This is a genomic window from Natronocella acetinitrilica (assembly GCF_024170285.1).
In the GTDB taxonomy this organism is placed as follows: Bacteria; Pseudomonadota; Gammaproteobacteria; order Nitrococcales; family Aquisalimonadaceae; genus Natronocella; species Natronocella acetinitrilica.
Window position 1 is genome coordinate 57,295 of record NZ_JALJXV010000012.1, and the last position, 57,671, is coordinate 114,965.

At 61.4% G+C, this 57,671-nt stretch carries 48 protein-coding genes (2 of these 48 only partly in view); 36 read left to right on the plus strand and 12 right to left on the minus strand.

The window, feature by feature from the left end:
• On the plus strand, positions 1-2,996 hold the end of the coding sequence (locus tag J2T57_RS22515) for a GH36-type glycosyl hydrolase domain-containing protein (RefSeq protein WP_253484474.1). It extends 5,470 nt beyond the left edge of the window; 2,996 of the gene's 8,466 nt are visible here — the last part of the coding sequence; its start codon lies beyond the left edge, outside the window; the stop codon is at positions 2,994-2,996.
• Between the two features lie 57 nt (positions 2,997-3,053).
• The gene (locus J2T57_RS20295; RefSeq protein WP_253484477.1) at positions 3,054-5,438 is read left to right on the plus strand and encodes a phosphoketolase family protein; all 2,385 of its coding nucleotides are present in this window, start codon (positions 3,054-3,056) and stop codon (positions 5,436-5,438) included.
• A 72-nt stretch (positions 5,439-5,510) separates the two neighbouring features.
• On the opposite strand, the gene J2T57_RS20300 is transcribed toward J2T57_RS20295, so the two are convergent.
• Positions 5,511-6,110: a PRC-barrel domain-containing protein gene (locus tag J2T57_RS20300; protein WP_253484480.1), complete on the minus strand. Its 600-nt coding sequence runs from the start codon at positions 6,108-6,110 to the stop codon at positions 5,511-5,513.
• 311 nt (positions 6,111-6,421) lie between these two features.
• Between J2T57_RS20300 and J2T57_RS20305 the strand changes: the two genes are divergently transcribed.
• From J2T57_RS20305 to J2T57_RS20325, 5 genes are all read left to right on the plus strand, one after another.
• Positions 6,422-6,835: a polyhydroxyalkanoate granule-associated phasin gene (locus J2T57_RS20305; protein WP_253484492.1), complete on the plus strand. Its 414-nt coding sequence runs from the start codon at positions 6,422-6,424 to the stop codon at positions 6,833-6,835.
• Positions 6,836-6,850: 15 nt separating this feature from the next.
• A complete protein-coding gene (locus J2T57_RS20310) occupies positions 6,851-7,330 on the plus strand; it encodes a phage holin family protein (RefSeq protein WP_253484495.1) in 480 nt (159 codons plus the stop codon).
• Positions 7,327-7,644: a hypothetical protein gene (locus tag J2T57_RS20315; protein WP_253484497.1), complete on the plus strand. Its 318-nt coding sequence runs from the start codon at positions 7,327-7,329 to the stop codon at positions 7,642-7,644. The genes J2T57_RS20310 and J2T57_RS20315 overlap by 4 nt, the downstream gene beginning before the upstream one ends.
• A 42-nt stretch (positions 7,645-7,686) precedes the next feature.
• Positions 7,687-8,907 carry an AI-2E family transporter gene (locus J2T57_RS20320; RefSeq protein WP_253484510.1) on the plus strand — a complete coding sequence of 407 codons (1,221 nt, stop codon included), beginning with the start codon at positions 7,687-7,689 and terminating at the stop codon, positions 8,905-8,907.
• Between the two features lie 222 nt (positions 8,908-9,129).
• Positions 9,130-9,405: a hypothetical protein gene (locus tag J2T57_RS20325; RefSeq protein WP_253484525.1), complete on the plus strand. Its 276-nt coding sequence runs from the start codon at positions 9,130-9,132 to the stop codon at positions 9,403-9,405.
• A gap of 268 nt (positions 9,406-9,673) precedes the next feature.
• On the opposite strand, the gene J2T57_RS20330 is transcribed toward J2T57_RS20325, so the two are convergent.
• Together J2T57_RS20330 and J2T57_RS20335 are read right to left on the minus strand one after the other, a co-directional pair.
• Positions 9,674-11,395 (minus strand): cobaltochelatase CobT-related protein, encoded by a 1,722-nt coding sequence (locus J2T57_RS20330; protein WP_253484530.1) that lies wholly within the window; start codon positions 11,393-11,395, stop codon positions 9,674-9,676.
• 2 nt (positions 11,396-11,397) lie between these two features.
• Positions 11,398-12,372 carry an AAA family ATPase gene (locus J2T57_RS20335; protein WP_253484545.1) on the minus strand — a complete coding sequence of 325 codons (975 nt, stop codon included), beginning with the start codon at positions 12,370-12,372 and terminating at the stop codon, positions 11,398-11,400.
• A 339-nt stretch (positions 12,373-12,711) separates the two neighbouring features.
• On the opposite strand from J2T57_RS20335, the gene xsc reads away from it, so the two are divergent.
• A complete protein-coding gene (xsc, locus tag J2T57_RS20340; protein WP_253484548.1) occupies positions 12,712-14,511 on the plus strand; it encodes a sulfoacetaldehyde acetyltransferase in 1,800 nt (599 codons plus the stop codon).
• Positions 14,512-14,554: 43 nt separating this feature from the next.
• On the opposite strand, the gene J2T57_RS20345 is transcribed toward xsc, so the two are convergent.
• Complete coding sequence (locus J2T57_RS20345; protein ID WP_253484550.1) at positions 14,555-15,379, minus strand: GntR family transcriptional regulator; 825 nt, start codon at positions 15,377-15,379, stop codon at positions 14,555-14,557.
• Positions 15,380-15,695: 316 nt separating this feature from the next.
• Between J2T57_RS20345 and J2T57_RS20350 the strand changes: the two genes are divergently transcribed.
• The 10 genes from J2T57_RS20350 (at position 15,696) to J2T57_RS20395 (ending at position 29,717) form a co-directional block, all read left to right on the plus strand.
• Positions 15,696-17,219, plus strand: a complete 1,524-nt coding sequence (locus J2T57_RS20350; protein ID WP_253484553.1) for a tripartite tricarboxylate transporter permease — start codon at positions 15,696-15,698, stop codon at positions 17,217-17,219.
• A gap of 2 nt (positions 17,220-17,221) precedes the next feature.
• Complete coding sequence (locus J2T57_RS20355) at positions 17,222-17,665, plus strand: tripartite tricarboxylate transporter TctB family protein (RefSeq protein WP_253484556.1); 444 nt, start codon at positions 17,222-17,224, stop codon at positions 17,663-17,665.
• Positions 17,666-17,735: 70 nt separating this feature from the next.
• Positions 17,736-18,719, plus strand: coding sequence for a tripartite tricarboxylate transporter substrate binding protein (locus J2T57_RS20360; protein WP_253484559.1), 984 nt, complete (start codon positions 17,736-17,738; stop codon positions 18,717-18,719).
• A gap of 139 nt (positions 18,720-18,858) precedes the next feature.
• The gene (gene sauS / locus J2T57_RS20365) at positions 18,859-20,304 is read left to right on the plus strand and encodes an acylating sulfoacetaldehyde dehydrogenase (RefSeq protein ID WP_253484563.1); all 1,446 of its coding nucleotides are present in this window, start codon (positions 18,859-18,861) and stop codon (positions 20,302-20,304) included.
• Between the two features lie 59 nt (positions 20,305-20,363).
• On the plus strand, positions 20,364-21,932 hold the full coding sequence (locus J2T57_RS20370) for an AMP-binding protein (RefSeq protein ID WP_253484566.1): 1,569 nt from the start codon (positions 20,364-20,366) through the stop codon (positions 21,930-21,932).
• Positions 21,933-22,104: 172 nt separating this feature from the next.
• Positions 22,105-22,866 (plus strand): sulfite exporter TauE/SafE family protein, encoded by a 762-nt coding sequence (locus J2T57_RS20375; protein WP_253484569.1) that lies wholly within the window; start codon positions 22,105-22,107, stop codon positions 22,864-22,866.
• Positions 22,867-23,201: 335 nt separating this feature from the next.
• A complete protein-coding gene (locus J2T57_RS20380; RefSeq protein ID WP_253484757.1) occupies positions 23,202-26,114 on the plus strand; it encodes a molybdopterin oxidoreductase family protein in 2,913 nt (970 codons plus the stop codon).
• A gap of 2 nt (positions 26,115-26,116) precedes the next feature.
• Positions 26,117-26,815: a 4Fe-4S dicluster domain-containing protein gene (locus J2T57_RS20385; RefSeq protein ID WP_253484572.1), complete on the plus strand. Its 699-nt coding sequence runs from the start codon at positions 26,117-26,119 to the stop codon at positions 26,813-26,815.
• A gap of 25 nt (positions 26,816-26,840) precedes the next feature.
• Entirely contained in the window at positions 26,841-27,782 is a 942-nt protein-coding gene (locus tag J2T57_RS20390) for a dimethyl sulfoxide reductase anchor subunit family protein (RefSeq protein WP_253484575.1), read from the plus strand.
• A gap of 96 nt (positions 27,783-27,878) precedes the next feature.
• On the plus strand, positions 27,879-29,717 hold the full coding sequence (locus J2T57_RS20395; protein WP_253484579.1) for an SLC13 family permease: 1,839 nt from the start codon (positions 27,879-27,881) through the stop codon (positions 29,715-29,717).
• Positions 29,718-29,735: 18 nt separating this feature from the next.
• Here the strand turns inward: J2T57_RS20395 and J2T57_RS20400 are convergent, their stop codons facing one another.
• Positions 29,736-30,518, minus strand: a complete 783-nt coding sequence (locus J2T57_RS20400; protein ID WP_253484581.1) for an IclR family transcriptional regulator — start codon at positions 30,516-30,518, stop codon at positions 29,736-29,738.
• Positions 30,519-30,751: 233 nt separating this feature from the next.
• On the opposite strand from J2T57_RS20400, the gene J2T57_RS20405 reads away from it, so the two are divergent.
• From J2T57_RS20405 to J2T57_RS20450, 10 genes are all read left to right on the plus strand, one after another.
• On the plus strand, positions 30,752-32,365 hold the full coding sequence (locus tag J2T57_RS20405; RefSeq protein WP_253484584.1) for a GMC family oxidoreductase: 1,614 nt from the start codon (positions 30,752-30,754) through the stop codon (positions 32,363-32,365).
• Between the two features lie 55 nt (positions 32,366-32,420).
• The gene (pta, locus tag J2T57_RS20410; protein ID WP_253484588.1) at positions 32,421-33,434 is read left to right on the plus strand and encodes a phosphate acetyltransferase; all 1,014 of its coding nucleotides are present in this window, start codon (positions 32,421-32,423) and stop codon (positions 33,432-33,434) included.
• A 148-nt stretch (positions 33,435-33,582) separates the two neighbouring features.
• Positions 33,583-34,812, plus strand: coding sequence for a TRAP transporter substrate-binding protein (locus J2T57_RS20415; RefSeq protein ID WP_253484591.1), 1,230 nt, complete (start codon positions 33,583-33,585; stop codon positions 34,810-34,812).
• A gap of 121 nt (positions 34,813-34,933) precedes the next feature.
• The gene (locus tag J2T57_RS20420) at positions 34,934-35,524 is read left to right on the plus strand and encodes a TRAP transporter small permease (RefSeq protein ID WP_253484593.1); all 591 of its coding nucleotides are present in this window, start codon (positions 34,934-34,936) and stop codon (positions 35,522-35,524) included.
• A gap of 35 nt (positions 35,525-35,559) precedes the next feature.
• On the plus strand, positions 35,560-36,846 hold the full coding sequence (locus tag J2T57_RS20425) for a TRAP transporter large permease (RefSeq protein ID WP_253484596.1): 1,287 nt from the start codon (positions 35,560-35,562) through the stop codon (positions 36,844-36,846).
• A gap of 287 nt (positions 36,847-37,133) precedes the next feature.
• A complete protein-coding gene (locus tag J2T57_RS20430) occupies positions 37,134-37,880 on the plus strand; it encodes a hypothetical protein (protein ID WP_253484599.1) in 747 nt (248 codons plus the stop codon).
• Between the two features lie 182 nt (positions 37,881-38,062).
• Positions 38,063-39,358, plus strand: a complete 1,296-nt coding sequence (otnK, locus tag J2T57_RS20435; protein ID WP_253484601.1) for a 3-oxo-tetronate kinase — start codon at positions 38,063-38,065, stop codon at positions 39,356-39,358.
• Complete coding sequence (otnC, locus tag J2T57_RS20440; RefSeq protein ID WP_253484603.1) at positions 39,358-39,993, plus strand: 3-oxo-tetronate 4-phosphate decarboxylase; 636 nt, start codon at positions 39,358-39,360, stop codon at positions 39,991-39,993. Before otnK ends, otnC begins: the two co-directional genes overlap by 1 nt.
• Before the next feature lie 124 nt (positions 39,994-40,117).
• Positions 40,118-41,125: a D-erythronate dehydrogenase gene (gene denD, locus J2T57_RS20445; protein WP_253484605.1), complete on the plus strand. Its 1,008-nt coding sequence runs from the start codon at positions 40,118-40,120 to the stop codon at positions 41,123-41,125.
• Positions 41,126-41,262: 137 nt separating this feature from the next.
• Positions 41,263-42,990 carry a 2-hydroxyacyl-CoA lyase gene (locus J2T57_RS20450; protein ID WP_253484619.1) on the plus strand — a complete coding sequence of 576 codons (1,728 nt, stop codon included), beginning with the start codon at positions 41,263-41,265 and terminating at the stop codon, positions 42,988-42,990.
• 156 nt (positions 42,991-43,146) lie between these two features.
• Here the strand turns inward: J2T57_RS20450 and J2T57_RS20455 are convergent, their stop codons facing one another.
• Together J2T57_RS20455 and J2T57_RS20460 are read right to left on the minus strand one after the other, a co-directional pair.
• Entirely contained in the window at positions 43,147-44,538 is a 1,392-nt protein-coding gene (locus J2T57_RS20455; RefSeq protein ID WP_253484622.1) for a choice-of-anchor tandem repeat GloVer-containing protein, read from the minus strand.
• A gap of 204 nt (positions 44,539-44,742) precedes the next feature.
• Positions 44,743-44,901 (minus strand): hypothetical protein, encoded by a 159-nt coding sequence (locus tag J2T57_RS20460; protein ID WP_253484625.1) that lies wholly within the window; start codon positions 44,899-44,901, stop codon positions 44,743-44,745.
• Between the two features lie 202 nt (positions 44,902-45,103).
• Here J2T57_RS20460 and trhA point away from each other — a divergent pair, with 202 nt between their 5' ends.
• The gene (gene trhA / locus J2T57_RS20465) at positions 45,104-45,781 is read left to right on the plus strand and encodes a PAQR family membrane homeostasis protein TrhA (protein WP_253484628.1); all 678 of its coding nucleotides are present in this window, start codon (positions 45,104-45,106) and stop codon (positions 45,779-45,781) included.
• A 54-nt stretch (positions 45,782-45,835) separates the two neighbouring features.
• Positions 45,836-46,672, plus strand: a complete 837-nt coding sequence (locus J2T57_RS20470; RefSeq protein WP_253484631.1) for an aldo/keto reductase — start codon at positions 45,836-45,838, stop codon at positions 46,670-46,672.
• Between the two features lie 122 nt (positions 46,673-46,794).
• Here the strand turns inward: J2T57_RS20470 and J2T57_RS20475 are convergent, their stop codons facing one another.
• Together J2T57_RS20475 and J2T57_RS20480 are read right to left on the minus strand one after the other, a co-directional pair.
• The gene (locus J2T57_RS20475) at positions 46,795-47,070 is read right to left on the minus strand and encodes a hypothetical protein (protein WP_253484633.1); all 276 of its coding nucleotides are present in this window, start codon (positions 47,068-47,070) and stop codon (positions 46,795-46,797) included.
• Between the two features lie 32 nt (positions 47,071-47,102).
• Positions 47,103-47,522 (minus strand): DoxX family protein, encoded by a 420-nt coding sequence (locus J2T57_RS20480; RefSeq protein WP_253484636.1) that lies wholly within the window; start codon positions 47,520-47,522, stop codon positions 47,103-47,105.
• Positions 47,523-47,806: 284 nt separating this feature from the next.
• Here J2T57_RS20480 and J2T57_RS20485 point away from each other — a divergent pair, with 284 nt between their 5' ends.
• The 6 genes from J2T57_RS20485 (at position 47,807) to prpR (ending at position 55,390) form a co-directional block, all read left to right on the plus strand.
• Positions 47,807-48,985, plus strand: a complete 1,179-nt coding sequence (locus J2T57_RS20485; RefSeq protein ID WP_366519137.1) for an oxidoreductase — start codon at positions 47,807-47,809, stop codon at positions 48,983-48,985.
• A 574-nt stretch (positions 48,986-49,559) separates the two neighbouring features.
• Entirely contained in the window at positions 49,560-50,768 is a 1,209-nt protein-coding gene (locus tag J2T57_RS20490; RefSeq protein ID WP_253484641.1) for a CaiB/BaiF CoA transferase family protein, read from the plus strand.
• Positions 50,769-50,773: 5 nt separating this feature from the next.
• On the plus strand, positions 50,774-51,688 hold the full coding sequence (locus J2T57_RS20495; RefSeq protein WP_253484644.1) for a hydroxymethylglutaryl-CoA lyase: 915 nt from the start codon (positions 50,774-50,776) through the stop codon (positions 51,686-51,688).
• Between the two features lie 35 nt (positions 51,689-51,723).
• Positions 51,724-52,317: an isochorismatase family protein gene (locus tag J2T57_RS20500; protein ID WP_253484646.1), complete on the plus strand. Its 594-nt coding sequence runs from the start codon at positions 51,724-51,726 to the stop codon at positions 52,315-52,317.
• Positions 52,318-52,364: 47 nt separating this feature from the next.
• Entirely contained in the window at positions 52,365-53,324 is a 960-nt protein-coding gene (locus tag J2T57_RS20505) for a DMT family transporter (RefSeq protein WP_253484649.1), read from the plus strand.
• Between the two features lie 86 nt (positions 53,325-53,410).
• The gene (prpR, locus tag J2T57_RS20510; protein ID WP_253484651.1) at positions 53,411-55,390 is read left to right on the plus strand and encodes a propionate catabolism operon regulatory protein PrpR; all 1,980 of its coding nucleotides are present in this window, start codon (positions 53,411-53,413) and stop codon (positions 55,388-55,390) included.
• Between the two features lie 16 nt (positions 55,391-55,406).
• Here prpR and J2T57_RS20515 read toward each other — a convergent pair whose 3' ends face one another.
• The 3 genes from J2T57_RS20515 to J2T57_RS20525 form a co-directional block, all read right to left on the minus strand.
• Complete coding sequence (locus J2T57_RS20515; protein WP_253484654.1) at positions 55,407-56,759, minus strand: TRAP transporter large permease; 1,353 nt, start codon at positions 56,757-56,759, stop codon at positions 55,407-55,409.
• Positions 56,760-56,836: 77 nt separating this feature from the next.
• Positions 56,837-57,364, minus strand: coding sequence for a TRAP transporter small permease subunit (locus J2T57_RS20520; RefSeq protein ID WP_253484657.1), 528 nt, complete (start codon positions 57,362-57,364; stop codon positions 56,837-56,839).
• Positions 57,365-57,480: 116 nt separating this feature from the next.
• Positions 57,481-57,671, minus strand: the final stretch of a protein-coding gene (locus J2T57_RS20525) for a C4-dicarboxylate TRAP transporter substrate-binding protein (protein WP_253484659.1). It continues 970 nt past the right edge of the window; the window shows 191 of its 1,161 coding nt (coding positions 971-1,161); its start codon lies off the right edge, out of view; the stop codon is at positions 57,481-57,483.

Consider the following 57,671-nt stretch of genomic DNA (forward strand, 5'->3'; position numbering starts at 1 on the left):
CCTTTGATGAGGCTAGAACACGCATCGCCCGGGATCTCCATGGCGGTGGAATCGGCCCCGGCGTCCTGCATGATCTTGTCCGCCTGACCTCCGCCTTGCTCTGTCCGCATCCGGATCTGCGTGCGCCGACTGCAATCCTCGCCCGTAACCAACTTGGCCAGGCCGGGCTTTGGGGGATGGGTATCTCCGGAGACCACCCAGTGGTGTTGTTGAAGGTGCCGCAGTCCGCCGGAATGGATGTCGTGAATCTGCTGCTGAAGGCCCATGAGTTCTGGCGCAAGCGGAACTTGCCCATCGATGTGGTTTTTCTCGCCACCGGTGACGATGGCTACAGCGGCAACACCCGGGATGCGCTGCACCGTGCCATCTCATTGCGCCACGCCGAAGCCTGGATCGGTCGGCGCGGGGGGCTCTTTGTGCTCACAAGTGCCAGTCAGGGAGAAGCCGACGTGGTTCTTCTCCATGCCGCGGCAAGTCTCGTGCTGGATGGCGGCATCACGCATCCGTTGGCGGCACTCGACCGGTTGAACAACGCGGATATACCGCTGCCCCTTCTGCCGGCACGCCCCGGGACTGACTTTCCGCCCACGGTCGATGTCGCGCCGTCTCTGCCGGCGGATCTGAAATTCTGGAATGGCCTCGGTGGTTTCACGAGCGACGGCCGTGAGTACGTCATGCTAATCGAAGGCGTGAATCGGCCGCCGGCGGCCTGGATTAATGTCATTGCCAATCCACAGTTTGGCTGCACCGTATCCGAGTCCGGCGGCGGTTACACCTGGTGGCTCAACAGTGGCGAGAACCGGCTGACGCCCTGGCGCAACGATCCGGTGCTCGACATGCCCGGGGAGTGCATCTATCTGCGGGATGAGGAGACGGGCGATCTCTGGTGTCCGACGCCCGCGCCGATGTACGAGTCCGGTGCCTACCTGGCACGCCACGGCGCCGGCTATTCGCGGTTCGAGCATTGCAGGCTGGGCGTGGATAGCGAACTGTCGCTGTTCGTCGATATCGATCAACCTGTGAAAGTGGCACGTTTACGAGTCTCGAATCGCTCGGAGCGGGCCCGCCGTCTCACAGTCACCTTTTATGCGGAATGGGTGCTCGGCACCCGCCGCGAGACCGGTGCCGGTTACCTGATCCCCGCATGGAATGCCGAGCACCGGGCGCTGCTGGTCCGTAATCCCTATGGCGCTCAATGTCCGGGTCAAACGGTATTTCTTGCCACTACGCAGGAAGTGCATGGCTACACGGCGGACCGATCCGAATTCCTTGGACGGGACGGCGGCTTGCATGCACCAGCCGGCCTGGCACGCGTCGGGCTGTCTGGCCGGGTGGACGCCGGGCGTGATACTTGTGCCGCGCTCCAGGTGCATGTCGACCTGCCCGTTGGGGGCACCGAGGAGGTTGTTTTTCTATTGGGCGCCGGCGCCAATGAGGAAGCCGCACTGACGCTGATTCGTGGCTGTCGTGACACCGGTGCAATCCAGCGCATGCGCGATGCCGTGGATACCCACTGGCGGCAGCGCCTGGGCACGGTGACACTGGAAAGCCCTGATGCCGCCACGGACATCCTGTTCAATGGCTGGCTGCTCTATCAGACCCTGGCAAGCCGCCTCCACGGTCGTACCGGTCTGTACCAGTCCAGCGGTGCCTTTGGTTTCCGCGATCAATTGCAGGACACCACGGCTTTGCTGGCGGCAGCGCCGTCACTGTGCCGCGCGCAGATTGTGGCTGCTGCCGCGCGACAGTTTCCCGAGGGCGACGTGCTGCACTGGTGGCATCCGCCTGCCGCACGCGGGGTGCGAACGCGGATCTCCGACGATCTGCTCTGGTTGCCCTGGGTGGTGTGCGAGTACATCGCCGCCACGGATGAGGTGGACGTACTTGACGAGTCGATTACCTGGCTTTCCGGTGATCCGCTGGGTGCGGAGGAGGGCGATCGCTACAGTGAGTACGCCCAGTCCGGCGAATCCGCGAGCCTCTACGAGCACTGCCTGCGGGCGATTCGCCGGGTCGACCATGCCGGTGCCCATGGCTTGCCCCTGATGGGCGGCGGTGACTGGAATGACGGCTTCAACCGGGTTGGCGACAAGGGTCGCGGCGAGAGCGTCTGGCTGGGGTGGTTCCTGCTCGACACGCTGCGCCGCTTTGCCCCGGTGTGCGAGACACGGGGCGACCTGGCCACGGCGCAGTTGCTGACCGAGCGGGCGGCAACGCTCGCGCAGGCCTTGCGCGACCATGCCTGGGACGGTGGCTGGTACCGCCGCGCCTACCATGACGACGGCTCGGCCCTGGGTACCGCGGACGCCGAGGCCTGCGAGATCGACGCCATCGCTCAGTCCTGGGCCGTGCTCTCCGGTGGCGATGGCAGTGGCCGCGAACATGAGGCGATGGCCGCTGTGGGTGAGCGGCTGATGCGGGCAGAAGATGGCCTGGTGCTGCTGTTCGAACCACCCTTCAAGGCCGGCGCGAAGGACGTCGGCTACATCGGTGCCTACCCGCCGGGGGTGCGTGAGAACGGTGGTCAGTACACCCACGCCGCCGCCTGGACGGGACTTGCCTTCGCCCGGCTCGGCAACGCCGAGCGCACCGCCGAGGTGCTGCGCATACTCAACCCGATCAACCATGCCCTCACCGCCGAGGCGGTTCGCCACTATCGGGTAGAGCCCTATGTGTTGGCTGCGGATGTCTATGGCTACCCACCACATGTCGGCCGGGGTGGCTGGACCTGGTACACGGGCTCCGCCGCCTGGTACTACCGGTTCATCCTCGAGGGTGTGCTTGGCATCACCCGTCGTGGCGATACGCTCATGATAAAGCCCTGCCTGCCGCCGCACTGGCCCGGCGCAACCGTGACCTGGCGGCACCGTGGAAGCGTCTATCACATCCAACTGGTACGCACCGCCAGCGCGCCCCCCAACACGCTATCCGCACCCTGCACGCTCCCCATGCTGGACGATGGCGCGGAGCATCGGGTTGCGGTGTACATCGTCTAAGGTTCTGGTTGGAAGCCTGGAACCACCCGGCAGCGGCAAGTGCGAGGGGCGCGCCTCATGACTGATTCGACATCACAAGGGTCCGGTCCACTGTCGGCAGACGACCTGGCTGCACTGCACGATTACTGGTCGGCGGCCAACTATCTCTCGGTGGGCCAGATCTACCTGCTCGCCAATCCCTTGCTGAGCGAGCCCTTGTCGGTGGACCACATCAAGCCCCGGCTGCTCGGGCACTGGGGCACGACACCGGGGCTCAATTTCATCTATGCGCACCTCAATCGGGTCATTCAGGCGCTGGACCTGAACATGATCTTCATCACCGGGCCAGGTCATGGCGGGCCGGCGCTGTCGGCGAATACCTGGCTGGAGGGATCGTTCTCGGAGGTCTATCCGCAGGTGGCGCGGGATGCCGAGGGCATGGCGCGGCTGTTCCGGCAGTTCTCGTTTCCCGGCGGTTTGCCCAGTCATGCTGCCCCGGAAATCCCCGGCTCCATTCACGAGGGCGGAGAGCTTGGTTACGCGCTGTCCCACGCCTTTGGTGCCGCGTTCGATAACCCCGATCTGATTGTCGCCTGCGTCATTGGCGATGGCGAGGCAGAAACCGGGCCGCTCGCCACCGCCTGGCACTCCAACAAGTTTCTCAACCCAGCGAGCGATGGCGCGGTGCTGCCCATCCTTCACCTGAACGGCTACAAGATCGCCAACCCGACGGTGCTTGCCCGCATCAGCGTCGATGAACTCGACAGCCTGATGACCGGCTACGGCTATCGGATGATCCTGGTGGATGGGGAGAACATTCCCCAGGCACATCAGGCCATGGCCGCAGCGCTCGATGAGGCCGTTGCCGAGATTCATGCCATTCAGCGGCAGGCGCGGGGCGGCGGGGTCTCCGGGCGACCCCGCTGGCCGATGATCGTACTCCGCTCGCCCAAGGGCTGGACAGGGCCGGACAGGGTGGACGGCAAACCGATGGAGGGTTCCTGGCGTTCGCACCAGGTACCGTTCAGCGATGCGGGGACCAATCCGGACCATCTGGCGGTGCTTGATCAATGGTTGCGCAGTTACCGCCCGGACCGCTTGTTTGACGAGCAAGGCGCGCCGCGCAGTCAGCTAAGCCAGTTCCTGCCCGAGGGACAGCGGCGCATGGGCGCAAACCCCCATGCCAATGGTGGCCTGCTCTGCAAGGATCTGATCCTGCCGGACTTTCGCGATTACGCTCAGCCGGTTGCCGAGCCCGGTCACGAGATGGCGGAATCCGTCCGGGCCATGGGCCGGTTCCTGCGGGATGTGCTGCGCAAGAACGAGGCGCACAGGAATTTCCGCCTGTTCGGGCCGGACGAGACCGAGTCGAACCGCCTGGGTGCGGTCTTCGAGGCCACCGACCGGACCTGGATGGCGGACAGCCATCCCGACGACGAGCAGCTCTCAGCCGACGGTCGGGTGATGGAAATCCTCTCCGAGCATACCTGCCAGGGTTGGCTGGAAGGCTATCTGCTTACCGGGCGGCATGGGCTGTTTTCCTGCTACGAGGCATTCATCCACATCGTCGACTCGATGTTCAACCAGCATGCCAAGTGGCTGAAAGTGGCCTCCCACGAAGTGCCCTGGCGCCGCTCCATCCCGTCGCTGAATTATCTCCTCACCTCCCACGTCTGGCGGCAGGACCACAACGGCTTCAGTCACCAGGATCCGGGATTCATCGACCATGTGCTCAACAAGAAGGCAGATATCATCCGGGTCTATCTGCCGCCGGATGCGAACTGCCTGCTGTGCATTACGGACAAGGTGTTGCGGAGTCGGGACTTCGTCAACGTCATCGTTGCGGGCAAGCAGATGCAGCCCCAGTGGCTCTCCATGGAAGACGCCATCAGGCACTGCACCGCAGGCATCGGCATCTGGACATGGGCCAGCAACGACTTTGGCGGTGAGCCCGACGTGGTCATGGCCTGCGCCGGAGATGTGCCGACACTGGAAACCCTTGCAGCCGTGGACCTGCTGCGCCAGTACATGCCCGAGCTGCGGGTGCGGGTCATCAACGTGGTGGACCTGATGACCTTGCAGCCTCGCGAGGAACATCCTCATGGCCTGTCAGACCGGGAATTCGATGCCCTTTTCACCACCGACAAGCCCATCATCTTCGCCTATCACGGTTACCCGTGGCTGATCCACCGGCTGACATACCGGCGCACCAACCACCGGAATCTCCATGTGCGGGGCTACAAGGAAGAAGGCACCACCACCACGCCATTCGACATGGCCGTGCTGAATGATCTGGATCGCTTCCACCTGGTTGGGGATGTCATCGATCGTGTGCCGGGCCTGGGTCATCAGGCCGCCTACACCCGCCAGGCAATGCGCGACAAGTTGATCGATCACTACCACTACATCCGTCGTCACGGCCAGGATATGCCCGAGATCCGCGACTGGAAGTGGCCGTACTGACTTGACCAGGACAGCGATCGGGGGCGCACATGGCGCCCCCGATCGCTTGAGCTACTTAAGGTTTCCGAGCGCTTATTCGTCGCGCTCATACTCTGGTGCATTCTCCAGCTGGTCTTGATCCATGTCGACGGAGAACGTCGATTCGTCGTCGTCCATGGTGTGCTGGAGCCGATCCCAAGGCAGAGCCACGTCCTTCTGGCCCAATCCGAGGAAGCCACCGACACTAACGATAACGCCGACAACCTGGCCATCCTGGCCGATTATGATGTCGGTGACTTCACCGATATCCTCGTCGGTACCGCGGCTTTTCACGTTCTGGCCGATGATGTCGTCGGCATAGAAGGCACCTGAGGGCTTGCTACTCAGTTGCTGCTGGCCCGCGCTTCCCTGCTGCTGGGACATGCCCTGTGAAGTGTCTCGATCCTGACCGACTCCTCGTGAAGTTTCGCGATCCTGGGCGGTGCCTTCCTGCTGCCTGGACATTCCCTGTGAAGTTTCGCGATCCTGGGCGGTGCCTTCCTGCTGTCCGGACATTCCTTGTGAAGCTTCGCGCTCCTGACTGGTGCCTTCCGAAGCGTCGCGGTCCTGGCTGGCGAATGTGACCGTGCTAATGCCTAAGGCCAGTGCGGGCGTCAGTGCGGCAGCGAGTGCCAGTGAAGTTAATTTGCTCATCGTGATCTCTCCTCAACGTTATCACTGACTGGCGGTACTGCCAGTCAGTCCGCACCTCTCTGCACCACTGGGTCTGCGGAGAGAGGACGGACGATGCAGGCTAAGGGAGAAGGCGGATGGCGTCGGTGCGTTGGCACACCTGTGACAGTGTCTGCTGCAGATCACGAAACTCGAGATGACCGTGGAGTGCGTCGCCGCACCGACTGTGCCTGATAAAGAGGCCAACGTTGAGAGTGACATTGATCCCGATCCGGTTATGCGAGTCGCCAGTTATGCGCCAGGATCATTGCCCCCACTCTGGAGAACACCGAATGACAAACTCTACCCACAAGGGCACGAAACGGCTTGCGATGCAGACAGTCAGGCTCGCGGTTGCGGTTCCACAGGTCGTCTCCATACGGATGGCCCGGATGGCTCTGTCCGGCCCCAATCCGACCTCCCGCGACCGGACCGAGTTTCAGCGCATGGGCGCTGAGAAGCTTGAAGCGTTCGGAGAATCCTGGAACGCCATGGCCTGGCAGATGTTGCGGGCCAATCAAGCGCTGACGTTGTCAATGATGCGCTCCTGGTGGAGCCCCTGGTTCGGTGGCCAACCATCACTCGCTTCCGCCATGCAGCAAGCCCAGGGCGCGGCACTGGGTGTTCTGGGTGCGGGCATGGCACCAGTAAGCCGGCGCGCGCGGGCAAACGCGAAGCGGTTGGGCAAGTCAATCATCTGGTCGTGAGCCGGGAAGATGACGATGCACGAGAAGGAACAGATCGCAGTTGACGACACGGATAGGCCGGTCGCGAAAGCGCCGGATGACGCCGGTCCACCGGTGACGCTGGGCGGCCAGGCATCGTCACCGGAATCGCTAAATGAGAGCATCGGGCGCGTGACGCACGAGTTGCGTGAACTGGCGCATGATTACCTTGAGCTCGCGGTGCTCGAGACGCGGCTCTCCTTCAGGTCCGCGTTGACCATGGTGATTACTGCCATCGTCGTGGCCTTCGTGCTCGCGGGTGCCTGGATGGCGTTGATGGGATCGGCGGTCCTCGCCTTGATAAGCATCGGACTGGCGCCTGCTTTCGCGATGCTGGTGCTGGCGGCGGCCAATCTCCTGCTGGCGCTTTTGGGCTGGCTGCTTATACGGCACAAGAGCCGTTCCCTCGGCTGGCCGGCAACGCAGCGTGCACTCAAACCGCAGCCTCCAGTGGAACGCACGGAGGTGTCGAAATGAGAGGCCAGGGCAGTTCCGCCATTCATCATGGAGCATTGAGGGCGAGCATCAGGGGCGTCGAGAGTAGAATCCGGCGGCGCCAGGGTGCCATTGGCATCGCTCTGGGTCATGCTGCACACGAAATCGGCGAGCGCGTTTTCTCCCCGGCGGCAATCCTCGCGGCTGGCCTGCTCGGCGCCGCGATACAGCGTGATCACCGGTTGCACATCGCCAGCATCCTCTCGATTCTCCAGACGGCCAACACCAGTCTCCGACTTCTGCTGACTCTGACCTCCGAGACTGCACCCCCAAAGCACGACCAGCGCAGGGGGTAACGGTACGGTGAGAGCGATCCCACGGATACGGCGGCAGGACGGATGAGCGCAACCCCGGAAACGCGGCTGTTCGGCTCGGTGGAACGCCGCCTGTTCCGGGTGACCGCGATCCTATTCACCATTGCCGCACTGGGCCTCCTCATCGGTGGCATGGTCTGGGTGCTCGCCAAATTCCTGTCTTACTTCTACAACCTCATTCTGCCGCTAGCCGTCGCAGGGATACTTGGTTTGGTGTTGTATCCGGTGGTGGAGTATCTAGAGGAGCGGGTGGGCCTTCCCCGTGTGGCTGCCGCCAGCGTCATCGTTCTGCTTTTCATCCTTGTAATCGGTGGGGCCGTATTGCTGTTATTGCCGACATTGTTCCGCCAGATCGGCCAGTTCATCGAGATCGCACCTGGAGTCATTGCGGGATGGCAGGAGTACCTGAGCAGACACTTCCCCAGCCTGACCCGGGCCGTCGTGGAAAGCGCGCAGGATGGCTCGCTGAAGGAGATGGTGCCCGACATGGAGACCACTGGCAGCACCATCAGGTCCTATACCGGCATCGTCGTCGGCCTGAGTCTTGTCCCCCTGTTGCTGTTCTTCACTCTGTTGTCCGGCGATCGGTTGCGCAGGCAGGTCAACGAGACATTGTCTGTGCTTAATGCCCGGACACAGCAGAAAATCATGTACTTCATTGACGTCTTCATGCGCCAGGTAACGGCATTCTTCCAGGGTCAACTCGTCATTGCCGTGATCATGGGGGCGATGCTGGCCACTGGCTTTACGCTCATCGGTCTCAAGGGCGGAATCCTCATCGGTCTGGTGCTTGGGCTGTTGAATATCGTGCCGTATCTCGGCACGCTCCTCGGGCTGCTCATCGTGTTGCCGATCGCTTATTTCCAGCCGGATGGCAGCTTCCAGCTTGTCGGTCTGAGCCTGCTTGTTTTCACGGTTGTGCAGATTGTGGAGAGTTGGCTGCTGACGCCAAAAATCATGGCGAATCGTTCGGGTTTGCACCCTGCGCTGGTGGTGATCTCGGTGTTCTTCTGGGGTATTGCATTGGGAGGGGCTATCGGCATGATTCTGGCTGTCCCGCTAACCGCGTTCATCGTTGCTGTATGGAGTCAGGCCAAGGAGGGCCTTTCCCGCAGCCTGACGTCTGATGACGATCCGGGCCGGATCGAGACTCCCCGTGGTGCCAGAGAGTCCGAACCGGACAGTCTTGAGGGCAGCAGTAACGCGACGCGTCAGGCACCGGACAAGCGACTGATCATTACCTGAGGTTCATCGCATCTCTATGCGGTCCAGTGCACCGACCATGTTGTGGGGATCTGCCAACATCTGGATTCCTTCCGCTTGGGGCCCGATTCAAGAAGGCTTTTTGCGGACCATCACGCGTCACTTGAAGGCTGAATCTCAGCCGGGAAGATAACCATGCAAGAGCACACACCTACCTCCGCTACCAACTCCGGTCCTGCTGCCACAGCCGCAGCCCCGGACATCATGGATCGCGTCGCCAAGGGCGCTCACAGCGGAATCGACGCCGCAACCAAAGCCGCTCATCCCGCGGTCGATCGTGTCGCATCGAGCGCTCATAATGTTGTGGATAATGCTGACGAGATTGGCGCTCAAGCTGCGAAAGCGATTGAGGACGCCGGCGTAAAGGGCGAAGAGCTGGCCGCCATGGGCACCAGCTACATGCGCGAACATCCAGTCTTCACCTTGGGCGTCGCGGTTGCCGCCGGTTACTTGTTGAGTCGCATCTTGTCCTCACGATGAGGAGACACGGTTCGCCGTTGGGCAGCTGGTGTCCCGTAACAGAAGTGCAGCGAACTCCTGTTACGGGACTCTAGGAGCCGCTCGGCAGCCTGGCCACCAGGGCGGTCAGCAGCAAGTCCTCGCTGAAGCGACTGAGCAGTGGCGTAAAAGTTCCAGCAGCACGGCCCCGGTTTCCTGACAACAGCGCTGACTTTGTTGGCATATGGCCAATGGGCCAAGTCGCTGCAGGCCGAGTACGCCCTCTGCCCCGAAAGGCGAATGGGCAAACCTAACGGCGGTGACGGCCGGCAATGAGCTGCACGATCTCGAAGAAAAGCCGATTATCCAGGCCCTGACCGAGATCGGTAGCGAGGCACCGTTGATAATAGGGGCTCAGGTCCAGGCCGACTCCGAGCCCCAGGATTTCCACATCACCCTGGGCGGTATGACGGTCCACAACCTCTCTCAGATGATTGCCAAGATAGAATTCATCGTTGGCGAGACCGGTTGCACCGTCGGTGGGGCAGCCATCGGAGATGACGATCAGGATGCGCCGGCGTGCTCCGTGCGCCAGCATGCGACTGCAGGCCCACTCGATAGCCTCGCCGTCCACACCCTCGCGATAGATGTCCAGTTTCAGGAATGCCGCCAGATCATGACGGGCGCGGCGCCAGTTCCTGCCCGCATCCTTGAACACCATGTGGCAGGTTTCGTTCAGACGACCCGGATATTTGGGCCTGCCCCGACCCATCCACTCGGCTCGCGGGCGACCCCCGCCCCAGGCACCCGTGGTGAATCCAAGCACTTCGGTAGTGACCTTCGCCTGCTCAAGGGCCCGGACCAGGATATCCGCAATACCCGCCAGGGCATTGGCGTACTCCTTCATGGAGCCGGAGCAGTCCACCAGCAGGCTGACCATGCAGTCGCTGGTGGGTTGATAGCGATCAAGCCAGAACAGGCGCCGCTCGGCTGGGGAGCTGATCAATTGCGCCAGGCGCCGACCATCGATATTTCCCTGTTCCTCGCCAAAGGTCCGGCCGTCGCGATCCTCCACCGCCAGCACAGCCATTAACAGCCGTGTCAGGCGACGTACATTGATGCCCTGGTGGCCAACCCATTCGTCCAGCTGTTGGCGATAGTCTCTCAGCAGCGCCTTGCGCACCAGGTCAGCTGCATTGACCTCTCGATCATGCCGCCGGCTGAAGACGCGGTAGCCGGGGGAGGCCTCCACGGTCTTGCTGTGGCCGCTGGCGGCAACAGTCAGGGTGTCGCTGTCGCCGTTGTCGAAATCCAGCAGCAGGGAAAAGGCCGCCAGGGCAGCGCTATCCTCCGCCTCGTTGGTTTCGTCATCGCCTTCCTCGGCCACCGCATTGCGGATCATGTTGCTGACCGCCCGGGCAATGGCCAGCGCATGGGGGGCGAACTCCGCCTGATGGTGCCGAGTTCGCGCCAGCCTGGCCAGATGGGCGCCAATGATGGGAGCCAGGGCTGCCCGTGTATGCTCCAGCATGCCCTCCGTTGGCTCCCACACCGGATTGCCCGTAAGCCGGGCCCAGCAGACCTGCGCCACGGTGTAGAGCAGAATGCCAAGGCCGGTTTCCGTGAGGCGGGCCTTGTGGTAGGTCTCCGACCAGGCATCGAAGCGGCGGTGCAGATTCTCCCGCACGCCGGGCAGGGAAGCGGGGACCAGGGACTCCGCACGGAGCTGCTCCAGTAGCTCGAAGATAAGGCGCTCCACCGGTTCCTCTGGGAGGTGCCGGCGGTGCAGGTCCGGGCAGGAGTATCGGATGCGCAGTGAGGCACCGTCTGCAAAGGCGCGGAAGGCCCGGAAGTCATCCGTCTCCGGGTGCAGGCGCAGATGCGGCGCGTTGACCGGCAGCGGCCGTTCAGCCTGATACAGGCGATTGCTCCGGAAGTGTAGATGGGCATCACCGGTCAGGGCACGGATGGCGGCGGAGCACAGTTCCTCGATCTGTTGTTGCCGACGGGCCAGCTCCTGGGGGCGTGCCATGGTCAGGTGCCGGTCTCGAGATACGACTCGTCCAATTCCTCTCCGAAGCAGCGCTGGTAGTATTCCGCCACCGTACTGCGCTCGGCTTCATCGCATTTGTTCAGGAAGGACAGCCTGAAGGCCAGCGCCGTGTCGCCGAAAATCTGACAGTTTTCCGCCCAGGTGATGACGGTGCGTGGGGACATCAGGGTGGACAGATCACCCGTGGCGAAGCCGTTGCGTGTCAGTCCCGCCAGCGCCACCATGGCCTCCACCAGACGTTTGCCGGCGGTGTTGTCGTTCTCGGGGACGCGGGCGATGACGATGGCCGCCTCTTCCTCAATGGAGAGGTAGTTCAGCGATGCGACGATATTCCATCGGTCCAGCTGGGCATGGTTGAGGCTCTGGGTGCCATGATAGAGGCCGTTGAGATTACCCAGGCCGACCGTGTTTGAGGTGGCGAACAGGCGAAAGCAGGGATGGGGGCTGATGACCTTGCTTTGATCCAGGAGCGTGAACTTCCCCTCCCGCTCAAGGATACGCTGTATTACGAACATGACGTCGGGTCGGCCGGCATCGTATTCATCGAAGACCAGCGCCACCGGACGCTGCAGCGCCCAGGGAACGATGCCCTCCTGGAACTCTGTGACCTGCAAGCCATCGCGTATGACGATGGCGTCCTTGCCCACCAGGTCCAGGCGGCTGATGTGCCCGTCCAGATTGATGCGGACACAGGGCCAATTCAGCCGGGCCGCCACCTGTTCAATGTGCGTGGACTTGCCCGTGCCGTGGAGACCCTGGAGCATCACTCGCCGATTGCGGCTGAATCCGGCAAGGATAGCCAAGGTCACTTCGGGATTGAATCGGTAGGCTTCGTCCACCTCGGGCACATGTTCGCTGTGGTCGCTGAAGCCGGGGACCGTCAGGTCGGTATCAATGCCGAAGGTCTCGCGCACGGAAACCGTTCGGTCTGGCTGACTTGCATGTGCCCCTGTCACACGATTCTCCTTAAACCGTTCATCAATGCGGGATGCCCGCGGACGAGACATCAGTCGGGGCCACCGCCGCCGGATCCCTGCCTGCAAGCCAGTCTGCGCGCCCTGGGTCGCGCCCAATTCGCGCCTATGAAGTCTTTGGTCGACCCGTGGGGGTAGCGTATATCTTTTTGAAATTTGATTCAAAGTGTCTCATTTTTTGATAATAGCGTTGACCTATTGATGAGGGAGATCTAAGATTAAATCGCGTAGGAAACAACTAGAATCGTCAAAAAAGAAGAAACGATCGATTCACTTCCACGAGAAGTCTACTCCTAACCAGCCGTTACGAGGCAGCCCCGCATGAGCGAACAAGACAATCGAAAGGTCGCACCCGGCGTGCAGAAAATGACTCCGTCTGAAGCCTTCGTCGAGACCATGGTAGCGAATGGCGTGACGGACATCTTCGGGATCATGGGTTCTGCCTTCATGGACGCCATGGACATTTTCGAGCCGGCAGGGATCCGGTTCATTCCAGTGGTGCACGAGCAGGGCTCCGCCCACATGGCCGATGGCTACTCCAGGGTGAGTGGTCGGCACGGCGTGTGTATTGGCCAGAATGGCCCTGGCGTGAGCAACTCCGTCACCGCCATTGCAGCCGCTTACTGGGCGCACAGCCCGGTGGTCATCGTCACCCCCGAGACGGGCACCATGGGGATGGGGCTCGGCGGCTTCCAGGAAGCCAACCAGCTGCCCATGTTCCAGGAGTTCACGGCCTATCAGGGGCACGTGAACAACCCCAAGCGCATGGCCGAATATACCGGCCGCTGTTTCGACTGGGCCATGAACGAGATGGCGCCGACGCAGCTGAACATTCCTCGCGATTACTTCTACGGCGAGATCGAATGCGAAATCCCCCGGCCCAATCGCCTGGATCGCGGGCCTGGCGGTGAAGACAGCCTCAACGAAGCTGCCGATATTCTGGCCGATGCCAAGTTTCCGGTGATCATTTCCGGGGGCGGTGTGGTCATGGCAGATGGCGTGGACGAATGCAAGGCCCTGGCGGAGCGCCTTGGCGCGCCCGTGGTCAACAGCTATCTCCACAATGACTCCTTCCCGGCCAGTCACCCGCTATGGTGTGGCCCGCTGGGCTACCAGGGGTCCAAGGCGGCGATGAAGCTCATCGCACAGGCCGATGTCGTCATTGCCCTGGGTTCGCGCCTGGGGCCCTTTGGCACCTTGCCGCAGCACGGCATGGACTATTGGCCGAAGGACGCCAAGATCATTCAGATCGATGCCAACCCCCGCATGCTGGGCCTGGTCAAGAAGATCGCCGTCGGTATTTGCGGTGACGCGAAGGCAGCTGCCGTAGCGCTGACCAAGCGGCTGGCTGATCGCTCGCTGGCCTGTGACAGCAGCAAGGATGACCGTGCCGCGACCATCAGTGCCGAAAAGGAGGCGTGGGAAAAAGAGCTGAACGAGTGGACCCACGAGCGGGATGCCTACAGCCTGGACATGATCGACGAGCAGAGCAAGGAGCCGGGCAATTACCTGCATCCGCGTCAGGTGCTGCGAGAGCTGGAAAAAGCCATGCCGGAAGATGTCATGGTCTCCACGGACATCGGCAACATCAACTCCGTGGCCAACAGCTATCTGCGCTTCGAGAAGCCCCGCAGCTTCTTTGCGGCCATGAGCTTCGGCAACTGCGGTTATGCCTTCCCCACCATGATCGGGGCCAAGGTCGCCGCCCCGCATCGTCCGGCCATATCCTACGCCGGGGACGGCGCCTGGCGCATGAGCCTGATGGAGACCATGACCTGCGTTCAGCACAACATTCCCGTCACCGCCGTCGTTTTCCATAATCGTCAGTGGGGCGCGGAGAAGAAGAACCAGGTGGATTTCTACGGCCGTCGCTTCATCGCCGGTGAACTTGAGAACGAGAGCTTCGCGGAGATCGGTCGGGCGATGGGTGCGGAAGGCATCACCGTGGACAAGCTGGAGGATGTCGGCCCGGCCTTGAAGAAGGCGGTGGACATGCAGATGAACGAGGGCAAGACTTGCATCCTCGAGATCATGTGTACCCGCGAGCTGGGTGACCCCTTCCGTCGCGATGCACTGTCCAAGCCGGTTCGATTCCTTGAGAAATACAAGGACTACGTATAAGGCGCGGGGGGGTACTGGGCCGCGCCCCGGAGGGACGCGGCCGCTACCTGATCTCGGTCTTGTAGCTGAATCTGTCGGCCCGCCCCTTGGTGGTGCGGACTTCGACAATTCGATTACCGCGGGTATACGTCGTGCGCTTGAGCACCACAACCGGCGTGCCTTCTTCAACGTCTATCATCTGCGCTGTTTTCGCGTCCGCCGCACTTGCGGTCAGCGTCTCCTCGGCACGAATGACCGGCACGCCGTACTTGTCGAAGACCAGGGCATAGAGGTAATCCGGGATATGGACACGCTCATCCTCGAGACCCGGCACGACGTGAGCGGGCCACCAGGAGTATTCGACCAGAATGGGCTTGTCTTCGATGAAGCCCACCCGCTCGATGTAGACGAGATCGCTGCCTTCCTTCACGTTCAGGCGGCGGCACACATCATCGCTACCTACATGCCTGCCCCGGGCTGTCGTCTCCTTGTGAATACGGACAGGCTGGCCTTCGGCATCGCCGTAGGTGAAGAAGCGGAAAAGGCTCTTGCGGAAATTGATCTTGGAGACGTACGTCCCCTTGCCCTGGTGGCGGAACAGCAGTTTCTCCCAGACCAGGTTGTCGATGGCTTTCTTCACCGTGCCCGGGCTCACGGACATTGCCTTGGCGAGCTGGGGCTCCGATGGAATCAGGTCGCCGGGTATCAGGCTCCCGTTGTTGATCAGCCGGCGGATCTCGTCTTCCACGAGGCGATACAGTGGCTTCCCCGCTGCTGAGTCCCAGTCAGCCGGCTGGAAGAGGGCCAGACGGTCGACCTCTTTTTCGATGGGAACTACCGCTTCGCCACTGCTCCGCATATCAAAGCCCTTTGACACTTGCTGCCGCAAGATATTGCTCCTGCTGTAACCGGCCACGGGGCGCACATAATACAGCACGCTCTCGGCGCATTCGAAGGGCAAACCCCGGCCGCGAACAGTTTGACAATATCCGATTGGTGCTGTAGACACTAGTATAGGTCATATAGATGACATAATGGATGTCGGTTTTCGTAAATGGCCGAACCGTCCACAAGACGCCCAAAAATAAGCATCTCCCTAAAAACTGGCGACAGAAAACGATCTCCAGAAACTCCAGATGAAAAGGCATACACAACAATAGTCGCGCCGAGGCGGTATTCGAGTGCGACAACAGGAGGAGTAGGCTGTGGAGTTGCTCGAATACTTGCCCGGTGTGTTCTCCGGGTGGAATCTTGTCATCCTTGTCGTGGGCACGGTGGTCGGGCTGTTGCTGGGTGCAACACCCGGGCTGAGCCCGACCATGGCAGTGGCCTTGCTGATCCCGTTCACCTTCCAGATGGATGCCACATCCGGTCTGATCCTGTTGGGTGTGATCTATACGGCAACGGTGGCGGGCGGTGCGGTGAGCGCCATTCTCGTGAATATTCCCGGGGCGCCGGCGAATATTGCCACGGTGCTGGACGGGCATCCGATGGCCAGGAACGGGCGTGCCACCGAGGCCCTGCACTACTGCTTTATCAGTTCCGGCATCGGCGGCGTTCTGGGCGTGCTGGTGCTGATTTTCTTCACGCCGCCACTGGCGGATTTCGCGCTACGCTTTGGCCCCTCCGAACTCTTCTGGGTGGCCATACTGGGCGTGACCGTCATCGGTTCCCTGGGCGGCACCTCGGTGCTCAAGGGTTTGATCGGTGGCGCTTTCGGCCTGTGGATCTCCCTGATCGGGTTCAACCCGGTGCTCGGGACGGAACGCTTTACCTTCACGGATCAGTTGCAGGGCGGGATCAATATCGTTCCGGCGCTGATTGGCCTGTTCGCCATCCCCCAGGTGCTTTACCTGCTGCAGCGCGCGCGGCGGGGGAACGATGGCAGTCAGTTCGCGCTGGAAGTCCGGTCCATATGGGCCTCCATCCGCTATAACCTGACCCGGCTGCGGGCGCTGATCATCGGCAGCGTGGTGGGTACCTCCGTGGGTCTGATTCCCGGCGCAGGCGGCCAGATCGCCGGGCTCATTGCCTATGATCAGAACAAGAAGTTCAGCCGCAATCAGGAAAACTATGGCAAGGGCGAGCCCGACGGCGTGATTGCCTCGGAGAGCGCCAACAACGCCATGGTCGGGGCTTCCCTGGTTCCCATGCTGTCATTGGGGATTCCCGGCAGCCCCACCGCCGCCGTGCTGCTGGGCGGTTTGCTGATCCAGGGTTTGTTCCCGGGGCCGGACTTGTTCAACCAGCACGCCGAGGTGGCGTATACCTTCCTGGGTGCGCTGCTGGTGAGCCAATTACTCCTGGTTATCTTCGGTCTGTACATCAGCGGCCTGAGCCGGTTCGTTACCCAGATCCCGCCGCATTACATGGCGGCCGCGGTGCTGGTGCTGGCGGTATTCGGCACCTACAGCGTTCAGCACAGCTACTCGGACGTGCTGGTGATGCTCACCCTGGGCTGCGGCATGTACTTCGCCATGCAGTACGGTTTCGGGCCCGGTGCGGTGGTGTTGGGTATCATCCTTGGCCCCATCGCGGAGACCAATCTGCTCCAGGGGCAGATGATCGCCGGCGCGATGGATGGTGTCCTCGTGTACTTCTTTACCGGCACCCTGAACATGGTGTTGATCGCCATGTGCCTACTGTCGGTGCTCTACAGCATCATCGCGGAATTCCGGTCCATCGCGCGGCGACGGCAGACCGCCGCGGCAACGACCGGGGAGGGCTGATCATGCTGAAGCAGCGTCTGGTCGCCATCGGTGCTCTCCTGGTTGCCATCGGTCTCTACACCGCCTCGGTGTGGTCGGGTAAGCCGGGTTATCAGTTTCCCCAGATAGTGGCACTGACGATGATCGTGCTCACGGGCGTGCTCACCGTGCTGGCCCTCAAGCCGGGTCGCCCCGTTGTTCCGGACGACGTGGAGCCCGTGGCCTTTGGTGTCCTGTGGCCCTCGCTACTGCTTATCGCCGGCTATGCCTTTCTGGCGCCGAGGCTCGGGTTCATCAGCACCTCGTTTCTGGCGTTTGCCCTGGTGGGCCTGGTGTATAACCCGGAGCCCCTGACCACGCGGCGGGTCCTCGTCACCTGCGGTATTTCCGCCGCATTCATGACCGCCCTGTATCTGCTTTTTGTCGTACTGCTCAACGTACGGGTGCCCACGGGCATCCTGTTGTAGTCCAGGCGACGTGGGGCCATGTGCCCGCCCGTCGTCTGTCTTGAAGGCCGTAGTGGAGGAGTGAGTAAGCATGAAAACCAGAAAATCATTGACACGCATCATGAGTGGCGCCCTGGCCCTGTCGGCGGCGGCGATAATGTTTGCCGGTACCACGGCAACCGCAAGCGACTGGCCGGATCGGCCCTTTACGGTAATGATTCCGTACACGGCGGGTGGCGCCTCTGACTTCCAGGCCCGTATCGCCACCATTCCATCCGAGGAGTATCTGGGATTCCCCACCGCCATCATCAACCGCCCCGGAGCAGGTGGCCAGGTGGGCTGGAACCAGGTGGTGCAGCAGGCCGATACCAGCGGCTCGCAGCTGGCCGGTTACAACGTGCCCCACTTCATCGCCCAGTCCATCATGCACGACACCTACTACAACATCGGCAACCTGGAACCCATCGCCAACTGGGGCGTGGATCCGGCCGTACTGGTGGTTCACCGTGACAGCGAATTCGACTCGGTTGACGACCTGGTGGCCTACGCGAAGGAAAACCCCGGCCGCGTGACTTTCTCGGGAGCCGGCCAGTTCGTGGGTCACCACATTGCAACCATGCAGCTGGAGGCGGCCGCGGGTATCGAGTTGCGCTATGTCCCGACATCGGGTGGCGTAGATGCCATGCGTTTCGTCCAGGGCCAGCAGGTGATGGCTGGCTTCAACAACCTCTCCGACGCCTATCGCGGTCGTGATCGGCTGAAAATACTGGCCATTGCCGATTTGGAGCGTGATGAGGATTTCCTGCCCGATGTGCCCACTCTCATGGAACTGGGTTATGAAGTGGACGATTCCAGCGTCAACTTCCGCGGCATCATGGCGCCGGCCGGTGTGTCGGAAGAACGCCTGGAGTGGCTGTCGGAGAAGGTGGTGGAAATGTTCAACGATGAGCGCGTAGCCAATCAGATGAAGGCAGGTGGTTCGCCCATGCGCGTCATGAACCGCCAGGAAGTGCGGGAGATGTGGGAGCGCCGGGAAGTGTTCCTGAAGGAGCTGTTCGAGGGTATGGACCCCTGAAGCCTTGGCGGGCCGGTGAAACGCTTCCGCTGATGGTGTCGGAGCGTCTCACCGGCCCGCCCTTCGCCCCGTTCTGCCAGTTTCACCGATACAGACGAATTCAACGCCACGAATCGATGCATTGTGGGATGTGAGTGATATGAGCAACAGTGATCAAGTGAGCAGGACCGAGTCCGCTGTCACCGCCGAAGGGCGTGTTGCCGGCCTGGTGGATCGGGCCCGTGCGGCTCAGGCCATCTATGAACAATACACCCAGGAACAGGTGGACGAGGTTGTCATCGCCGTTGCCTGGGCCCTGATCAATCCCGAGCACAACCGCGTCCTGTCCGAGCGTGCCGTCAGAGTCACCGGGCTGGGTAATGTGGCGGACAAGATTACCAAGAACCACCGCAAGACCCTGGGGCTGCTGCGCGATCTTCAGGGCGCGAAGACCGTTGGCGTCATTCGCGAGATCCCCGAACGCGGGTTGGTGGAAATTGCCCGTCCGGTGGGCGTGGTGGGCGCGATCGTGCCGTCCACCAACCCGGTGGCCACCCCCGCCAACAAGACCCTAAATGCCCTGAAGGGGCGCAATGCCGTCATTCTGGCACCCTCGCCCAAGGGGCAGGATGTGTGTACCCAGCTGATCGGCTACATGCATCAGGAACTTGATCGTGTGGGTGCGCCCAGGGACCTGGTGCAGCAATTGCCGACTCCGGTAGACAAGGAGAGCACCTACGCGCTCATGCGCCAGGTGGACCTCATGGTGGTCACTGGCTCCCAGAACAATGTCCGTTCCGCCTATTCCAGCGGTACTCCGGCGTTTGGTGTGGGTGCCGGCAACGTGCCGGTGATTATCGATGACTCGGCGGACCTGGAGGACGCAGCTCGCAAGATTACCGCCTCCAAGACCTTTGATAATGCCACCAGCTGTTCCTCTGAAAACAGTCTGGTCATCGTGGATCAAGTCTACGATGCAGCGCTGGCAGCCCTGCAGCAGGCTGGTGGTGTCCTACTGAGCGCGTCCGAGAAACAGAAGCTGGAAAAGGTGATGTGGGTGGATGGCAGCCTGAACCGGCAGGTGATTGCCAAGGAGGCCACGGAAATCGCCCGCGTGACCGGCCTGGACCGGGACGCGTTCCAGGCCGCCCGGTTCCTGCTGGTCGAGGAACAGGGCATCGGCAAGGATCATCCATTCTCGGGTGAAAAACTCTCACCGGTGCTCACCGTGTATCGCGCCTATGATTTCGATGATGCCTTCAAGGTGACCCGCCGTCTCCTGGACCATCAGGGCAAGGGGCATTCCTGTGGCATTCATACGAGTAACGATGCTCACGTCCGTCGCCTTGGCCTGGAGATGCCGGTTTGCCGCGTCATCGTCAACCAGGCCCACGCCTTTGCCAACGGCGGCAACTTCGACAACGGCCTGCCATTTTCCCTGTCCATGGGCTGCGGCACGTGGGGCAAGAACAACTTTTCGGACAACCTCAACTACCGGCAGTACCTGAATATCACTCGCATTGCGCGGACCATTCCGGTGAACGAACCCGCCACCGCTGATCTCTTTGGCGATTACTGGCGCAAGCATGACATCGCCGGTTCCTGAATCCCCGGGCCTAACCCGGGGATTCAGGCGCCATGGAAATAAAGGGGGAGTAAAGTCACATGACCGTGCAAACGCTTATCACGACCTGGGCAAACCGGGGCAGTGATCAGACCTATCTGGTGGCACCGGAACTGGATGAGGTTGTCACTTATTCTCATCTTCGGAACTACGTGGCGCAGGTGTCGGCGCATCTGGATGCCATGGGGGTAGCCAAGGGAGAACATGTGGCTACCTTGATGGACAACGGCAAATGGACGGCGGTGTTGTTCCTGGCCGTCATGGCCAGCGGCCGGGTTGTGGTGCCGCTGAACGCCATTTCCGGTGATTCCCAGCTGGCCTATGTCCTGGACCACTCGGACGCCCGTGTCGTTTTCGCCTCGGACAATCATCTGGCCCGGGCACGGAAAATCAGCGCAGCCGCGGACAGGGAGATCAGCATTGTCCCGACAAGCCCGGATTCGGGGCCCGAGTGGCCCGTCCAGCCGGACCTCGCCTCAAGCAAGGTTCCGCAGGTCGGATCCGATGATCCTGCACTCCTGATTTACACCTCCGGCACCACCGGCAAGCCCAAAGGTGTATTGCTCAGCCACAGCAACGTGATTGCCGGTGGCCAGAATACGGTGGATGCCCACGCCTTGACCGAAAAGGACCGAGGGCTCTGCGTACTGCCCATCTATCACATCAATGCCGAGATCGTGACGCTGATCGCGCCGCTGGTGAGCGGAGGCAGTGTGGTGGTTCCCCATCGCTTCAGCACCGGGGCGTTCTGGGGTTTGCTGGGCGATCACGCTTGTACCTGGTTCAGCGTCGTCCCCACTATCGTCTCTTATCTTCTGGAGCACGCACACACCACGGCGGCGTCTGTGCGTGACAATCCGGCGTTATCGGGGCTGCGATTCGGACGCTCGGCATCCTCGGCATTGCCGCCATCGGTGCATCAGGGCTTCGAGCAGGCGTTCGGAATACGGCTGGTAGAGACCATGGGGTTATCCGAAACTGCCGCCCAGATTCTGTCCAACCCATTGCCCCCTGCACCATGCAAGTACGGCTCACCGGGAATTGCCTACGGTAATGAAGTGAAAGTCGTGGCCGGCGACGGCGAGGATGCGGCCCCCGGGGAGATCGGCGAGGTCGTTGTCCGGGGGGATAACGTGCTCAAGGGCTATTACAAGAATCCCAAGGCCACAGCCGACTCCATCCGGCCGGATGGCTGGTTTCTCACCGGCGATCTGGGCTATCAGGACGAGGACGGTTTTTTCTTTATAACTGGGCGTTCCAAGGAATTGATCATAAAAGGCGGTGAAAACATCGCCCCTCGGGAGATCGACGAGGTGCTGCTGCAGCACCCGGCCGTCCTCGAGGCCGCGGCTTATGCAGCGACGGATAATCACTACGGTCAGGAAGTCATGGCCTGCGTGGTGCTCAAGACAGGCAAGTTGGCCAGCGCTGAGGACCTTCGGGCTTTCACTATTCAGGAGTTGGGAAAATTCAAGGCGCCCAGAGAGGTGCATATCGTCAAGTGGCTCCCGAAGGGACCATCGGGCAAGGTCCAGCGGCTGAAGATCGCCGATATGTTGGACCAGTTGGCCCTCGACACGGAAACAGAAACGACGGACAAGAACATCTGAAACGTCGTATCCGGGGCGCGGTGGATGCTGATCATGAAGGGTTTGGTAAGGCCTTACCTCTCTCTTTGTCTTGCATTTCCGCTCGCAGGAACAGGTGCTGCAGCAAGGCTTGCGCCTCCTGAGCCACGAATGCCCAGTGTTTCCTTAATGTATAGCCTCGGAGTCGTCCTTGATGGAAACAAGCCTGAGCGGAGATTCCCTGAGCCTCGGTTTGATCATTTACGCAACCGTCGTTGTGTTTCTTGCCGGTGCTGTGCGCGGTTACACGGGCTTTGGATTCTCGGCTCTGGTGCTTCTCAGTCTGTCCTTGTTCATCCCGCCGGTGGTGGTGGTTCCGGTACTCCTTTTACTGGAGGTAGTGGCCAGTATTCACCTGCTGCCCTCTGTATGGCGGCACATAGATCGGCGAACCCTGGGCTGGCTGATGCTGGGGACCATCTTCAGCGTGCCGCTGGGCGTGTATGTCTTGGCAAGTCTGCCGGCGGCAGAGATGCGGATCATCATCTCCCTGCTGGTGCTGACAACAACCATTCTGCTCTGGCGCGGCTACCGCTTTCCGGGAGGAGGCAGTCAGAAGCTCTCCTTCGTCACGGGGCTGATATCCGGCGCCATGACAGGGGCCGCCGGGGTCGGTGGGTTGATCGTGGTCGTCATGTTCCTGTCGGTGAGTGCTCCCGTGGCGGTTGTGAGAGCCACCATGGTCGCCTTTCTCATGCTCAAGGACATTTATACCTTGGGGATTGCCGGGGCATACAGCTTGTTGAACACCGATGTATTTCTGGCGGCGATCATGCTGGTGCTGCCGTTGTTCGCTGGCGTCACCGTAGGTCGGCACCTGTTTAACGTCACCAGCCCGGCCGTATTTCAAAGGTTCGTGCTGGCAATTCTGAGCACGCTGAGCATCGCGGGCATTGCCCGCGCGCTCATCGGATAGCCCTGACATATGCGTGCTTGCAGACCAACTGATGATCTTGATTGCCACAAGAGAAAAAGGGCGATAGTCTTCAAATGTGAGACATCAAATATCAATAAAAGAGATTTTCGTATTTTTCTGACTGCGAAACACACCGTAGATGACACGTTGGCCGAAGCAGCCGCTTTGCCAGGTTGCCTTTCCTGCCGACGTTCGGCGGATCAGGCTCTCGCTAGCGTTTCCCGGTCACGAATCAGATTGCCATTGTCGCCGTTCCAGGAGACTTCAAAGTGCTAAACGATATTCTGCGGTTGTTTTCTCCCGGCACCTCGGCGTCAGCCGCGGCAAGCGATGACATGCAATCCATCGGCAGGAGCAAGCCTGCATTCGAGAACCATGAGGCACAGGAGAAGCGCTATACCACGTGCTACATGTGTGCCTGCCGTTGCGGCATCGAGGTCACGGTAGAGAAGAACCAGGTGCGGTTTATCCGCGGCAATCCCAATCATCCGATCAACAAGGGTGTGCTGTGCGCCAAGGGCAATGCCGGGATCATGAAGCAGCTGTCTCCGGCGAAGCTGCGCAAGCCATTGATGCGAAAGCCAGGCACTGAACGCGGTGCGGGTGAGTTCGTTGAAGTCGAGTGGGACGAGGCGCTGGATTTGCTCACCGAGCGGCTGCGCCACATCCGCGCCACTGACCCCAGAAAACTTGCCTTTTTCACCGGTCGCGACCAGATGCAGGCGCTTACCGGGCTGTGGGCGCAGCAATTCGGCACCATAAACTGGGCAGCCCACGGTGGCTTCTGCTCCGTGAACATGGCGGCTGCCGGCCTCTACAGCATCGGCCAGTCGTTTTGGGAGTTCGGCGACCCCGACTGGGACCGGGCCAAGTACTTCATGCTCTGGGGGGTTGCCGAGGATCACGCCTCTAATCCCATCAAGATCGGGATCGAGAAGCTCAAGCGTCGGGGCGCCAAGTTCGTGGCGGTGAACCCTGTACGTACCGGCTACCAGGCCATTGCCGACGAATGGGTGCCAATCCGGCCCGGTACCGACGCGATGCTGGCGCTGTCCATGTGCCATGTTCTGCTGTCACGGGATCTGGTGGACTGGGACTATCTGGGGCGCTACACCAATGCACCCTTCCTGGTCGTCAACACCCCTGGCGAGCCTGGCGACGGCCTGATTGCCCGGGACGCCGATGGCCGGCCGCTGGTCTGGGATGCCAGCCAGGAAGCCTTTGTCAACGGCACGACACCCGGCGTGGAAGCAGCCATGTTCGGCGAATACACCTTGCCGGACGGTCGCAAGGCCCGCACCGTGATGACCCTGATCGCAGAGAAGTACCTCGACGAACAGTATTCCCCGGAGCGGGCAGCGGAGGTTTGCGGGCTCCAGCCCGAGACCATCGAACGCCTGGCCCTGGAGATGGCCCATGTGGCGTTCAAGGAAACCATCGAGATCGAGTGCGAGTGGACCGACTGGGCCGGACGCAAGCACGACCGTTTCATTGGCCGGCCCGTGGCGATGCACGCCATGCGCGGCATCTCCGCACACTCGAACGGCTTTCAGACCTGCCGCGCGCTGCACCTGCTGCAGGTGTTCCTGGGCACCATCGATGTGCCGGGTGGACACCGTGCCAAGGCACCCTTTCCGCGGCATATCCCGCCACCCGTGAAGCCGGCCAGGGACACCGCGCCGAACACGCCACTGTCGTCGCCACCCCTGGGTTTTCCCACGTCGCCGGAAGATCTTGTGGTGGACGATCAGGGCAGGCCGCTGCGTATCGACAAGGCCTATTCCTGGGAAGCGCCGCTTGCCAACCACGGTCTGATGCACATGGTCATCACCAACGCGGTGAACGGTGATCCGTACCCGATCGATACGCTGATCCTGTTCATGGCCAACATGGCCTGGAACTCCACCATGAACACCAACAGCGTGCAGGACATGCTGCGGGAGAAGAACGCCGACGGCGAGTACAAGCTACCGTTCCTGGTGGTGGTGGACGCCTTTCATTCCGAGACCGTGAATTTCGCCGATCTGGTGCTGCCGGATACCACCTATCTTGAGCGTCACGATGCCATTTCCATGCTGGATCGGCCCATCTCGGAACCGGATGCGGCCTGCGATTCGATACGTTCCCCGGTGCTGACACCGGACCGTGACGTGCGTCCCTGGCAGGAAGTGCTGGTGGACCTGGCCGGACGGCTGGGATTCCCGGCCTTCGTGGGGGAGGGCGGCAAGCCCAAGTACAGTGGTTACACGGATTTCATCGCCCGCTGGGAAAAGGCGCCGGGCATCGGCTTTCTGGCCGGCTGGCGCGGCAGCGACGGCAGCAAGTCCATGAAGGGCGAACCAAATCCCGGGCAGTGGGAGAAGTACATCGAGAACCAGGGCTTTTTCCAGCACCATCTGCCCGAGCACATGCGCTTCTTCCGCTTCGCCAACCGCGACTACCTGGACTGGGCCAAGGAGGTGGGTTTCAACGCCAGCGCCGAACCCATCATCATGGAGTTGTACTCTGAAGTGCTGCAGAAATTCCGCCTTGCGGGACAAGGTCTTTACGACGGCCCGCTGCCGCCGGAGACGGTGGATGCCGAGCGCCTGGTGAGGTACTTCGACCCACTTCCCCAGTTCTACGTGCCTCTGGAAGAGCAGCGTGTCGAGGGCCAGGACTATCCGTTCCACGCCATCAACCAGCGGCCCATGCACATGTATCACTCCTGGGATTCGCAGAATGTGTGGCTAAGACAGATCACTGCCCAGAACTTCCTGTTCATGAACAAGGCCAGGGGCGAAAGCCTGGGTCTGGTGGACGAGGGTTGGGTGTGGGTTGAGTCCCATAACGGCCGTATCCGGGGTCAGGTCAAGTTCATGGAAGGCTGCCAGGCCGATACGGTGTGGACCTGGAACGCCATCGGCAAGCAGAGCGGTGCCTGGGGCTTGTCCAAGGATGCGCCGGAGTCGCAGCGGGGCTTCCTGATGAATCACCTGATCTCGGAGTTGCTGCCCAAGGATGGTGAGCTGGCTGATGAGCAGCGCCGCCTGACGAACTCGGACCCCGTGACCGGTCAGGCCGCCTGGTACGACCTGAAGGTGCGAATCTATCCGGCCACGGCAGAGGAGTCGGGTACCAGTTGGCCGCAGTTCACCGCGGTGCAGCCGCTGCCTGGTGCTCCGGCACCACTCACCGAGATTCGTTACCAGACACATGAGGCGGTGCATCTGCGCCGTTCGCTGTCCGACATCCTCAAGCGGAGATAGGCATGAAACTCGGCCTGGTCATCGATATGGACACCTGCGTTGGCTGCCAGGCCTGCGTGGTGGCCTGCAAGCAGTGGAATACCTCGGGCACCCTGGGGCCGCTCACCGATTACGACCCTTATGGCAAGGAGCCCAGTGGGGTGGCGTTCAATCATGTGCGCTCCTATGAGGTGGATGTCTTTCCCCACAACAAGACCGTGAACATGCCCATGTCGTGCATGCACTGCGAGACGGCTGAGTGCGTCACGGTCTGCCCCACGGGAGCGTCCTACAAACGTGCCGAGGACGGCATCGTGTTGGTGGATCAGGACAAGTGCATGGGTTGTAACCTCTGTGCCTGGGCCTGCCCCTACGGTGCCCGGGAGTTGGATGAGGCCGTCGGCGTCATGAAGAAGTGCACCCTTTGTGTGGACCGCATCTATGACGAACTGCTGCCCGAGGCCGACCGGCAGCCTGCCTGTGTGCTGACCTGCCCGACCAATGCGCGATTCTTCGGCGATTTCGACGATCCGGACTCCGAGGTGAGCCGCCTGGTGCGTGACCGTAACGGCCACCAATCGTTGCCGGAACTGGGGTACAACCCCGTGAACCACTATCTGCCGCCCCGGCAGAAGCCCCACGCCGAAACCGAGCAGGGGTCCGTACCCATCCCGCTGGCCGAGCGATTCAAGAAGTGGCTCGGCAAGGCGGTGGTGCGCTAACTGATTCGTCAGGAGAACCAGAACCATGCATCCCGCTCTGTCGGTCATATTTTTTACGGTGGCGTCCGGCGCCGGTTTCGGCCTCGTGATGGTGACGATCGCCCTGGACCTGTTGGGTGGCGTTCCCGGGTTGGGCCTGTCGGGCACCATGGCTGCCATTGCGCTCGGCGTGTTGCTGGCAACCGCCGGCCTGCTGTCGTCCACTTCCCACCTGGCCAACCCGAAGAATGCCTGGCGTGCATTCTTCCGCTTCCGCACTTCCTGGCTGTCCAGGGAGGCTGTGTTCGCCGTGCTGTTCTATCCCTGCATTGGCGGTTATCTGCTGGGGCTGTGGTTTACTGGAATTGCATCCCAGTCGCTCTGGACGGCGTTGTTCGGTGTGGCGGCACTGGTTGCGGCGGCTGCAACGCTGTTTGCCACCGGCATGATCTACGCCAGTCTGCGCACCATTCCGCAATGGAACAGCTCCCTGGTCCCTGCCAATTACATGTTACTGGGTCTCGCCTCGGGTTCGGTGTTGCTGACTGCGGTAATCGTATTCGCCGGCGGTGCTCCCCAAGTAGTGGCCATGCTCTCCCTGGTGCTCGTGGTGACCGCCGCGATCGCCAAGGGCACTTACTATTTCTGGATCGGCAAGCCCCAGGGCCCCACCATCAACACCGCCATTGGCATGACCCGGGCCAAGGTCAAGCTGCTGGAGGCCGGGCAGAGCAGCGATAACTTCCTGAACAAGGAATTCAGCTACCAGCAGCCCGCAGAGCGCATCGGGCAGCTGCGGCTGGTGGTGTACATCGCGGGTTTCGTCATTCCGTTCGTGTTGCTGGTTGCGCTGCTGCGCACGGAGGTTGGGCTGCTGGCGCCCTTTGCCGCGGTGCTTCTGCTGGGCGGGCTGATGGTGGAACGCTGGTTGTTCTTCGCCGAAGCGAGGCACGTGGTGAATCTCTTCTACGGCAGGCAGCAATGCTGACGATTGGCCAGCGGCAAGGGTCCGCACCCTTGCCGCTGGGTCCCTCAACGCCAGGTACGAAAGCTCCAGGTACGAAAGCTCCAGGGCAGGAATGAAATGGAAGAAGCCCTCAGCCTGACACCACATATGATTGTGGTTCTCTGTCTGCTGGCCTTGACGATTTTTCTGTTCGTCTCGGAGATCGTCCGGATCGACGTGGCTGCGATTTCCATCATGGTGCTGCTGGGCCTGTTGAGCCTGGTACCCGGATTACAGGGAATCGCCGATCCGCAAACACTTTTCGACGGCTTCGCCAGTAACGCTGTTATCTCTATCATCGCGGTCATGATCATCGGCGCCGGACTGGACAAGACCGGTGTGATGAGCAGCCTGGCCAGCCTGATCATCCGGGTGGGGGGAAGGACCGAGCCGCGGATCATTCCGCTCGTAGCCGGCTCATCCGGCATCATCTCCAGTTTCATGCAGAATGTGGGCGCCGCGGCCCTGTATATTCCCGTGGTCTCGCGTATTGCGGCACGCACTGGGCTCGCCAAGTCGCGGCTGCTCATGCCCATGGGTTTCTGCTGCATTCTTGGCGGCACCATTACCATGGTTGGCTCGAGTCCGCTGATTCTCCTGAACGATCTGCTCCCCTCCGATATGGAGCCGTTCCAGCTCTTTGACGTGACCCCCATCGGCCTGGCGCTCATAACCTCCGGGATTCTTTACTTCGTGGTTTTTGGTCGTTTCGTTCTCCCCACTTTGAAGTCCGATGGCGTTGGGGAAACCGTGATGGAGTATTACCAAGGCGTGTATGGCCTGGATCTCACCTTTCGGGAAGTACGCGTTCCAGACGACCATCCGATGGTGGGCAAATTGCTCGTTGATCTGGAGCAGACCTACGGTGTCGTGGCGATCGCAAGCTTCATGAACAGTGAGCTGCGGATCGGCCCCTGGGCGAACCTGGTCATTGAGCCCGGTGCCCGCCTGGCGCTGCTGGGTGAAGTGGAGGTGCTGGGAGATTTCGCGCATCGCTCCGGATGTCCGGTGCTGGACGAACTGGATGTGTTCGCCGACGCCCTGGCGCCGAACAAGGCAGGTATCGCCGAGGTGGTCATTCCGCCGCGCTCCAAGCTGATTGGCAAGAGTGTCCGGGACATTGCCATGCGCAAAACCTACGGGCTCTCGGTACTGGTTATTCACCGGGGCGGAGAGCGGATCGATGATCTACTGCGTGAGACGCCGTTGAAGGCGGGGGATGTCCTGGTGTCTCACTGCCGCTGGGATTCGCTGATGCGCCTGGAGAAGGATCGGGATTTCGTGGTGATGACCACAGAGTATCCAAGAGAGGAACTCAGGCCGCAGAAAGTACAGGTTGCAATGCTCATGTTCTTCCTGGCGCTATTCCTCATTCTGTTTACGGATCTGCGGCTTTCCATCGCCTTGCTCACTGGCGCCTTGGGCATGGTGCTGAGCGGAGTGCTGAGCATGGATGAGGCCTACAGTGCGGTGAGTTGGAAAACAGTGTTCCTGCTTGCAAGCCTGATTCCTCTGGGGGCTGCGGTGGAGCAGACCGGCACGGCGGCGTGGATTGCCCAGAATACCTTGCTGATTCTGGGTGACGTTTCACCATGGGTGCTGCAGGCCGCCATCGCCGTGTTGGCTACCTTTTTCACTCTGGTCATGTCCAACGTGGGGGCTACGGTGCTACTGGTGCCGCTCGCCATCAGTATCGCCACAGTAGCCCAGAGTCTCGGCATGGATGCCGACCCGCGGCTATTCGCACTGACCGCCGCCATTGCCACGTCCAACTCTTTCCTGATCCCCACCCATCAGGTCAACGCCCTGATCATGGGTCCCGGCGGTTATCGGGTGATTGACTTCATGAAGGCAGGGGCGGCGATGACACTGGTGTTCCTGGTTGTTTCGCTGGTGATGCTCAACCTGGTGTTTTGAGTTATCCGTTGGCAGCGTCTACTCGTAAATCAGCTTGGCAAGCTCGTCAGCGGACTCCCGAAGATCCGGGATGAAGCCGCGCAGATCTTCCAGGGAGCGCCGGAAAACCGGGGCATGGATGGAAATGGCGGCGATCGGCGGGCCCTTGGGAGAGGGAATGGGCACAGACACGGCCACCATTTTGTCGATGAACTCCTGATCGTCCGTCCCCACCTGCTCATTGCGAATCACCTTCAGCGCAGCCTGCAATGTTTCCGGGTCGGTGATGGTCTTGTCTGTCATGGCGGTGAGTTCGGTCATGGAGGTCAGGCGATCGCGCACGCGCTTGGACTGCAGCGAGAGCAATAGCTTGCCTGTGGCGGTGCAATGCAGGGGAACATGGGAGCCGACCTTGAGCCGGATGCTCAGTGGCCATTGCGCATCAACGCGGTCTATGTAGCTGATGAATGTGCCCTCGAGCAGAACCAGGTTGCAGGCCTCTCCCCCGGCCTTGCTCGACAACCGCTCCAGCACCAGGTGTCGTGGCGTCTGGTTGAGCCGCCCCTGGAGAACGCTGAGCGCCATGGCCTTGAGTTCCGGGCCGGGAAAGTAACGCCGGCCGTCGGCATCCTTGATCAGGTAGCCCTCGTCTTCCAGCAGGGTCACCAGGCGGTGTGCCGTGGGCTTGGGCAGTTTGCTGGCGTCGGTAATCTCCGGGAGTGTGATCGGGTCATGGGCATCCACAACGGAGCGCATGATCCGCAGCAAGCGCTCGCCGGTCGATCCGCTATGGCGTGTCTTTTCCGTAGTGTCTGTTCCCATCCCCGTGCTCTTTCCTTGTAACTACTCGGCTGGTCGTGTCATCCGCCGCGGGCATTCTACTGATCTTGATTGCGGCGGAACAGTCATGGGTGGGAATACACTCAATTAGTGACTATGATCTACATAAGTGAAACATAGCGTCTCAAAAAAATATATTTTTATGATAAGTTTCACGTCAGATGAAAAAAACATCCTCCCAGAAGATGTAGGACTAACGAGAAGAGGCCTCGAACATGGCGGAGCGAGAAGTCGATTATGTGGTTGTGGGTGCGGGCTCAGCAGGCTGCGTCCTTGCCAATCGCCTCAGCGCCGACGGCAAGTACACGGTTTTGCTTCTGGAAGCCGGCCCCAAGGACCACAACCTCTGGATCCATGTACCCATCGGCTACGGCAAGACCATACGACACAAGGTGTTGAACTGGTGCTACAACACCGAGCCCGATGAAAATCTGCATTCCCGCTCGATGTTCTGGCCCCGAGGCAAGGTGCTGGGGGGCTCCAGTTCAATCAACGGACTCATTTATATCCGTGGCCAGCATGAAGACTTCGACCGATGGGAGAGCCTGGGGAATACTGGCTGGGGCTGGTCCGACGTGCTGCCCTACTTTCGCCGGTCGGAGGATCAGCAGCGGGGCGCCGATGCCTTCCATGGTGCAGGCGGGCCCTTGACCGTCTCCGACGTCAACGAGAAGCACGAGTTGGTGGAAGCCTTCATCGCTGCCGGGCAGGAGGTGGGCTTTCCGCGCAATGACGACTTCAATGGCCCGCAGCAGGAGGGTCTGGGTTACTTTCAGCTCACTACCCGCAATGCCCGGCGCTGCAGTACTGCCCGCGCTTTCCTCAAGCCCATCGCCAAGCGTCCCAACCTCAGCGTAGAAACGAACGCCCTGTGCACACGGCTGGAGCTTGAGGGCGCCAAGGTTACCGGGCTGCGTTTCCAGCAAGGCGGCAGCGAGACGCGAGTCGCGGTGCGCCGCGAGGTGATTCTTGCCGCCGGGGCCATCAATTCGCCGCAGATCCTGGAGCTGTCCGGCATCGGCGATCCGGAAGTGCTGCGCCCCCTGGGCGTTGAGATCGTCCATGCATTGCCGGGGGTGGGCGCCAATCTCCAGGACCACCTCCAGATACGCGTCATGGCCCGTTGCCGTAAACCGGTGACGACCAACGATGACCTCAACAGTTTCGTCCGCCGGATGAAGATCGGCATGCGCTACGTATTTCTGCGCAAAGGGCCCCTGGCAGTAGGCGTGAACCAGGCTGGCGGTTTCGTGAAAACCCGGCCGACCGTGGATCGCCCGGATATTCAGTTCCACTTCGGCACCCTGAGCATGGATAAGACCGGCACCGCCGTGCACGATTTCTCTGGCTTCACCATCTCTGCCTGCCAGTTGCGTCCTGACAGCCGGGGTAGCGTGCATATCAAAAGCGCCGACCCCACGGCGTATCCCGGCATCTATCCCAACTATCTCTCGGCACCGCGGGATCGGGAAGTGATGGTGGATGGTGTACGGGTGTGCAGACAGCTTCTGGCCACCGAGGCAATGCGGGAGTACGTGGAGGCCGAACACGCCCCGGGAGTCGAAGTGCAGTCCGATGACGAGATTCTGGATTTCCTGAGGCGGGAATCCACCACGATCTACCACCCAGTGGGTACTTGCCGCATGGGGCAGGCACAGGAGGTCGACGCAGTGGTCTCTGATCGGCTCAAGGTGCATGGCATAACGGGCCTGCGGATCGCCGACGCCTCGATCATGCCGGAGATCGTCTCTGGCAACACCAATGCAGCTGCAATAATGATTGGTGAGAAAGCATCGGACATGATTCTGGAGGATGCCGCGGGGTCCTGAGGGCTGAGTGCCAAGCCACATAACAATAGAGCAGACCACCGCCTGGAGGTAGTCCATGAAGGTTTTCGACCAGATCGAAGCACGGGCCCGGGAAAAGCCTATGAGGGTGGTTCTCATGGAGGGGGGCGACGACCGTGTGCTGCAGGCTGCCCAATTGGCCGAAGAGCAGGGGATTGCTCACATCACCGTTCTGGGTAATCCGGAGGAGGTCCGCCGGCAGGCGGCGGCACTGGGTATTGATGCTCCGCGCTTTGCTGTCCGCGATCCGCAGGAGCCGGATCTGCTTCACAAGCAAGCAGCGCGGTTATTTGCATTGCGCGGTCACAAAGGTCTCACAGAGGCGCAGGCTACGGCGCAGGCGGGAACATCCTTGTACAGCGCGATGCTGATGCTGGAGTCCGGTGAGGTCGACGGTTGTGTCGGCGGCGCCGTGAATGCCACTGCCGAGGTTGTCCGCGCCGCGTTGCAGGTGATCGGGACGGCACCGGATACCATGCTGGTTTCCAGCTTCTTCCTGATGATGTTCTGCGAGGCCTACCACAAACGCCAGGGTGGGCTGATCTTTTCCGATTGCGGTCTGAATATTTCCCCTAATTCCGAGCAGTTGGCCGAAATCGCCCTGAGCAGCGCTGCGACGGCAAGAACACTGCTGGGGGAAGAGCCGCGGGTGGGCATGCTGTCCTTCTCCACCAGCGGCAGTGCCAGCCACGCCGATGTAGACAAGGTGACCAAGGCGGCGGCGCTGGTCCGTCAGCGGGCTCCCGAGTTGGCTGTTGACGGTGAAGTTCAGCTGGACGCCTGCCTGGTTCCCGAGATTGCCGCCCGCAAGGCGCCGGATTCCAAGGTGGCCGGCACCGCCAATGTGCTCATTTTCCCGGACCTGAATGCTGGAAATATCGGCTACAAGATGGCCGAGCGAATGGGCAATGCCAAGGCGGTTGGTCCGATTCTGCAGGGGCTGGCCAAACCGGTGAATGATCTGTCCAGAGGGTGCAGCATCGAGGACATCTATCGGGTGGTGGCGGTGACCGTGGTTCAGGCGCAAGAGGCCGTCACCGAGGAGAAATGAGCGTCGCTAAAGTCATTGACAGAGTGCTTAATGCTGTAATAATGAAACGATACGTATCAAAAAATAAATATATATAAAGTTTGATGGCTCAACCAACTCACCGTGCACGAGCATGAACCACAGCCATCACAATCGGAGGAGAGCTGCAATGAACGAGAAACTGAAGGGCATATCCCGCCGTGATTTCATGCGCGTGGCCGGTCGCTACGGGCTGACTTCCACATTATTTGCCGCTGCCGGTGCTACCGGCATGCTGACACTGCCGCAGCTTGCCAAGGCTGCGGAAGAAACCAGCAACGAACGTGGCAGGGTTGAACCGAAATTCCGCTTCAAGTTTGGTGCGTCAGGTTTCAACGAGAACAACCTGGATATCCAGAAATCCGGTCAGTTGTTCTTCGCACGGGATCTGGAGGAGCGCACTGACGGCGCCATCCAGGTGGAGTTCATCGGCAGTAACCAGATCTGCGGTCAGCTGGACTGCGTCACCAATACGCAGCAGGGGATCATCGAGATCTTCTCGGCGTCCACCCAGAACTCCGCGGGCGGCGCCCCGTACTACAACGCCCTGGACTTCGCCTACATGTTCCCGAGCAGGGCGTCCCAGTACTACTTTTTCTATCATCCCAAGAGCGAGGCTCTGCTCCGCGAGCCCTTGCGTCAGCGGCACAACATCCAGTTCCTGTTCACCCATTGTGAGCTGCGCGGCATGATGATGGGTGCATCCTTCAGGGACAAACCCCTGGTGACCAGCGTGGATGATCTCAGGGGCACGGCCAACCGTGTCACCGGCACTCAGCTTGGCCGAATTGCCATGCAGCAGCTGGACCTGAATCCGCGCCCGGTGGCCTGGGCCGAGACCCTGGACGCCCTGCGCTCGGGCTTGATCGACGGTGCCGAGACCTGGATGGGCGCGGTGGCCTATGCCGGTATGTCGGGGGCCATTTCCCAGGCGGTGGATCTGAAGTTCTTCTGCGGCACCGAGCACACGGCCATGAGCTGGGAGGCCTTCCAGAAGCTGCCCAGTGACCTCCAGGATGCGGTCATGGAATCCGCCTACACCGCGCAGGTGCATGTGCAGGGCGCCCACGAAGCGGCACTGTATGACATTGTCGGCGCCTATCCGGACCCCGCCGAGCACACCCTGTTCGCTCAGAATAACGTCCGGGTTGCCCTGCTCTCCGATGCGGAGATCAAAAAGGCCGAGGAAATGTGCTCCCCCGAGTACAACCCCGAGCCCTGGGCGCGGTGGCGCGAGCGCATCAACGGGTGGTCCGGCGGCCATGATGTCTACAAAGAAATCTACGACATCGCCCGGGAAATCGATACGGATATGTCCGCAGTGAACGTGAAGCCGCGCCGTTGGTGGAAAGCTGCCTGAAGAGGTATGTAGACCCGGGGTCGGCGTCCGGCGCATTTTTCCAGATCATGCGCCGGACGTGGGCCCCGTTGGTTTGACTCTACATTTCGGGAATCGCTGAACGCGCGCTGACGGGGGTTTCATGGATAACATGGACGACAACTCGCTCCACTCCGCGGGGGGGGCGACGCGTAAGGGCTGGTTCTATTGGTTTGTTATCGCCCCCCTCGGGTGGTTGGACCGCAACATCGAAAAAATCTTTATCCTCATCGCCTACTCTGGCATGGCTGGGATTCTTTTCGTAGAGGTCGTCCGGCGCTTCGCCTTCGGACAGCAGGCGGCCTGGAGCACCACCATCCCGGTCTATCTGTTTCTCTGGCTGGCGTGGTTTGGTGCTTCCTATAACGTACGAAAACGCACGCACCTGAGCCTGAGCGAATTGCGGGCGCGGTTTCCCTATCCCGTTCAATACGCCTGCATGATTCTGGACGGTTTACTGTGGATCGTCTTCGGGATCATCGTCATGTACTGGAGTACTCGACAGGTGCAGCTGTCGTACATGAATTTCGCCATCGTCTCCGGCACGGATGAAATCATGCAGTGGTGGTTCTACATGGCGCTGCCCCTGGCGTGGGGCCTGATCATGATCCGGGCGGTGCAGAATATGGTGCTGGACACGCTTACTTTCCGGCGCGGCAAGCCCTTCCCGTTGAACCAATCGATGCTGGATTAGTTTTTGCTGCTTTCAACCGCGGAGGGTTGCAGGGCATGGATACAGGCACACTCTTAGCGCTGATGACTTTCGGCGTGTTCGTCCTCTTCATGATCGGCGTACCGATTTTCCTGGTGATCGGCTTCTGGATCGTGGGTGTAAGCATTGCCATTGATTTCACCCTGGCCAACCTTGGGGCGACTCTGTTCGAGGGCCTGAACTTCTTCGGCCTGCTGGCTCTGCCCCTATTTATTCTTACTGGTGACTTGATCAATGCGGGTGGGATCGCCAAGCGACTCTCGGACTTCGCGTACGCGGTGCTTGGCTGGATTCGTGGCGGCCTCGGCATGGCTGCCCTGGGCGCCTGCGGCATGTTCGCCGCGATCTCCGGCTCCAACGCCGCCACCGCGGCCACCATCGGCTCGATCATGCACCCGGAGATGAAGAAGGGGAATTACGACGAGCGCTTCTCCGCGGCCACAATCGCCGCCGGCGGCACCGTGGGCATCATCATTCCGCCCAGCATCATCTTCATCGTCTACGGCTTCCTCATGAACATTTCCATTACAGATCTGTTCATCGGCGGAATGATCCCGGGCGTGCTCATGGTGGCATTCATGATGCTGGCCTGTTACATCATGGCCCGCATGAACAAGTGGGGGAACCTGATCAAGCTCGAAGGCAAGCGCGTCGTGGTGACGGCGGGGCGCGCCTACCTGGGTTTCGTGGCCATGTTCATCGTCCTCTACGGCATCTACTCCGGCGCGTTCTCGCCGACCGAAGCTGCAGGTATGACCGTGGGGTTCTGCCTTATTGCCGGTGTACTCATCACCCGTGAGATCAAGATCACCAAGCTGCCGGAGGTGCTGATGCGCTCCGGTCAGATTGTCGGCATTCTGGCTCCCCTGATCGCCGTGTCCGTGGTGATGCAGCAGTTGCTGTCGGTGCTGGGTGCGGGCGCCATCCTGACCGAGTTCCTGACGGGCCTGGGCGGCTATTACACCATCCTCATCGCGTGCATGATCATCGTGCTGGTGTTCGGCACCGTGCTCGAAAGTTTGCCGCTGACCATCATTCTGGCGCCGATCCTGGCCCCGGTGGCCGCAGCCATCGGGGTGGATCCGATCCACTTCGCGGTGATCTTCCTGGTCGGCGGTGCCATTGGATTCATCACGCCGCCCTACGGCCTTAACCTGTACGTTGCCAGTTCGGTGACAGGGGTGCCGTACTTCCGGCTGCTCAAGTTCATCGTGCCGTATCTCATTGCCCTGGTGTCGGCCTGGTTGTTAATCGCATTCTACGCACCGCTGTCCACCTTCCTGCTGCAGTGGGGAGGTCGGTAAAGACTGTAGTGATCTCGTTTCGCTGAACGCCTCGATAGGTGGATGATCCATCTATCGAGGCGTTACGTTAATACAGCGCCCGCCGCAACAATCCGGGATCAACTATAATTCGACCGCTCAACCAGCCATGACGGCGACCTGGAAGAGCGCCTGGTAACTGGCCTGTTCCCAGGCTGGCGCAGCCGTCTCCTGTGGAGTTTCTTCCGATGAAATCTGTCCGCGATTCGAATCGTGGGCGCGCCGCTATTTGGGCTTGGCGCATGGCCCCGGTCTGTGTCGGTGGTGCAATGATGCTTGCGCTGGTCTCCGCCTCGGCGGAAACGCTCTATGGCCCGCCCTTGCTGTTGCATGAGGGTTCTGCACGAACCTATGTGGTGATGGACAACGGCGTGCCCAGCGAGGTCGGTGTGGAAATGGACCGGGCCTTCACGGTAGCGGTGCCGCCCCAGGGGGCGCATGGTGGCGTGACGATGCCCGATGGGCGTAGCACGTTCGAGTATATTCTGGACATGCCGGCGGAAAATCCCACCCCGTTCCAGCATGTAACCCTGGACTGGAATCCCCATGGACACGAGCCGGACGGGGTCTACGACAAGGCGCACTTTGACGTGCACTTCTACACCATCAGCCTCGAGGAACGGCGGGCCATTCACACGGATGATCCTGCCTTCATGGACAAGGCCGGCAGGCTTCCTGCTCCCGAGTTCACCCCTGCAGGGTATATCAACCCCGGTGTGCCACCTGTGCCCATGATGGGCGTACACCTGGTGCATGCCGAGGCACCGGAGCTGCGGGCGCAAGGTCCGGAACCGTTTCTGCAGACCTTTCTATACGGTGCCTGGGACGGACGGCTGATCTTCATCGAGCCCATGGTCAGCATGGAATTGCTGACAGGGGAGCCGGATATCTTTCTCCCTGTGCCGGTGGCCGAGCGCTATGAACCCCAGGGCTATTATCCCGGCGCATACAGCATCCGCTGGGATGCCAGCGGCGCTTATTACCGCATCGCTCTGAACGATCTGCAGTGGCGCTAGTGATAAGCCGCGGTGGGCGGTCAAACGCCTGCCGCGGGCTTGCTTTCTCGCCGCGACAGACGCGATTTCGCGTAAGTTCAGACGAAGGTCCGGCGGGGAGCCTGCGTTCCGCTCTGGTATGTTAGCGTTACCAGCCGATCGCTGTATCGGCTGCAACAGATCGGGTGCCAGGAGACGTCAGCGTGCCATCGCAACCGCGAAGTCCCGTCGAAACAACGCTGCTGCTCGGCGCCATCGCCGATGACTTCACTGGTGCGACCGACGTCGCAAATAATCTTGCCCGGCAAGGCATGCGCGTGGTGCAGGTGATCGGTGTTCCGTCACCGGCCTTCGACCCGGGCCTGGTGGACGCCGTGGTGGTTGCATTGAAGTCACGCAGCATCGCCGCCGCAGACGCGGTGAGCCAGTCGTTGCAGGCCCTCGCGTGGCTTCGTGGCCGCGGTTGCCAGCAGGTCGTGTTCAAGTACTGCTCCACCTTCGATTCCACCGATGCCGGCAATATAGGCCCGGTGGCGGATGCGCTGCTGCGGGCCTTGGACCACGATTTCGCCCTGGTCTGTCCGGCTTTCCCGGAAAACCGCCGCACCGTCTACAAGGGTTATCTGTTTGCGGGGGATGTGCTGCTCAACGAGAGCGGCATGGAAAACCACCCCCTGAATCCCATGCGCGACGCCAACTTGCTGCGTGTTCTCGCCAGGCAGACGGATGGTCGTGTCGGCCTGGTGCCCTTCGAGACCGTTCGCCAGGGTGTCTCGGTTACCCGCGCCGCCCTCGACAGGCTGCGGGCCGACGGCTATCGCTACGCCGTGGCCGATGTGCTGGAGGATGCGCATCTGCACGTGCTGGCCGAGGCGGTCGCGGAGCATCCCCTGGTTACCGGTGGTTCCGGCATTGCGCTTGGTCTGCCAGAGAACTTCCGCCGCGCCGGCCGGCTTGGTGCCGCCGCCGATGCCGCCGACCTTGGCAGCTTTGCAGGGCCTGCCGCAGTGCTCTCCGGCAGCTGCTCCCGGGCCACACTGGGTCAGGTCGCCTACATGCGCGAGCGTTGTCCGGCCTTCGCGCTGGACGCCCTCTCGCTGGCCGAGGGGCAGGACCAGGTTGCCGAGGCACTGCAGTTTGCCCGGGAATACGTCGGCGATGGCCCGGTACTGATCTACGCAAGTGCGGACCCCGCCACCGTGAAACGCGCCCAGGATGCGCTGGGCGTGGCCGAGGCCGGGTCGTTGATCGAAAGCGCCCTGGCGGCGATCAGCCGTGGCCTGGTGGAGCAGGGGGTGCGCCGGCTGGTGGTGGCTGGCGGCGAGACTTCTGGTGCGGTGGTCAGCGCTTTGGGCGTTAACGCGTTGCGGATTGGCCGGCAGATCGATCCGGGCGTCCCTTGGACCGCTACCACGGGGAGTGATTCCGTCGCACTTGCCTTGAAGTCGGGTAATTTCGGTGGCGAGGATTTTTTCCTGCGGGCCTTCCAGGTGCTTTGATGAACGAGAATCAGCTACGCGAGCAGATCGTGACCATGGGGCGCTCACTGTTTGACCGTGGGCTGACCATGGGTAGTAGCGGCAACATCAGCGTGCGCACCGGAGACGGCTGGATCATGACGCCCACCAATGTCTGCCTGGGGCGGCTCGATCCGGCCAGGCTCACCCGCCTCGATGCGCGTGGGCAGCACCTGGATGGTGACCCGCCCACCAAGGAAGCGTTCCTGCATCTGGCGATGTACGAGGAGCGCCCGCAGGACAACGCCATTGTGCACTTGCACTCTACGCACTCCGTGGCGGTCTCCTGCCTGCCAGACGTCTGCGAGCAGGACTGTATTCCCCCGCTGACCGCCTATTACGTGATGCGCGTGGGAAAACTGCCGCTGGTGCCCTACCACATGCCGGGAGACTTGGCGCTGGGAGACGCCGTCCGCGGCCTGGCGGGCCGGCATTCTGCCGTGTTGCTGGCCAACCATGGCCCCGTGGTGGCGGGCAAGAACCTGGAAGCGGCGGTGTATGCGACGGAAGAACTGGAGGAGACCGCCAAGCTCTATCTGCTGCTGCGCGGACAGAACCCGCGCTGTCTCACCCAGGCCCAGATCGACGCCCTGCAGGAACGCTACGGCAAACCCTGAGTGCGCAGCACCAACGGGATTCAGGGGCAGCCCATCGCCGCGTTCTGGAAAAATCGCACATATATTTATAGTTCGGGTGAACAGCGGACCTGATCGAGATCGCAGCCTTGCTGGAGTAGCGTGTATGCGGGTCATCATTACCGGCGGTGCCGGATTCATCGGGCAGAAACTGGCCGCGGCAATCGCCCGGGCCGGCACTCTGCCGGGCCCCGATGGTGGCGAGGCCGTCCGGGAGCTGGTCCTGTTCGACCAGGCGGAAGCGACGCCGCCTCCGGAAGCCCGGGTTGCTATACACACGGTCGCCGGTGACATTGCCGATACCGCCGCTCTGGATGCACTGTTCGCGGGTGGTGCCGACGTGGTCTATCACCTGGCGTCGGTGGTGAGCGCTGCCGCCGAGGCTGACTTCGAACTGGGCATGGGCGTGAACTTCGACGGCACACGTGCCGTTCTGGAGGCGAGTCGAAAGGCCGGCGGCGGTGCGACGCGTTTCATCTTCACCAGCTCTGTTGCCGTGTTCGGTGGCGACCTGCCCCCGGTGGTGGAAGACCACACCGCGCCGATGCCGCAGAACTCCTACGGCATTCAGAAGGCAATGGCGGAATTGCTGGTCAGCGACTATTCCCGACGCGGCTTCGTTGACGGCCGAGCCCTTCGCCTGCCGACCATCGCAGTGCGGCCCGGTCGGCCCAACAAGGCTGCCTCCACGTTCGCCAGCAGCATTATTCGTGAGCCGCTCCAGGGCGAGGAGGCAGTGCTGCCTGTACCCGAAGAGTTGGCCATGTTCGTCTTGTCACCACGCCAGGCGATTCAGGCGCTGGTCCACGCTGCCGGCATTTCGGCGGCGGATTTCGGTGGTAGCCGCAGCGTCATGCTCCCGGGCATTCGTGTCACCGTGGGCGAGATGATCTCGGCACTGCGGCGGGTTGGCGGCGATGCGGCGGTGGCGCGAATCCGGCGCGAACCGGATCCCACTATCGAGACGATCGTTGGCGGCTGGCCGGCGGATTTCAACACCGCCAAGGCAGAACGGCTCGGCTTCCAGCGTGACGATGGAATCGACGCTATCGTAGAGGCCTTCATCGAGGACGATATGCTGCCCGACGGCCGCGCTGCGCTCGGGCGATCCTGAGCGGTTGCAAGGCCCGAAAACCCTGCAAAACAGCCAGGGGCCAGAATCGTCGAGGCCTCAAGGGCTTGGCATCGCATTTCCGCCGAATGCGGTGTTAGGCTTGACCGTAGAGTGACTGCGGGACAACGCAACTGGCCATGAACGCACCTGAGCTTTCCGAGCACTCGGCGGCTGCCCTCATTGCCCGCTTTCTCAAGGGTCGTGGGGTCGACCGGGTGTTCGCCCTCTGCGGCGGACACATCATGCCGATCTGGATGAAGCTCGATGCCCTGGGAATCCGTATCATCGACGTCCGGGACGAGCGGGCGGCGGTGCACATGGCCCATGCCCACGCGGAACTGACTGGTGGCCTCGGGGTGGCAATGATCACGGCGGGGCCCGGCGTCACCAACGGCATGACCGGGATCGCAAATGCCCACGTCTCGCGGGCGCCGGTGCTGATTCTCTCGGGCCTGCCACCGACACCCCAGGAGAATCGCGGCGCGCTCCAGGACATGGTGCACGTGGACCTGGTCCGCTCGATTACCCGTTACGCACGGACGGTGCGCGAGCCGAGCCTGGTCCTCCAGGAGCTTGCCGAGGCGGTTTCACGGGCCTTCGGCGAGGGCGGTGACCCGGGGCCGGCCTATCTCGATTTCCCCATCGACACCCTGCGCGGTGAAATCCCCGGGCACATGGTACTGGACGAGCACCTCCGCCCGGCGCCGCGCAAGCGCATGCCCGCGGAACCGCAGGCCGTGGCGGAGGCGGTGGAGATTCTCTGGTCGGCGAGGCGGCCGTTGGTCATCAGCGGTCGTGGGGCCCGGGAGGCTGGCAAGGAGCTGGAACGGTTCCTGGATGCCCTCGGCGCCGTCTACCTGGATACCGGCGAGAGCAAGGGGCTCCTGGGCGATGATCATCCATCGGTGGTCGGCGCCATGCGCGGCAAGGTCATGGGCGAGGCGGATGTCGTGCTCACTCTGGGCCGTCGCCTGGATTTCCAGCTTGCCTACGGCTCGCCGGCGGTGTTCGGGGAGGCGCGATTCATCCGGATCGCGGACGCACCGTCGGAGCTGCGGGACAATCGGCGGGGAGTGGTGGAAATGCTTGCCAACCCTGCAGAGGCCCTGCGGGCGATGGTCGATGAGGCGGGAAGTCGTCGGTCCGCCGTTGACCGGGACTGGGCCGAGGGGCTCCGTGCCCGCCACGAGGAGCGGGCGGAAAAGCTCTACCGCACCATGCGCGAGGCGCCATCCGACGACCAGGGGCGCATGCATCCCAATCGTCTGCTCGCGGGGCTGCGGGAGAAGCTCCCCGCGAACGCCACCGTTATTGCCGATGGCGGTGACTTCCTGAGCTTCGCCCGCGTGGGCTTGCCCGCGGGTGTCTACCTGGATCCGGGTTCCCTGGGATGCCTTGGCGTTGGCGTGCCCTTTGGGATCGCAGCGGCACTGAACGATCCGGATACCCCTGTGCTGGTCGCGACCGGAGACGGCTCCTTCGGGTTCAACGCCATGGAAATCGACACGGCGGTACGTCATCGGGCGCCGGTGCTGATCGTCGTGGCCAATAACGGCGCCTGGCAGATCGAGGTGCACGATCAGCAGACCAGTTACGGCAAGGTCGTGGGCAGCCGGCTTCAGTTCGCCGATTACGCGGCGATGGCACGGGGCCTGGGGATGCATGCCGAACGCGTCGAGCGCCCGGAAGACCTGGCCGCGGCGATTGACCGGGCCATGGCCAATCGCCCGGCGCTGCTGGACGTCATCGTGACGCCGGAGGCGGTGTCGGCCGATGCCAGGTCAGGCCTGGCGTGGATACCGGACCTCCAGCCCCTTGCCGCATGGCACGAGGCGGAGGTGCGCTGGCGGAGTGGGGGTAGCTAAGCAAGCGCCCAGTGAGCCTGGCCAATGAGGACGTTCCCCGCCGCGCGCATTTCCATCCCTGCTTCGCCGTCCCTCCGATGGATGGTCTGCCTCGCTGTGAGAACGCTTGTCATTCGCCGGATAGCCACCACACGACCCACGGAGCGTTCATCAACGCTATCCGGAGGTTCGAGCTCGCCGCGGATACCCACGCATGCCGAGTCCCGCAAGCGCTAGCAGGAACAGCAGGGAGAGGACGTGATCTTGCCCGGAGGCCAGGCTGCAGCCACCCCCGGACCCGCCGCCGCCACCACCACCACTGGATTCGGAGTCATCATCCCCCGTGTCCGTACCGCCGTTCTGGTCACCGTTTGTCCCGGAGTCGCCGTCTGGATCCTGCTGGTTCGGGGTGCCGTTCGCAGCCGCACTGAGCCAATACACGAAGATAGTGCCGTGATCGGTCTGGCCCACGAGGTTTCCTTCCGTGAGCGCGAACAGGTCTCCGTTGCTGGTCAGCATGACGCTCTTGGTGCCAATGGACAGGGGTGGCCCCAGACCCTCCACTTCGCCGTTGGGTGTGCGGCGGTAGATCCGGAAGGCGGTGCCGTAGAGTGTGCCGTCCTGGTCGAAGACCACGCCACGTTGGGGTGTTACAACGGGAGTGAAGCCTATGCTGACGAACTCGTGCAGCAGCTCCAGACCCTCGCTGCTGGTGTAGCGAAACAGCGTGCCGAAGGCTCCCGAAGACTGCGGACCGTCGAACGGAGCCACTCCGTAGATTGCTCCGTCCGGGCCAAGGGCTAGCGGTGCGGAGGGCGAACGGCCTGTCACGTCTCGTTTGAAGTGATGAAGGACCGTGAAATCTCCTCCGAGGGTGACACGGAACAGCGTGCCGTCCCCGTGCTGGCCCGCGAATCGGGCAACGCCGTATAGATGACCGTCCTCCCCCTGGATCAGCCCGCCTTCGGTGCCGCGGCCGTGAAGATCAGAGTCCTGCTCGTGCAGGATCGTGACAGTATCCTTGCCGTCATAACGAAAGATCGTTCCGTTGATCGTGGGATGGGGCAGGCTGGTACCGGTGCTTGTGCCGTACCAGTTTCCGTCGGAGGCCAGCAGCAGTGCGCCACCCGGCGACCGTGGGCTGTCCAGGGTGCCGAAATGGTGCGCCGTGGTGATCGTGCCGTTCTGGGTAACCCGAAAGATGGTGCCGTTGCCATTTGCCCCACCCTCGCGGGCGGTGCCGAAGAACGCGTTCTCGCCCGGAATCGCGGTAAGCCCCATCTGCGGTTCGCACCCCGTCTGTGCCCGAATCAGATTGATGCGCCAATTGGCGTCGAACTGCCCGTCGAGAGAGATCCGGAAGACGCTGCCGCAGTTGTCGGCGCCACCGGCGCTGGTGACACCGTAAAGGAAACCGTCGGTGCCCTCGGTCAGGCGGCCGACCGGAGCGGTGCCGTCCTGTCCGTCGAACTGATGCAGAATCTCGGATAGCACGATCTGGGCCGACGACGCGGGCGGTACGAGCAGCAGAAGGCTGGACAGCGCAAGATAAATCGCAGGTGATCGCATTGCCATTCCTCCCCGGAAGTGGTTGCGTACTGCGTGCGAAAATAGGATGCAATCTTTATGCGCAATTCAGTTTTATTTTTTCTTTCAAATATATGGAACAGCTACCCTGGTGGCGGCACGGTTTATTTGTAAATTTTGCCGACACCACTCAGCGGGGCTTCGATGAGCATTCCCGCAGCCCCTGCCAGGTGGGTTTACGCGGGTTCATATTCCGCGAAAGGCGAAGGGCTCCGTCGCGATGAAGTTCCGCAGCGCATGGCCGGCGTATACCTCGCCACCATGAAGCTGAAGCTTCTTCACCTGGGCGTCAGCGGAGAAATCCACGTCTTTCAGATCAACCCAGAGTACATTGGGTGTCAGCACGTTTTCGAAGAAGTAAACCCAATGCTTCTGATCTGCGACAACCCGCCAGCGAGTGCTCGATATATGGGGCTGCCCTTCAGTTTGGAAACCTTCATTCCCGGGTGCATTGCAAACACAAAGCGAGATAGCGAGAGAACGGATGGCCGGTTATCATATCTCCCTTACCGGGTGACGCTGCCGAAGAGCACCAGAGGACCACTGAATGGGGCTTGCATTACGCGCGTACAGCGACCTGGAGCAGGCGGTGGACCGATACCTGCACTGGGCCGGCCTGGCAGTGGCCGTTGCAGCCGGGACGTTGCTGGTGGTCGTCGCCAGCGTCTCCGGCAAGCCGGTCGTCTGGTTGAGCGTGGCGCTCTATGTGGCGGGGCTCTTGGCCATGTTGACCTGCTCCGCGATGGCCAACCATTTCTTGCATGACCGTTCACCCCGAAGTCGTTGGTTGGAAAGGCTGGATCACTCGGCCATCTTCTTCATGATTGCGGCCACCTACAGCCCCTTCGCCATTGGCGCCATGGGTGGGGCTTGGGGTTGGCGCCTGTTTCTGTTCGTCTGGTCGGTAGCGCTGCTGGGTATCGGCGTGAAGCTGCTCACCCGCGGGGGGTTGAGCTATCGCTGGTCGATCTCACTGTACCTGGTGCTTGGCTGGAGCATCCTGCCGGTGCTGCAGCCGTTGCTGTCCGCCGTGTCCACCGCCGCGCTGGCGTTGCTACTGGCCGGGGGTCTGCTTTACAGCACTGGCGTGCTCTTCTTCGTGTGGTCGCGCCTACCCTTCCACCACGTGGTGTGGCACGGCTTCGTGCTGGCCGCAGCCGGCCTTCATTACGCGGCGGTACTGGTGGGCGTGGTGCTGCCTGCGGCCGCCCTGCCTTCGAGCTGAACCAAAGGCCATTGTATTGTCGACCAACGCGGACGCTGGAGGAAGAGGAGGACCATGCAGCGACAGGTGACATTGCCGAACGGTGAAATCATTCCCGCCCTTGGTCAGGGGACGTGGCACATGGGCGAACATGCGGCGGAGCATGCCGCCGAGGTCACGGCGCTGCAAGGCGGGTTGGACCAGGGACTCACGCTTATCGATACCGCCGAGATGTACGGTGACGGGGGTGCCGAGCGCGTGGTGGGGGAAGCCATGGTGGGCCGCCGGGACGAGGTCTTTCTCGTCAGCAAGGTCTTCCCCCATAACGCCAGCAGGGGCGGTGTGTCGAAGGCTTGCGAACGCAGCCTGAAGCGCCTGGGCACGGACCGGATTGACCTCTACCTGTTGCACTGGCGCGGTGGCGCATCGCTCGCCGAGGCGGTGGCGGGGTTCCTGGATCTCCAGGCTGCGGGAAAGATCCGGCACTGGGGCGTGAGCAACCTGGACGCGGCGGACCTGCGGGATCTCGAGGATGCCCCCGGCGGCGGCAACGTCGCGACCAACCAGTTGCTCTACAACCTGGCGGAGCGCGGCATCGAGTGGGACATCCAGCCGTGGCTGCGTCAGCGGGGAATTCCGGTCATGGCTTACTGCCCGATGGGCCAGGGCATGCTTCCGAGCGACGAGCGCCTGCGGAGGTTCGCCGAACGCCACGGCATCAGCCCGGCCCAGGCTGGGCTGGCCTGGCTGCTGGATCAGGGGGACGTCATCGCGATCCCGAAGACCCGGACCCCCGAGCGCGTGACAGAGAACCGGGCGGCGCTGGAGATCACGCTCACTGGCGAGCAGCGCGCCGAGCTTGACCGCCTCTTCCCGCCGCCCGATGGGCCGGGACCGCTGGCGATCGTGTAGGGAAGCGCTGAGATATTGCCCCTCCATCGCCCGGAAGCGCGCAGGAGTTGTAGCCGATCGATAGGGAATCGGTCGCCGGGATGAAGAGGGGCACTTCGGTCGGTTCGCTGATGCCCATCGGATCAGTGCCCCTCGGCTTCACCTTCAGCTTCACCTTCGGCTTCAGCCTCGCCTTCGGCTTCAGCCTCGCCTTCGGCTACGCCTTCTCCCTCGCCCTCGGCTTCTCCCTCAGCCTCACCAACGGCCGTCATGAGATAGCCTTTCTCGCTTGTCGCATCAGAGACAATTGCGTGTAGTGCCGAGCCGCCGGCAACGATCGCCAGGACCGGTGCGGCGTACGCCATACTCCTGGACAGCGTCTGCAGCAGGTTTCTTCGCTGCATGTTTTCTTCAGACATGGCTCCTCCTTAAATGTCGATCGTTGCCGCGCTCAGATTTCATTCCCGCGCGCCAGAACATAGATCGCCACCAGCAGCAGACTGACCTGGAACATCATGCCGCCCATCGGGTGGGTAACCGTGGGCATGAAATGCCACTGCCCCCAGTGCGCCATGACGATCGCACCAAGCATGACGGGCACGGCCATTGCGGCGCCCAGGCGCGTTACCCAGCCGCTGGTGAAGGCACCGATGACGACGAACACGCCCGCCCCGATCTCTGCCAGCGCGACCATCGTGGCGACGAAAACCGGCAGGTCGACTACGCCTGCAAACTCAGCGATGCCACCACCCATGAACTTGTCGATGCCCATGTAAGTGAAAACGCTGGCTAGCAGAAAACGCAGCAGCCAGTGGGTATGCAAACCGAACCTGTCCAGTGCAGCATCACCGGTATTGATTGGCGCACTCATGGACGCCCTCCCTTTCCTGGCTCTGACTCACGCTCGGGTGAGTCCGGTAGCGGTGAATGACTTTGTTTCTGGGCGGCACACTAGCGTTGATCAGGCTGGGCTTGAATCCGTAGTTACACGCACTTCTTTGGACTCAGCGCTGAGTTATTGTCATCGGATCGTGGGTTTGCGTCTCTGGCTCCGTCTCATCATCACTTCGGAATGAGCCACTGTTGCGATGTTCCGCAAGACAGACGTATGTCACCGTCGCCCGCAAGCAAGGGAGAGATACCGTGCCGCATTCCGTGTTGGAGCCCTTACACCTCCCATGTGGCGGGATTCTGAAGAACCGGTTGGTGAAATCGGCCATGTCCGATTCACTGGGTGATGGTCGGGGTAATCCAACCGCTACCCAGATTCGCCTCTACGAACGCTGGGCACAGGGTGGCGCCGCGCTCTCGCTGATCGGCGAGGTGCAGGTGGATCCGCGTTTCCCGGAGAAGCCGGGCAATCTCGTACTGGGGCCGACCACGAATCGTGCTGCGGTGCGGGAATTGACCCACCGCGCCGCCATCGACGACGCGCACATTTGGCCACAGCTCGGCCATGCCGGTGCGTTGGCCCATCCGCCCCTTAGCATGCCGAAAGGCCCGTCACCGCTGGACGTCGAGGGTCTGCGCTGTGAAGGGATGAGTGCGGAGGAGGTGGCGGCGCTCCCGGCACAGTACGCGGAAGCGGCGGCGCAGGCCAAGGCGCTCGGTTTCACGGGTGTGCAGATTCATGCCGGTCACGGGTTTCTGCTGAGCCAGTTCCTATCGCCTCTGTTCAATCAACGCAGCGATGCATGGGGTGGCGATGTCAGAGCGCGGACGCGCGTCGTGGTTGAGATAGTCGCGGCTGTGCGTCAGCAGGTCGGGCCAGCGTTTCCCGTTGGTATCAAGATAAACACCAGCGATCAACTGGTCGGCGGGCTCACGGCGGACGAGGGTCTGGAGGTAGTTCGTATCCTGGATGGCACGTCGCTCGATTTGATCGAGTTCAGTGGCGGAACCTACTTTCCGGGTGCGCCGTCGGCCTCGGATAGCCTCGGTGGCGGCCCGTATTTCATCGATTTTGCCCGCCGCGCCCGCCCGCTGACGAGGAAGCCGCTGGTCACGACCGGGGGGTTCAAGACACGCGACCAGGTCGTGGAAGCTGTTGCAAGCGGCGTCACCGATGCAGTTGGTCTCGCCCGGGCGCTAGTGCTCGATCCCGCTCTTCCGGCACGCTGGATTAGCGCCATGAACGAGGAGGTCGATGATCCTTCGTTCCCGCGCTTCCGGGACCCGCCGCCGGAGGGCATCACGGCGTGGTACACCCAGCGCCTGACGGCAATCGGTGAGGATGAGGAAGGTGATTACGGCCTGTCGCTGCAGGAGGCGATTGCCGCCTATCAAGGGCGTGACCAGGCTCGAGTCCAGAACTGGCGCGAGAGATTTGAATAGTCCGCATTGGAGTGCGAAAGACTCGGGCTTTTCGTACGGTGCCAGTTTCCCTGCGCTGTTCAGGAAGCGCTGAAGTATTCACACCGTTGCGTTACACACGGATTTTTCGTGATGCTAGGCGCGGCGCGCAGCGTCGTGGTGGTTCCACGATGAAGCGTCTCAACAACGCAGCGCGGGGAATCCGTGCGTAACCCCATGGGGCTCGGCCGGTTTTCGTCCATGGCGTTGTCGCAAGCCACCACAGGACCAGCATGGACGATTTCTCCACTTTTCACCGGACCGGTTTTCAGGTGGAGGGTCAGTCTGGCCATCTCTCGTTCGAGCTACAGTTTTCAAGACTCATGAGTGTTTCAGTTGTGAAATTGTCGGCGCCTTACTTGAAACGCCGAAGAAACTTTCTGGCCGCGCAAGTGAGTCCAGGAGCGCCTCCAGAATATCCGTTTGTCACATATATTTCAGATGTTTGCACGCTTTTAGGCATCGTTTCCAAGTGATTGGCAACCTTCTTGCTTTCTGGCTTCCCAGATTCCATTGACCGCAACGAGCGGGCTCAAATCCACATCCAGAAGGGACTATGCCACTGATGAAGCCCTTGGAAGGTATCCGGGTACTTGACTTGACGCACATGCTTTCCGGGCCGTACGGCTCGATGCTGCTTGCTGATCTTGGGGCGGAGACGATCAAGGTTGAGCCTCTCCGTTCTGGGGAGGGCACGCGTAAGCTGTTGGCAAACAGCCCGGACTACTCAATGCACGGGATGGGGGCCTACTTTCTGACCCTCAACCGGAATAAGCACAGCGTCTGTATCGATTTGAAGTCCGAATACGGGCGTGAGCTTTTTTATGGCCTTGTGCGGCAGTCAGATGTGGTGTTCGACAATTTCAGTGCGGGTGTGACCAAGCGTTTGCGTGTGGATTACGACACGCTCAGTTCCATAAATCCGCGAATCATTACCTGCTCAGTCACGGGATTTGGTTCGGAAGGGCCCGACCCGAACCGGCCGGCTTTCGATCAGGTGGTACAGGCGATGGGCGGTGGAATGTCTATCACCGGTGAGGATGTCGGGCGACCACTGCGCGCCGGAATCCCGATTGGCGACCTCGGAGGCGGCATGTTCGCCGCCATTGGCATCCAGTCGGCACTCTTGGCCCGGGAGCGCACAGGGCAAGGTCAGCATGTGGATATCTCCATGCTGGACTGTCAGATCTCGATGCTCAATTACATGGCCACCATGTATTCACTGTCTGGGAAGAACCCTGAGCCGATAGGGAACGGGCACTTCGTCCATGTGCCATACAACTCCTTCGATACGGCGACGCGCCCGATCATTATCGCGGTTATTTTCGACAGCTTCTGGGAAAAACTTGTTGAGATCGTCGATGTTCCAGAGTTCCGCGACGAGAAGTATCTCACGCAGCCTGGCCGCTTTGCGGATCGCGAGTTCATCAATCGGCGGTTGCAGGAGGTGCTGCTCACGCGAACCGCTGAACAGTGGATTGCCGACTTGAACAAGGCGCAGATACCTGTCGCTCCTGTGAACAATTTCGAGCAGGCCCTCAACGACCCGCAAGTTCGGCACCGCAATATGGTTGTTACGGTGGAACATCCACGAGGTGGGTCGACAGAGATGCCTGGCAATCCAGTCAAACTGTCTCGCACAAAAGCGGAATCCTACACACCACCCCCGGAGCTCGGACAGGATACCGATGCGGTGCTTGGCCGGCTGCTCGGGCTCGGGTCGGACGAACTTGAGCAGCTGCGGCAGCAATCGGTAATTCGGTGACTCTCATGCAACAGGTAACGATCAATGAAGTCGGTCTGCGTGACGGGCTGCAGATGCATCGGAGCATTGTTCCGGTCGAGGATAAACTCCGGCTCGCTCAGGCGTTCGTCGACGCAGGGCTGCGAGCCGTCGAAGCGACCAGCTTCGTCTCTCCTAAGGCCGTGCCACAGATGGCGGATGCGGCAGAGTTGGTGGCCGGGCTGCCCGATGTTGAGAGCGTTGACTACTCTGTGCTGGTCCCGAACCAGAAAGGCCTGACCCGTGCCTTGGCGGCTGGTGCGCGGGCAGTGAACCTGGTGCTGTCAGCGACAGATACGATGAATGAGAAAAACATCGGCTTGTCGCTCAGCGAGACTCGAGCGACCTGCGTGGCGACAATTCAGGAAGCCCGTGCTAACGGCGTCGAGGCAAACGCCTATATCGCTGTCGCCTTCGATTGTCCCTACGAAGGCCGCGTAGAGCCGCCGGTGGTCGCCGAACTCACGAACGAAATGGTAGAAGCCGGCGCAGGGCGGGTGATTATTGCAGATACCATCGGTGCCGCCGATCCTGTGAAGGTCCGAAGCCTGTTTGAAATCCTGCTCAGGCGGCATTCGCCGGATATTTTCGCGTGCCATTATCACGACACCCGGGCTTTTGCGCTCTGCAACGTCTGGGAGTCGCTGCAAGCCGGGGTCATGCGGTTTGACAGTTCGGTGGGCGGTTTGGGTGGGTGTCCGTTCTCGCCAGGTGCCTCTGGCAATCTTGCCACCGAAGATCTGGTGCTGTTCCTGCACCAGTGCGGCTATGAAACCGGCGTGAGTCTTGATGGCGTGCTGGAGTGCGTGAAACTGGCTCGAGAGGTCAGTGGGCGCGAGCTCGGTGGCCGCAGCATGGCGTACCTGACCGCGAAGCGCGAACGCGAGAACGGGCAGCATTAAGGAAGCGCGCAGTCTGTTCACTGAGGACCATGTGCATGGCGCTCGAAAGCAATCGCCTCAAGCCAGCGAAGTGTTACGCCCTGTTGATCATCGATGCGAGCGTCGGATTCACGGACCCGCAAGACAGTCCGCTGGGGATGCGAGCCGACGACGCCATTGCAGCAATTCAGCGTTTGCAACAGGCAGTACAGGCTCGGGATTGGCCGGTCTACTTCACCAGCGTGGTCTACGAGCGTCCTGACCAACAAGCTGTGTTTCGCGAGAAGTTGCCGGCACTCAACGTGCTCTCGGCGGGATCGGCGCTGGTGGAGATCGACCCGCGGCTGAATGCAACGCCCCCGGCGGAAGTGATCGTCAAGACGGCGGCTAGTGGCTTTTTTGGAACCGATCTGGCTGAGCGACTGGCGGCCGATGGGGTGGACGGTGTGGTGGTGACCGGCTTCAGTACCAGTGGATGTGTACGTGCCACGGCAGTCGATGCCCTGCAGCATGACTTCCGCGTGATTGTGCCGCGAGAGGCAGTGGCGGACCGGGATCCGTCGGCGCATTCTGCCAACCTGTACGACCTCAATACCAAGTACGCAGACGTGCTGTCTTTGGAGGAAACGCTTGCGCGACTCGCGGACTGACTGGGCCACGCCGGGGGACAGTACTTGGTTCGCTCCGGCTTGATTGCATGAGCGTCAGCGGGGGTCAGGTCAATGGGGCGGCGGCAGGCGCAGGAGTCGTCCTAACGCTGTTCGGCGTCGCGGCTTTCTCGACGAAGGGCATCATCGCCAAGCTGGCCTACGGCCATGGCGTTGACCCGATCGTGCTAATGACCCTGCGAATGCTGATTGCGGTGCCGCTGTTCTGGCTGCTGCTCCTAATCGCTGCGTCCGCTACGAAAGTGGAGTGTAGTCGTAGTGACCTGGGGCGAGTGCTGGTGGCGGGCTTTCTTGGCTACTACGTCGCGCAATTCCTCGATCTGGTTGCCTTGCAGACAGTATCGGCCACGCTCGGTCGGCTCATCCTGTTCACATATCCCAGCTTCGTCGTTCTGCTGATGATGATCGCTGAACGCCGCGCCCCGCCAAGGGGGCGTGTGCTGGCGATGGCGGTGTGTTACGTCGGGCTGTCCATGGCACTGCTCGGTGGTGGCATGGACGCCTTTCGGGCCACGTGGAGCGGCGCAGTGATGATGCTGATCAGCGCCATGCTCTTTGCCTGCTACTATGTGACCGCTGGTGATCTCTCACGACGCCTGGGCGTCTATCGCTTCTCCGCGTTCGCCATGTCTGCCGCTGGTGTTGGCGTGGTGGTCCATTACTTGTTGTCGCAACCCGTTGCCGCCCTTTTGGGGCAGCCACTCGTGGTCTACGGATACGCCTTCGCGATGGCCGTCGGGGTAACGGTGCTGCCGGTGATTCTTATTCTGGAAGGGATGCGCCGTATCGCAACGGAAACCTCTGCGGTGCTGAACCTCGCTGGGCCGATGTTCACTTTTCTGCTTGCCTGGGCGGTGCTTGGAGAGCGTCTCAGTGCGGTTCAATGGATTGGATTCGCCGTCGTGATCGGCGCTGGCTGGCTGCTTGGGCGTGCTGGCAATGCGTCTGAGCCGTCGAGGACACGCCCGACGTCCGGGCCGGGATCCTGATCGCGTTGCAGCGGAAACCCGGCGCATCCTACTATTGCCGGTGTCCCGCTGCCTGGCATGCGGCCAACAATACGAGGATGGGTCGGATGAAGGATTCGGACCACAAGGGATCCGATGTGACCTTGCGTGACCTGATCGAGGGTGCGCCACTACCTCCCAGTGAACCGCCGCGCATTGCGGTGATCAGCTACAAGGGTCTGAGCCGGCTCATTCAAAGCGTGACTCCACGCTACGATGGGCGCGCGCAGTTCCTTGTAGTCGACAAGGTATTTGACGAAGCGATCACCGCTGCGCGGGAGCTAATTGCCCGCAATGCGGTTGATGTGATCATCAGTGCGGGAGCAAACGCGACCTACCTGCGCGACCGGGTGGATATCCCGGTCATCCGTATCAACGTCTCGGGTTTCGATATTCTCCGTGCCTTGATGAAGGCCAGTCGATTTTCCGACAAGGTCGCTCTCATCAATTACCGTGAAACCGATGCCAACCTTGAGGAGGTCAAGCACCTGATCAACGTTGAAATCGAGCAGCGCTCCTACACGACGATCGAAGATGCACGATTGCAGTTTCGCGAACTCAAGCAATTGGGGTATCGAGTCGTGGTGGGCTCGAGCTTTGTTACAGACCTGTCCGAGAATGAGGGTCTGACCGGCATCCTTACTTACTCCGAGCAGGCCATCCACCAGGCGGTGGATATGGCGATTGAGGTCACGCGAACGCAACGCATCGAGCAGGGACGCCAGGCCTGGCTCAACCAGGTCATTCAGCATCTCCAGGAGGGAGTGATCGCGGTCGACAGGGACCAGTTGGTGCAGTGTTTTAACCCGGCCTCCCGGCGCATTCTTGGCGTGGAAACGGATCTCATGCTTCGAAGACCGCTTCATGAGCTGGTGCCTGGCCTGGTAGTTGAAAGCGGCCCTGATAATGATGCCGAGCCGCAACCACAGGTGCTTCGAATAGGGTCGCGGTTGATCATGGCGACTTGCGTGCCCTTGCGTGAAATTGGTGTGGATACGGGGTTCGTGATCACGCTGCAGGATTCCGCTGCCATCGAGAGGGCAGATCGGCGCATCAGAACGCAGCGCAGTCCCCGGGAATACGCCGCACGCTACCATCTGGACGACATTATCGGCGAATCTCCCGTAATCCAGAGGATGATTAACCTCGCCCGGCAATATGCGCAAAGCGATTCCACTGTGCTGCTCGTGGGGGAGAGCGGCACTGGCAAGGAGCTGTTCGCGCAAGGCATCCACAATGCGAGCCCGCGGTCAGACGGACGTTTCGTCGCGATCAACTGCGCTGGATTCGCCGAGAGCCTGCTGGAAAGCGAACTTTTCGGCTATGAGGAAGGCGCTTTCACGGGGGCTCGCAAAGGTGGCCGGGTTGGGCTTATCGAGGCGGCGCATGGGGGAACGCTCTTTCTTGACGAGGTCGGCGATATGCCGACGAATCTGCAGACCCGGCTCTTGCGCGTACTGCAGGAGCGCGAGGTTACCCGTGTCGGGGGCACAATCCCGACACCCGTTGACGTGCGCGTGATTGCAGCAACCAACGTGGAATTGCGTGAGCGGATCGAGAGCGGCGATCTGCGTGAGGATCTTTACTATCGACTCAATATCCTTTCCATACTGGTGCCACCATTGCGGGCCCGCACCGAAGATATCCCGTTGCTGGCAGGAGAAACGCTTCGACGTCTATTGCATGAGGCCGGTGTTTCAGCTGATCCAGAACCGGTGCTCGCTGCGCTCCGGGATCGCCTGCTCAGCTACTCCTGGCCCGGCAACGTACGCGAAATGGAAAACTTCATGGAGCGGCTTGCCGTTTTCATTACTCAGAATGATGATCCGCTATCGGCGAGTGGACAAAAAGCGCTCTACTCCATTCTCCCGGAGCTTCTGATCAGCGACTCCACCGATGAGCCAGGAACGCTGAGGGCCAAGCAGCGCAGCGTGGAAATCGACCGAATCCAGCGCGTATTTACCGAGTGCGAAGGAAATATGGCTGAGGTCGCCCGCAAACTTGGTGTAAGCCGCACCACTCTCTGGCGAAAGCTGCGTCAGCGCTAAACCTACACCGATCGAGTCACATCATGAGGTTTGGCAGCCAGAGGATCAGCGGCGGGAACATGAACAACAAGGCGACGGTGAGCAGGTCGACGGGCAGGAAACGCATAATGCCGATAAAGCTTTGCTCCACCGTTACGTGACGTGACGCACCAGCCACCACAAAGGCGTTCATTCCGAACGGTGGTGTGATCAGCCCGATCTCGATCAGCTTCACCACCAGAATCGCAAACCAGATGCCGTCATACCCCATGCCCGTCACGATGGGATGAACCAGGGGCACCGCAATCAGCAGCATGGAAATCGGATCCAGGAACATGCCGAGGGGAATGAAGGCCAGCAGGATAATGACGACAATCAGCACATCAGGGACGGCCAGGCCGGTCACCCAGGTGGTCAGCATGGCGGGTACACCTGCAAGCACCAGGAAGAAGGTAAATACGGCTGCACCAACCAGCAGCGCGAATACCATGCTGCTCAACGAGATTGACTCGAGCGTCGCCTGGCGGAACGGGCGCCAGAACCCTTCACGACCCCGCACCGTATCGATCAGAAAGAAGATGAATGCGACGATGGCACCAAGCCCCGCTGCCTCCGTGGCGGTGACAATCCCCGTATAAATTCCACCGACGACCACCGTCATTAACGAGAGGATGCGAGCAAGCGTATAGGCGCCGACTGTCCAGCCCAGTTTCTGCCGCCGTGGCAGCGGGGGCTCTTCCGCCGCTGCGATTTGCGCTTCTTTCTCAGAGACGAACAAGGCCGAGTTGCCGAAGCCCCAGAAATAGATGGCCACGAAGTACATGAAAGCTGACAGGATGCCTGGGATGATGCCTGCGATCAGCAACGCACCAATGGACTCCCCGCTCACGATGCCGTAGAGCACCAGAACCACACTGGGTGGAATCAGCACACCCAAAGTGCCTGCCGCCCCAACGACGCCGGCGGCAAGGGTCACCGAGTAGCCGTTGCGCCGCATTTCCCGAATCGCCAGTGGTCCGATCGAAGCCACCGTCGCGACGCTGGAGCCACTCACAGCCGCGAAGCCGGCGCAGGTGAGAACGGTGGCCATTGCCAGCCCGCCGCGCACCTTGCGGAGCAGTCGCCCCGCCATGTCGAATGCGTCCTGCGCGAACGTACCATGCTTGGCGAAAATGCCCATGGCGATGAATAGCGGGATGACAATCAATACGTAGCGGGCAGGCGTGTCGAAGGCGATGTGGGCGGCTGTTTCGAGGCTGTAGTCCGCATCACGCAAAAAGAACAAGCCGGTCACGCCGGCGGCGAGCAGGGCAAGTGCAATGGGTATGCGCATGACGATCAGCGCAAACAACACGAACAGGGCGATCATTACGATGGTCAGGGTTTCCATGAATCGATGTTTCCCTGCTCGGCTTTGTTAATGCACTGTACGAGGCGCTCGCCCCGGACAGCGCCGTTAATGTTCGGCTAGACCATCATGTCCGGGCTGGACGGGTCTTCCACATCGGTTCCGGCGCGAATACCCCGGACAAGATCGCCCACTCGCAGCCATAGCTGGAGTTGCCAGGCAATCAGGCCGATGACGATAGCCCAACGCGCTGGCCAGACCAGAGCGCCGGTCAGGCCCAGGCGGTATTCGCCACGCAAATAGGATTCGTAGGCGATCTGGCCGGTATACCAGGTCACTCCTGCGAGCACTGCGAGCACGAACAACATGCCCACCAACTCTACGATGCAGCGAAGGCGAGGCGGCATGTGCATGGCGACGAGCCCGCTGGCAACGTGACCGCCATCGAACTGCGTGCGTGCCAGGCTAAGGTAGACGAGGCCAACCAGTACGATGTCGGCATACTCGGCCACGGATGGGATGCCGCGCCCGGTGATGGTGCGCAACGTAATGTCGGTACCGATGCCCAATACAAGGTAGAAGAGCAGTAATCCGGCCACGATGCCGAGCAGGACGCTAGTGCTCTCAATGACAGCGCGAATGATCACCCAACCCCCCCGCAGTGGACTTCGTCGTCATTAACGCCAGGCTTCACTGGGTGAGGGAGCAAGCCAATCGGCTGGGCCTTGCCCGGCCACACAGTGGCCGGGCAAGCGCTGGTAGATTAACGTGCCGCGCACGCGCGCGCTCCGCTCTCGTAAGGGACCTCTCCCTTGTGGCTCTCGTACTTGGCAAGGAACTGCTCGCGGAAATCAAGCGCGACCTGCTCGTCGATTCCGCGTTCCGTTGCAGCGGCCAGCCAGCGATCGACTGACGCACTGCCAACGAGTTCTTCCATCGTGGCGATATCCTCGT

Excerpts from the sequence above, each read along its gene's own strand:
- J2T57_RS20295 (WP_253484477.1), top strand. The coding sequence starts at position 3,054 with ATGACTGATTCGACATCACAAGGGTCCGGTCCACTGTCGGCAGACGAC.
- J2T57_RS20300 (WP_253484480.1), bottom strand. The coding sequence starts at position 6,110 with ATGAGCAAATTAACTTCACTGGCACTCGCTGCCGCACTGACGCCCGCA.
- J2T57_RS20305 (WP_253484492.1), top strand. The coding sequence starts at position 6,422 with ATGACAAACTCTACCCACAAGGGCACGAAACGGCTTGCGATGCAGACA.
- J2T57_RS20310 (WP_253484495.1), top strand. The coding sequence starts at position 6,851 with ATGCACGAGAAGGAACAGATCGCAGTTGACGACACGGATAGGCCGGTC.
- J2T57_RS20315 (WP_253484497.1), top strand. The coding sequence starts at position 7,327 with ATGAGAGGCCAGGGCAGTTCCGCCATTCATCATGGAGCATTGAGGGCG.
- J2T57_RS20320 (WP_253484510.1), top strand. The coding sequence starts at position 7,687 with ATGAGCGCAACCCCGGAAACGCGGCTGTTCGGCTCGGTGGAACGCCGC.
- J2T57_RS20325 (WP_253484525.1), top strand. The coding sequence starts at position 9,130 with ATGGATCGCGTCGCCAAGGGCGCTCACAGCGGAATCGACGCCGCAACC.
- J2T57_RS20330 (WP_253484530.1), bottom strand. The coding sequence starts at position 11,395 with ATGGCACGCCCCCAGGAGCTGGCCCGTCGGCAACAACAGATCGAGGAA.
- xsc (WP_253484548.1), top strand. The coding sequence starts at position 12,712 with ATGAGCGAACAAGACAATCGAAAGGTCGCACCCGGCGTGCAGAAAATG.
- J2T57_RS20355 (WP_253484556.1), top strand. The coding sequence starts at position 17,222 with ATGCTGAAGCAGCGTCTGGTCGCCATCGGTGCTCTCCTGGTTGCCATC.
- J2T57_RS20360 (WP_253484559.1), top strand. The coding sequence starts at position 17,736 with ATGAAAACCAGAAAATCATTGACACGCATCATGAGTGGCGCCCTGGCC.
- sauS (WP_253484563.1), top strand. The coding sequence starts at position 18,859 with ATGAGCAACAGTGATCAAGTGAGCAGGACCGAGTCCGCTGTCACCGCC.
- J2T57_RS20370 (WP_253484566.1), top strand. The coding sequence starts at position 20,364 with ATGACCGTGCAAACGCTTATCACGACCTGGGCAAACCGGGGCAGTGAT.
- J2T57_RS20375 (WP_253484569.1), top strand. The coding sequence starts at position 22,105 with ATGGAAACAAGCCTGAGCGGAGATTCCCTGAGCCTCGGTTTGATCATT.
- J2T57_RS20380 (WP_253484757.1), top strand. The coding sequence starts at position 23,202 with ATGCAATCCATCGGCAGGAGCAAGCCTGCATTCGAGAACCATGAGGCA.
- J2T57_RS20385 (WP_253484572.1), top strand. The coding sequence starts at position 26,117 with ATGAAACTCGGCCTGGTCATCGATATGGACACCTGCGTTGGCTGCCAG.
- J2T57_RS20390 (WP_253484575.1), top strand. The coding sequence starts at position 26,841 with ATGCATCCCGCTCTGTCGGTCATATTTTTTACGGTGGCGTCCGGCGCC.
- J2T57_RS20395 (WP_253484579.1), top strand. The coding sequence starts at position 27,879 with ATGGAAGAAGCCCTCAGCCTGACACCACATATGATTGTGGTTCTCTGT.
- J2T57_RS20400 (WP_253484581.1), bottom strand. The coding sequence starts at position 30,518 with ATGGGAACAGACACTACGGAAAAGACACGCCATAGCGGATCGACCGGC.
- J2T57_RS20405 (WP_253484584.1), top strand. The coding sequence starts at position 30,752 with ATGGCGGAGCGAGAAGTCGATTATGTGGTTGTGGGTGCGGGCTCAGCA.
- pta (WP_253484588.1), top strand. The coding sequence starts at position 32,421 with ATGAAGGTTTTCGACCAGATCGAAGCACGGGCCCGGGAAAAGCCTATG.
- J2T57_RS20415 (WP_253484591.1), top strand. The coding sequence starts at position 33,583 with ATGAACGAGAAACTGAAGGGCATATCCCGCCGTGATTTCATGCGCGTG.
- J2T57_RS20420 (WP_253484593.1), top strand. The coding sequence starts at position 34,934 with ATGGATAACATGGACGACAACTCGCTCCACTCCGCGGGGGGGGCGACG.
- J2T57_RS20425 (WP_253484596.1), top strand. The coding sequence starts at position 35,560 with ATGGATACAGGCACACTCTTAGCGCTGATGACTTTCGGCGTGTTCGTC.
- J2T57_RS20430 (WP_253484599.1), top strand. The coding sequence starts at position 37,134 with ATGATGCTTGCGCTGGTCTCCGCCTCGGCGGAAACGCTCTATGGCCCG.
- otnC (WP_253484603.1), top strand. The coding sequence starts at position 39,358 with ATGAACGAGAATCAGCTACGCGAGCAGATCGTGACCATGGGGCGCTCA.
- denD (WP_253484605.1), top strand. The coding sequence starts at position 40,118 with ATGCGGGTCATCATTACCGGCGGTGCCGGATTCATCGGGCAGAAACTG.
- J2T57_RS20450 (WP_253484619.1), top strand. The coding sequence starts at position 41,263 with ATGAACGCACCTGAGCTTTCCGAGCACTCGGCGGCTGCCCTCATTGCC.
- J2T57_RS20455 (WP_253484622.1), bottom strand. The coding sequence starts at position 44,538 with ATGCGATCACCTGCGATTTATCTTGCGCTGTCCAGCCTTCTGCTGCTC.
- trhA (WP_253484628.1), top strand. The coding sequence starts at position 45,104 with ATGGGGCTTGCATTACGCGCGTACAGCGACCTGGAGCAGGCGGTGGAC.
- J2T57_RS20470 (WP_253484631.1), top strand. The coding sequence starts at position 45,836 with ATGCAGCGACAGGTGACATTGCCGAACGGTGAAATCATTCCCGCCCTT.
- J2T57_RS20475 (WP_253484633.1), bottom strand. The coding sequence starts at position 47,070 with ATGTCTGAAGAAAACATGCAGCGAAGAAACCTGCTGCAGACGCTGTCC.
- J2T57_RS20480 (WP_253484636.1), bottom strand. The coding sequence starts at position 47,522 with ATGAGTGCGCCAATCAATACCGGTGATGCTGCACTGGACAGGTTCGGT.
- J2T57_RS20490 (WP_253484641.1), top strand. The coding sequence starts at position 49,560 with ATGCCACTGATGAAGCCCTTGGAAGGTATCCGGGTACTTGACTTGACG.
- J2T57_RS20495 (WP_253484644.1), top strand. The coding sequence starts at position 50,774 with ATGCAACAGGTAACGATCAATGAAGTCGGTCTGCGTGACGGGCTGCAG.
- J2T57_RS20500 (WP_253484646.1), top strand. The coding sequence starts at position 51,724 with ATGGCGCTCGAAAGCAATCGCCTCAAGCCAGCGAAGTGTTACGCCCTG.
- J2T57_RS20505 (WP_253484649.1), top strand. The coding sequence starts at position 52,365 with ATGAGCGTCAGCGGGGGTCAGGTCAATGGGGCGGCGGCAGGCGCAGGA.
- prpR (WP_253484651.1), top strand. The coding sequence starts at position 53,411 with ATGAAGGATTCGGACCACAAGGGATCCGATGTGACCTTGCGTGACCTG.
- J2T57_RS20515 (WP_253484654.1), bottom strand. The coding sequence starts at position 56,759 with ATGGAAACCCTGACCATCGTAATGATCGCCCTGTTCGTGTTGTTTGCG.